General features: G+C 69.0%; 49 protein-coding genes (1 of these 49 running past the window's edge). 12 read left to right on the forward strand and 37 right to left on the reverse strand.

All coding sequences use genetic code 11. The annotated features are described in order from the left end of the window. Nucleotides 1–244: 244 nt before the first annotated feature. The 23 genes from rnr to Q8O14_01665 all read right to left on the reverse strand — a co-directional run bounded on the left by rnr (nt 245) and on the right by Q8O14_01665 (nt 28060). A complete protein-coding gene (gene rnr / locus Q8O14_01555; GenBank protein ID MDP2359427.1) occupies nt 245–2536 on the reverse strand; it encodes a ribonuclease R in 2292 nt (763 codons plus the stop codon). Nucleotides 2537–2572: 36 nt separating this feature from the next. Continuing rightward, a complete protein-coding gene (gene prmC, locus Q8O14_01560) occupies nt 2573–3430 on the reverse strand; it encodes a peptide chain release factor N(5)-glutamine methyltransferase (GenBank protein MDP2359428.1) in 858 nt (285 codons plus the stop codon). Further along, on the reverse strand, nt 3427–4506 hold the full coding sequence (gene prfA, locus Q8O14_01565) for a peptide chain release factor 1 (protein ID MDP2359429.1): 1080 nt from the start codon (nt 4504–4506) through the stop codon (nt 3427–3429). Before prfA ends, prmC begins: the two co-directional genes overlap by 4 nt. Nucleotides 4507–4522: 16 nt before the next feature. Continuing rightward, nucleotides 4523–5494, reverse strand: coding sequence for a DUF1385 domain-containing protein (locus tag Q8O14_01570; protein MDP2359430.1), 972 nt, complete (start codon nt 5492–5494; stop codon nt 4523–4525). 21 nt (nt 5495–5515) lie between these two features. Continuing rightward, nucleotides 5516–5725, reverse strand: coding sequence for a 50S ribosomal protein L31 (gene rpmE / locus Q8O14_01575; GenBank protein MDP2359431.1), 210 nt, complete (start codon nt 5723–5725; stop codon nt 5516–5518). 88 nt (nt 5726–5813) lie between these two features. Further along, the gene (gene rho, locus Q8O14_01580) at nt 5814–7382 is read right to left on the reverse strand and encodes a transcription termination factor Rho (GenBank protein ID MDP2359432.1); all 1569 of its coding nucleotides are present in this window, start codon (nt 7380–7382) and stop codon (nt 5814–5816) included. 10 nt (nt 7383–7392) lie between these two features. After that, the gene (locus tag Q8O14_01585; protein MDP2359433.1) at nt 7393–7893 is read right to left on the reverse strand and encodes a VOC family protein; all 501 of its coding nucleotides are present in this window, start codon (nt 7891–7893) and stop codon (nt 7393–7395) included. After that, complete coding sequence (locus Q8O14_01590) at nt 7890–8567, reverse strand: MBL fold metallo-hydrolase (GenBank protein ID MDP2359434.1); 678 nt, start codon at nt 8565–8567, stop codon at nt 7890–7892. Before Q8O14_01590 ends, Q8O14_01585 begins: the two co-directional genes overlap by 4 nt. Nucleotides 8568–8747: 180 nt before the next feature. Continuing rightward, the gene (locus Q8O14_01595; protein ID MDP2359435.1) at nt 8748–11021 is read right to left on the reverse strand and encodes an NADP-dependent malic enzyme; all 2274 of its coding nucleotides are present in this window, start codon (nt 11019–11021) and stop codon (nt 8748–8750) included. 49 nt (nt 11022–11070) lie between these two features. Then, nucleotides 11071–13035, reverse strand: a complete 1965-nt coding sequence (locus tag Q8O14_01600; protein MDP2359436.1) for an HD domain-containing phosphohydrolase — start codon at nt 13033–13035, stop codon at nt 11071–11073. 109 nt (nt 13036–13144) lie between these two features. After that, nucleotides 13145–16060: an excinuclease ABC subunit UvrA gene (uvrA, locus tag Q8O14_01605; GenBank protein MDP2359437.1), complete on the reverse strand. Its 2916-nt coding sequence runs from the start codon at nt 16058–16060 to the stop codon at nt 13145–13147. Nucleotides 16061–16141: 81 nt separating this feature from the next. Next, on the reverse strand, nt 16142–17356 hold the full coding sequence (gene hemW / locus Q8O14_01610) for a radical SAM family heme chaperone HemW (protein ID MDP2359438.1): 1215 nt from the start codon (nt 17354–17356) through the stop codon (nt 16142–16144). 48 nt (nt 17357–17404) lie between these two features. Next, nucleotides 17405–18346, reverse strand: coding sequence for a 4Fe-4S binding protein (locus tag Q8O14_01615; GenBank protein ID MDP2359439.1), 942 nt, complete (start codon nt 18344–18346; stop codon nt 17405–17407). Next, nucleotides 18343–18903: a hypothetical protein gene (locus tag Q8O14_01620; GenBank protein MDP2359440.1), complete on the reverse strand. Its 561-nt coding sequence runs from the start codon at nt 18901–18903 to the stop codon at nt 18343–18345. The genes Q8O14_01615 and Q8O14_01620 overlap by 4 nt, the downstream gene beginning before the upstream one ends. Further along, nucleotides 18900–19475, reverse strand: coding sequence for a hypothetical protein (locus Q8O14_01625; protein MDP2359441.1), 576 nt, complete (start codon nt 19473–19475; stop codon nt 18900–18902). The genes Q8O14_01620 and Q8O14_01625 overlap by 4 nt, the downstream gene beginning before the upstream one ends. After that, complete coding sequence (locus Q8O14_01630) at nt 19472–20548, reverse strand: RnfABCDGE type electron transport complex subunit D (protein MDP2359442.1); 1077 nt, start codon at nt 20546–20548, stop codon at nt 19472–19474. Before Q8O14_01630 ends, Q8O14_01625 begins: the two co-directional genes overlap by 4 nt. Further along, nucleotides 20538–21875 carry a 4Fe-4S dicluster domain-containing protein gene (locus Q8O14_01635; protein ID MDP2359443.1) on the reverse strand — a complete coding sequence of 446 codons (1338 nt, stop codon included), beginning with the start codon at nt 21873–21875 and terminating at the stop codon, nt 20538–20540. The genes Q8O14_01630 and Q8O14_01635 overlap by 11 nt, the downstream gene beginning before the upstream one ends. A gap of 10 nt (nt 21876–21885) precedes the next feature. Next, nucleotides 21886–22338, reverse strand: coding sequence for a transcriptional regulator NrdR (nrdR, locus tag Q8O14_01640; GenBank protein ID MDP2359444.1), 453 nt, complete (start codon nt 22336–22338; stop codon nt 21886–21888). Then, entirely contained in the window at nt 22335–23627 is a 1293-nt protein-coding gene (glyA, locus tag Q8O14_01645; protein ID MDP2359445.1) for a serine hydroxymethyltransferase, read from the reverse strand. The genes nrdR and glyA overlap by 4 nt, the downstream gene beginning before the upstream one ends. A gap of 10 nt (nt 23628–23637) precedes the next feature. Further along, nucleotides 23638–24087, reverse strand: coding sequence for an RpiB/LacA/LacB family sugar-phosphate isomerase (locus Q8O14_01650; protein MDP2359446.1), 450 nt, complete (start codon nt 24085–24087; stop codon nt 23638–23640). Next, a complete protein-coding gene (locus tag Q8O14_01655) occupies nt 24072–25322 on the reverse strand; it encodes a hypothetical protein (protein ID MDP2359447.1) in 1251 nt (416 codons plus the stop codon). The genes Q8O14_01650 and Q8O14_01655 overlap by 16 nt, the downstream gene beginning before the upstream one ends. A gap of 42 nt (nt 25323–25364) precedes the next feature. Then, on the reverse strand, nt 25365–26528 hold the full coding sequence (locus Q8O14_01660) for a hypothetical protein (GenBank protein ID MDP2359448.1): 1164 nt from the start codon (nt 26526–26528) through the stop codon (nt 25365–25367). A 221-nt stretch (nt 26529–26749) separates the two neighbouring features. Continuing rightward, nucleotides 26750–28060 carry a hypothetical protein gene (locus Q8O14_01665; GenBank protein ID MDP2359449.1) on the reverse strand — a complete coding sequence of 437 codons (1311 nt, stop codon included), beginning with the start codon at nt 28058–28060 and terminating at the stop codon, nt 26750–26752. A gap of 416 nt (nt 28061–28476) precedes the next feature. On the opposite strand from Q8O14_01665, the gene Q8O14_01670 reads away from it, so the two are divergent. From Q8O14_01670 to Q8O14_01680, 3 genes are all read left to right on the forward strand, one after another. After that, entirely contained in the window at nt 28477–29442 is a 966-nt protein-coding gene (locus tag Q8O14_01670; protein MDP2359450.1) for a T9SS type A sorting domain-containing protein, read from the forward strand. A 321-nt stretch (nt 29443–29763) separates the two neighbouring features. Further along, nucleotides 29764–30729, forward strand: coding sequence for a T9SS type A sorting domain-containing protein (locus tag Q8O14_01675; protein ID MDP2359451.1), 966 nt, complete (start codon nt 29764–29766; stop codon nt 30727–30729). Between the two features lie 302 nt (nt 30730–31031). Continuing rightward, nucleotides 31032–32006, forward strand: coding sequence for a T9SS type A sorting domain-containing protein (locus Q8O14_01680; GenBank protein ID MDP2359452.1), 975 nt, complete (start codon nt 31032–31034; stop codon nt 32004–32006). A gap of 77 nt (nt 32007–32083) precedes the next feature. On the opposite strand, the gene Q8O14_01685 is transcribed toward Q8O14_01680, so the two are convergent. The 11 genes from Q8O14_01685 to trxB form a co-directional block, all read right to left on the reverse strand. Beyond that, complete coding sequence (locus tag Q8O14_01685) at nt 32084–32749, reverse strand: MBL fold metallo-hydrolase (protein MDP2359453.1); 666 nt, start codon at nt 32747–32749, stop codon at nt 32084–32086. Between the two features lie 78 nt (nt 32750–32827). Beyond that, nucleotides 32828–34453 (reverse strand): sodium:proton antiporter, encoded by a 1626-nt coding sequence (locus Q8O14_01690; protein MDP2359454.1) that lies wholly within the window; start codon nt 34451–34453, stop codon nt 32828–32830. 47 nt (nt 34454–34500) lie between these two features. Continuing rightward, nucleotides 34501–35940 (reverse strand): NADH-quinone oxidoreductase subunit N, encoded by a 1440-nt coding sequence (locus tag Q8O14_01695; GenBank protein MDP2359455.1) that lies wholly within the window; start codon nt 35938–35940, stop codon nt 34501–34503. A 1-nt stretch (nt 35941) separates the two neighbouring features. Then, complete coding sequence (locus tag Q8O14_01700) at nt 35942–37429, reverse strand: NADH-quinone oxidoreductase subunit M (protein ID MDP2359456.1); 1488 nt, start codon at nt 37427–37429, stop codon at nt 35942–35944. 11 nt (nt 37430–37440) lie between these two features. Then, nucleotides 37441–39423 carry an NADH-quinone oxidoreductase subunit L gene (nuoL, locus tag Q8O14_01705; GenBank protein MDP2359457.1) on the reverse strand — a complete coding sequence of 661 codons (1983 nt, stop codon included), beginning with the start codon at nt 39421–39423 and terminating at the stop codon, nt 37441–37443. Further along, nucleotides 39420–39737, reverse strand: coding sequence for an NADH-quinone oxidoreductase subunit NuoK (nuoK, locus tag Q8O14_01710; GenBank protein ID MDP2359458.1), 318 nt, complete (start codon nt 39735–39737; stop codon nt 39420–39422). The genes nuoL and nuoK overlap by 4 nt, the downstream gene beginning before the upstream one ends. Further along, nucleotides 39737–40261: an NADH-quinone oxidoreductase subunit J gene (locus Q8O14_01715; GenBank protein ID MDP2359459.1), complete on the reverse strand. Its 525-nt coding sequence runs from the start codon at nt 40259–40261 to the stop codon at nt 39737–39739. The genes nuoK and Q8O14_01715 overlap by 1 nt, the downstream gene beginning before the upstream one ends. 25 nt (nt 40262–40286) lie before the next feature. Next, entirely contained in the window at nt 40287–41534 is a 1248-nt protein-coding gene (nuoF, locus tag Q8O14_01720; protein MDP2359460.1) for an NADH-quinone oxidoreductase subunit NuoF, read from the reverse strand. 3 nt (nt 41535–41537) lie between these two features. Further along, nucleotides 41538–42047, reverse strand: a complete 510-nt coding sequence (locus tag Q8O14_01725; protein MDP2359461.1) for an NAD(P)H-dependent oxidoreductase subunit E — start codon at nt 42045–42047, stop codon at nt 41538–41540. Between the two features lie 40 nt (nt 42048–42087). After that, a complete protein-coding gene (locus Q8O14_01730; GenBank protein ID MDP2359462.1) occupies nt 42088–42957 on the reverse strand; it encodes an MBL fold metallo-hydrolase in 870 nt (289 codons plus the stop codon). Beyond that, nucleotides 42957–43892 (reverse strand): thioredoxin-disulfide reductase, encoded by a 936-nt coding sequence (trxB, locus tag Q8O14_01735; GenBank protein ID MDP2359463.1) that lies wholly within the window; start codon nt 43890–43892, stop codon nt 42957–42959. Before trxB ends, Q8O14_01730 begins: the two co-directional genes overlap by 1 nt. Nucleotides 43893–44086: 194 nt before the next feature. Between trxB and Q8O14_01740 the strand changes: the two genes are divergently transcribed. Then, nucleotides 44087–46534 (forward strand): T9SS type A sorting domain-containing protein, encoded by a 2448-nt coding sequence (locus Q8O14_01740; GenBank protein ID MDP2359464.1) that lies wholly within the window; start codon nt 44087–44089, stop codon nt 46532–46534. A gap of 92 nt (nt 46535–46626) precedes the next feature. On the opposite strand, the gene sfsA is transcribed toward Q8O14_01740, so the two are convergent. The 3 genes from sfsA to Q8O14_01755 are packed head-to-tail and all read right to left on the reverse strand — an operon-like array spanning nt 46627 to nt 48144. After that, a complete protein-coding gene (gene sfsA, locus Q8O14_01745; GenBank protein MDP2359465.1) occupies nt 46627–47325 on the reverse strand; it encodes a DNA/RNA nuclease SfsA in 699 nt (232 codons plus the stop codon). Nucleotides 47326–47344: 19 nt separating this feature from the next. Continuing rightward, nucleotides 47345–47695, reverse strand: a complete 351-nt coding sequence (locus Q8O14_01750) for a carboxymuconolactone decarboxylase family protein (protein MDP2359466.1) — start codon at nt 47693–47695, stop codon at nt 47345–47347. Nucleotides 47696–47712: 17 nt separating this feature from the next. Continuing rightward, the gene (locus tag Q8O14_01755) at nt 47713–48144 is read right to left on the reverse strand and encodes a CBS domain-containing protein (GenBank protein ID MDP2359467.1); all 432 of its coding nucleotides are present in this window, start codon (nt 48142–48144) and stop codon (nt 47713–47715) included. A 275-nt stretch (nt 48145–48419) separates the two neighbouring features. Between Q8O14_01755 and Q8O14_01760 the strand changes: the two genes are divergently transcribed. From Q8O14_01760 to Q8O14_01795, 8 genes are all read left to right on the forward strand, one after another. Beyond that, entirely contained in the window at nt 48420–48749 is a 330-nt protein-coding gene (locus Q8O14_01760) for a hypothetical protein (protein ID MDP2359468.1), read from the forward strand. Between the two features lie 142 nt (nt 48750–48891). Beyond that, nucleotides 48892–50859 carry an ATP-binding protein gene (locus Q8O14_01765; GenBank protein MDP2359469.1) on the forward strand — a complete coding sequence of 656 codons (1968 nt, stop codon included), beginning with the start codon at nt 48892–48894 and terminating at the stop codon, nt 50857–50859. Nucleotides 50860–50908: 49 nt separating this feature from the next. Continuing rightward, the gene (locus tag Q8O14_01770) at nt 50909–51673 is read left to right on the forward strand and encodes a methyltransferase domain-containing protein (protein ID MDP2359470.1); all 765 of its coding nucleotides are present in this window, start codon (nt 50909–50911) and stop codon (nt 51671–51673) included. Next, nucleotides 51670–53154: a bacillithiol biosynthesis BshC gene (gene bshC / locus Q8O14_01775; GenBank protein MDP2359471.1), complete on the forward strand. Its 1485-nt coding sequence runs from the start codon at nt 51670–51672 to the stop codon at nt 53152–53154. The genes Q8O14_01770 and bshC overlap by 4 nt, the downstream gene beginning before the upstream one ends. Nucleotides 53155–53253: 99 nt before the next feature. Next, nucleotides 53254–53997, forward strand: a complete 744-nt coding sequence (gene bshB1 / locus Q8O14_01780; GenBank protein ID MDP2359472.1) for a bacillithiol biosynthesis deacetylase BshB1 — start codon at nt 53254–53256, stop codon at nt 53995–53997. After that, nucleotides 53994–55172: an N-acetyl-alpha-D-glucosaminyl L-malate synthase BshA gene (gene bshA, locus Q8O14_01785; protein ID MDP2359473.1), complete on the forward strand. Its 1179-nt coding sequence runs from the start codon at nt 53994–53996 to the stop codon at nt 55170–55172. Before bshB1 ends, bshA begins: the two co-directional genes overlap by 4 nt. Nucleotides 55173–55358: 186 nt before the next feature. Continuing rightward, nucleotides 55359–56690, forward strand: coding sequence for a histidine--tRNA ligase (gene hisS, locus Q8O14_01790; GenBank protein ID MDP2359474.1), 1332 nt, complete (start codon nt 55359–55361; stop codon nt 56688–56690). 211 nt (nt 56691–56901) lie between these two features. Continuing rightward, nucleotides 56902–57671 carry the start of a T9SS type A sorting domain-containing protein gene (locus Q8O14_01795; GenBank protein MDP2359475.1) on the forward strand. The gene runs 2671 nt beyond the window's last position, so 770 of the gene's 3441 nt are visible here — the first part of the coding sequence; its start codon is at nt 56902–56904; its stop codon lies beyond the right edge, outside the window.

The raw sequence follows: 57671 nt of genomic DNA on the forward strand, positions 1-57671 counted from the left end.
CTGTCTTATCCCGCTCATGCCCGCTCGAGCCGCCCATGCAAAACATGGGCTAAACTCACGCGAAGCGCGAGCCGGGAACCGCCGTCCGAAGACAGCGGTGGCGTGGCCATTTCTTTGCTTCCCTTGTGCTGTCAAAGAGCAGGTTCATCGCCTGTCTTCAGGCGAGGACACACAAGGTATCGTCAGCCTGAGGCATTGTCAACAGTCGGTTAGAAAATTGTGTCGCCTCCGACCCACTTCTTGCCTATGCGCGACGCCCGCGGGAACGCGGACCGCGCCCCCTGGCGGGCACTCCTGCCAGCACCTTGCGCTCGGGTGTGGCCGGTGCGGCGCTTGCCTCCTCGTCAAAGGAGAGCAGCCGGAAGTCCACTTCCCGATTCTCCGCGTTGGCGCGTAAAACCTGCACCTGCAGCCGGTCGCCGATGCGGATCCGCCGCCCGCCCCGTCGGCTGCGCAGCTCCCAGGCCTGCTCGTGGTAGTCCCAATAATCGTCCGGCAGCTCGGCCAGCGGAATCAACCCCTCGGCCAGCGAGTCCTCCAGCTCCACGAAGACGCCGAAGCGCTCCACGCCGCGCACGCGGCCCCAGAAGTCCTCCCCCAGACGCTTCTGCAGATAAAGCACCTGCTTCATCTTGTTGGCGGCCCGCTCCGCCTCCAGGGCCACCAACTCCCGCTGGCTGCTGTGCCTGGACGGCGTCTCCAGCGTCTCGGCCGCCGGTGCCGCCCCCCGCTTCAGCATGGCCTTGAGCAGCCGGTGCACAAGCAGGTCCGGATAGCGCCGAATGGGCGAGGTGAAATGGGCGTAGTGTTCGAAGCCCAGCCCGAAGTGGCCGACGTTGTGGGGCGAGTACTGCGCCTTCATCATGGAGCGCAGGGCCAGTTGCTGCAGGAAGGCCGCCTCGGGGCGATCGGCGGCCGCCGCCAGCAGGCGCTGCCAGTCCGCCACCGCGGCCAGTTCGGGCACCGGTCGAAAGCCCAGATGGTCGAGGGCGGCCCGGAAACGCTCCAGTTTCTCCCCGGCGGGTGCCTCATGGATGCGGTAGACGCAGGCGCGCTTGGCCCCGCCCAGCGCCTCCGCCACGCAGCGATTGGCCAGCAGCATGAACTCCTCGATGAGGAAATTCGCCTCGCGGCTCACGCGGCGGCCGATCTCCAGCGGTTCTCCCTGTTCATCCAGGTGAAAAACCGGCTCGGGCAGGGCGAAGTCGAGGGCGCCCTTCTGCAGGCGCAGACGCTTGAGCAGCCGCCAGAGGCGATCCATCTGGCGGAGCGATTCCAGGATCTCCCCCTCCTCCCCTCCGGGCTGATTGCCGGCGGCGAAGGCCTCCAGCAACCCCTGCACCTCCTCGTAGCTGAAGCGGCGACGGGATCGGATCAGGCTGGGCCCCAGCTCCACCGAGCGCACGGCGCCGCGTGGTCCGATCGTCATCAGGGCTGTGAAGCAGTAGCGGTCGCGCCCTTCCTGCAGGCTGCAGAGTCCGCTGGAAAGGGCATGGGGCAGCATGGGGACCACCTCGCCGGGCAGGTAGATGCTGAGGCCGCGTCGCAGGGCCTCGCGGTCCAGCGCGCCGCCGGGACTGACGAAGTGGGAGACGTCGGCGATGTGGACGCCCAACAGCCAGCCCCCGTCCGGCTGGGCCTTGATGGAGACGGCGTCATCAAAGTCCTTGGCGTCGGCCGGGTCGATGGTGAAGATGCACTGCCCGCGCAGGTCCATGCGGCCCTCGTGCGCGGCCAGGTCCTCCTCCCTGAAGCGGGACGCCTCCTGCAGCGCGGCGCGGGGAAACTCGCCGGGCAGGTTGAACTCGGCCTTGACCCGTTCCTGATGCCAGGCCGCTCCGCTGTCCGCGGGAAGCCGCTCCTCCACCTCCACCCACAAGGTGGTGGGAAGGGGCGCCTCATCGGGGTCGGGCAGAAGGCGGGCGCGCACCCGCTGGCCCACCGCCAGATCACCCGGCCGGGCTCCCTTGATCCTGACCAGGCCGCCGAAGCGCAGGCTTTCCGGCAGGACCACCCAATCCAGGCCGTAGCGCGCCACCTGCCCCACCACCCGCTCCAGCCGCCGCTCCTGCAGCGCCACCACCCGGCCCTCCCGCGAGGGACCGCCGCCCGTGAGTCGGACCTGGACGAGGTCGTCCTGCAGATAGCGGTCCAACTGGCTGCGGTGCAGGAAGACTCTGTCCGAACCGTCGTCCGGCTGCAGGAAGCCGTGCCCGGAGGGCTGGCGCAGCAGCACGCCGCTCAGCAGCCGGACCGGTCCGCCCGCCGTCCAGCGCCGCAGGTCGCCCTTGCGCGCCTCGCCGCGGGCGGCCATCTCCTCCAGCAGGGCGATGAAGTCGCCATAGGGCAGAGGCCGCCCCAGCAGGTTGTAAAGCGAGCGGGTCTTGAATCCGCGCGGCTGGCTCCCCAGCAGCTCCTGGATCCGTCCCCGCGTCTGCTCGCGCGCCTGGGCGGCCTTGTCACGCGGATCGGAGCCTGAGCCGCCCGGCTTCTTGCCCGCGGGGCGCGGTCGGGGTGTCTTGCGGTGCTGGGACATGATGGCTCCTTGCTGGCGGTTCCACCGGATCCGCCCTTATGTGGGCCGACAACCGCTCAGGAAGCGCGGTCGGCCGGACAGATCCCACCCCACCTCCAGGCTGTCGGCGCGGCCGGTAAACAGCTCCAGCAGAGCGGCGCCCTGGCTCTCCCCCATCTCCAGGTAGAAGCGTCCCCCCGGCACCAGCAGGCGGTCCAGGCCGCCGGCGAAGCGCCGGTAGAAGAGCAGTCCGTCCTCGCCGCCAAACAGGGCTTCCGCCGGCTCGTGCCCCAGCTCGGGCGCCAGGCTTCCTTGTTCGGGCAGGGAGACATAGGGCGGATTGGAGACCAGCAGATCGTGCCCCTCCCCGGGCCAGGCCTGCAGCAGGTTCAGCTGGCGGAACTCGATGCGCGAGGCCACGCCGTTGCGCTCCGCGTTGCCGCGCGCCACCTCCAGGGCCTCCCGGCTGCTGTCCACGGCCAGGATCCGGCAGTCGGGCAGCTCCTGGGCCAGGCTGATCGCCACGCAGCCCGATCCCGTCCCGGCGTCGAGGATGCGCAGGCCGGGACGGCCGGCCTCGTGGGCGAGGACCAGCTCGACCAGCTCCTCCGTCTCGGGACGCGGGATCAGCACGCGCGAATCCACCCGCAGCTCCGCCCGGCGGAAGGGCTGGTCGCCCAGGATGTACTGCAGGGGCTCCCCGGCCGCCCTCCGGCGCAGCAGATTCCGCAGCCGCTCCCGCTCGGCCCCGCCCACCGGCCGGTCGTGCTGCAAGTAGAGGTCGAGGCGCCGGCAACCCAGCACCCGGGCCGCCAGCTCGTCCGCCTCGCGCGCCGCGTTCGCCACACCCTTGGCCGCCAGCCAGTCGCGCGAAAGCCTCAAGAGGGCACCCAGGTCGGGGGGCGGGGCCGTCACGCCGCGTCCGGTCCGGGCCGTTCCAGGCGTTCCTTCAGGTCGGCCAGGCGCAAGGCGTCCAGCAGCTCGAGGAGGTCCCCCTCCATCACGCGGTCCAGCTTGTAGAGGGTCAGGTTGATGCGGTGGTCGGTGACCCGGTTCTGGGGAAAATTGTAGGTGCGGATCTTGGCGCTGCGGTCCCCCGTCGAGACCTGGCTGCGCCGCTCCGTGTCCTGGCGGGCCTTCTCCTCGGCCAGGCGGGCGTCATAGAGGCGGCTGCGCAGGACCTTGAGCGCCTTGTCCTTGTTCTTGTGCTGGCTCTTCTCGTCCTGGCAGGTCACGACCAGGCCGGTGGGCAGGTGGGTGATGCGGACGGCGGAGTCGGTGGTGTTGACGCTCTGGCCGCCGGGACCGCTGGAGCGGTAGACGTCGATGCGCAGGTCCTTCGCCTCGATCTGGACGTCCACCTCCTCCGCTTCGGGCAGCACGGCCACGCTGGCCGCCGAGGTATGGATGCGCCCCTGGCTTTCCGTGGCGGGGACCCGCTGCACGCGATGCACGCCGCCCTCGTACTTCATGCGGCCATAGGCCTCCTCCCCCGTCAGGCCGAAGATGACCTCCTTGAGTCCGCCCATGCCGCCCTCGGAGGCCTCCAGCACTTCCACGCGCCAGCCCAGCTGCTCGGCCAGGCGCTGGTACATGCGCATGAGATCGGCGACGAAGAGGGCGGCCTCCTCGCCCCCGGTGCCGGCGCGCAGCTCGACGATGCAGTTGCGCGAGTCGGCCGGATCCCGGGGCACGATGAGCAGATTGAAGTCCTCGGCCAGGCGGGCCGCCTCAGCGCGCGACTCCTCCAGCTGGGCCTCGGCCATCTCGCGCAGCTCCGGGTCGCTTTCGCTGGCCAGGATCTCGCGGGCTTCACGGACCCGGCCATCGGCCAGCGCCCAGGACCGACCCGTCTCCAGGATCTGCGCCAGGCGCTTGTGTTCGCGGCTCAGCTCCCGCCAGCGCTTCTGGTCGGTCATCGTCTCGGGCCGGCCCAGTTCTTCGCTGATCTGATCATGCCGCGCCTGCAGGCGCTTCAATCGTTCATGCATGGGATCTCCCCGCGGGCTAGACGAAATCGATGCGGGAGTTGAGGCCGTCCATCGGAAGGTTGAGGGAGGCGCGGATGGCCACCACCGCCACCTCGATCTGCGGGGCATCCGGTTCCCGCGTGGTGAGGCGCTGGAACCACAGGCCGGGGGCGATGAGCAACTGGATCAGCCCATGCCCGCGCCCGCGGTTGGAAAGCTGGAGCAGTTCGAAGGAGACGCCGGCCACGAGCGGAATGATGGGCAGATGCACCAGGAGGCGGTGCAGGACGCTGGAGAAAGGGCCATAGGCCTGGATCCAGAGGGAATCGAACACGGCGTAGACCAGCACCGTGGCCAGGGCCACCACCAGCAGGAAGCTGGTGCCGCAGCGGGGGTGGAAGCGCGTGTGGCGCAGAGCCTCCTCCACGGTGACCTGGCGGGTCTCCTCCCAGGCGTAGATGGACTTGTGCTCCGCGCCGTGGTAGGCGAAAAGCGTGCGCACCTCGCTCCAGCGCGAGATGGCCCACAAATAGGCCAGCAGCAGCGAGACGCGGATGAAGCCGACCAGCAGGTGGAAGAAGATCTGGTTGTCGCCCTGTCCCAACAGGGTGGAGGCGAGATAGGGCAGGTACATGAAGAGCAGGACACCCACCGCCAAGGCCAACAGCAGTGAAATGGCCGCCATCACCCGGTGCCCCAGGTCGTGCTCGGCCTGGGAGTCCGCCCCATACTGGGAGATCTCGGCGGACCAGTTGAGCGTGCGCGTGCCCAGGATCAGGGACTCCACCAACGAGAGCGCGCCCCGCAGCACGGGAACGCCCAGGATGGGATAGCGCCGGGCCAGGCTGTGGAACTCCTGCCGTCGCACCACGATGCGGTCTTCGTCGACACGCACGGCCGTCGCCACGAAGCCGGGCGCACGCATCATCACACCGTCGATGACCGCCTGCCCGCCGATGTTGACAGGAAGGGATGAGCTGGCTGCGGCGGCGTGCTTCGTCGAAGCCACCCGATCTCCGTTCTGGGGGGGCTACTTCTCGCCTTTGGCGTACTTCTTGTAGAACCGGTCGACGCGGCCGGTGGTGAAGATCTGCTTCTGCCGCCCCGTGAAGAAGGGGTGGCAGACATTGCACAGCTCCACTTTCATGTCCCCTTGCGTCGTCCGCGTCTGAAACGTGTTGCCGCAGGCGCAGGCAACCGTCGCCAGATCGTATTTCGGATGAATCTTGTCCTTCGGCATCGCTTGAATCCTCGCTTTGAAGCTGCAAAACATAGGCAAGACGCCGTCAAGGCGCAAGCCCCCCTGTGTCGGTCCGCACAGGAAAAGGTCATTTCATCATGATTTCGAAGAATTCCAAGTTGTTGCGGGTCAAACGCATCTTCTCAAGCATGAACTTCATGACCTCGATGGGGTGCTTCTCCCCCTGAAGGTTGCGCAGGATCCAGATCTTGTTGAGGGTCTTGTCATCCAGCAGCAGCTCTTCCTTGCGCGTGCCGGACTTGTTGATGTCGATGGCCGGATAGATGCGGGCATTGGACAGGTTGCGGTCCAGCACCAGTTCCATGTTGCCCGTGCCCTTGAACTCCTCGAAAATCACCTCGTCCATGCGGCTGCCCGTCTCGATCAGGGCGGTGGCGATGATCGTCAGGCTGCCGCCGCCCTCGATGTTGCGGGCGGCCCCGAAGAACTTCTTCGGCTCATAAAGGGCCACGGCATCCAGACCACCGGACAGGATGCGCCCGGAATGGGGCACCACCGCGTTGTAGGCGCGGCCCAGGCGGGTGATGGAGTCCAGCAGGATGACCACGTCGTGCCCGAACTCGACCAGGCGCTTGGCCTTCTCGATCACCATATTGGAAACCTGGATGTGGCGGTCCGGCTTCTCATCGAAGGTGGAGCTGATCACCTCGGCGTCGATGTGCCGCTCCATGTCGGTCACTTCCTCCGGACGTTCGTCGATCAAAAGGACGATCAGCTGAATTTCCGGATGGTTGGTGGTGATGGAGTTGGCGATCTTCTGCAGCAGGATGGTCTTGCCCGTGCGGGGCGGGGCCACGATCAGGCCGCGCTGCCCCATGCCGATGGGCGTGAAGAGGTCCATGATGCGCATGGAGAACTCCTTGGCCTCGCGCTCGAGCTTGATCTTCTTCTCCGGGTAAAGGGGCGTCAGGTTGTCGAAGAGCATCTTGTCCCGGCACTCGTCGGGATCGCAGTAGTTGACGGCCTCCACCTTGAGCAGGGCGAAGAAGCGCTCGTTGTCCTTGGGGGGACGGATCTGGCCGGAGACGACGTGTCCCTTGCGCAGGCTGAAGCGCTTGATCTGCGAAGGCGAGACGTAGATGTCCTCCGGCCCGGGCAGGTAGTTGGAGGCGCCGCTGCGCAGGAAGCCGTAGCCGTCGGGCAGGATCTCGAGCACGCCCTGGGCGAAGATGGCCCCATCCTTCTGGGCCTGGGCCTCGAGGATCTTGTAGACGAGGTCCGACTTGGACAGGCCGCCGGGATTGTCCACCCCGTAGGATTTGGCCAGGTCGAAGAGCTCGCGGATGGGGCGCTTCTCCAGCTCGGCGATGTTGAGCTTGGTGGCGTCCCCGGTGGTGACCGTGGCGTTGCCGCTCTCGTGCGCCACCGGCCCGGCGCCGGTCTCGGCCGCCTCGCCGCCCTCCACCGCTTCCGGAGCGGCCTGCGCCAATCCCGGCCGCTCCTCGGGCAGGGGCGTCTCCTCGACCGGCGGCTCCAGGTAGGGATCCACATCCACCGGCAGGCCCGTCTGCGGGTCGCGCCCGGGTCGTGAACCGAAGCCGTCTTGTTCGCCCGGCCCGCGTCCGGCCGGCCGCGTGCTCATGCCGGGGCGGCGAATGCGTCCGCCCGGGCGGTCTCCGTTGCGTGATTCGGACATGCTGGCCTCGCTACCAATTCTGTGTCAACATGATCGGGTTGCCATCTGGATCATGGAAGGTGGCATGGCGCCGCTCCCTTCCCCCCTCGACCGGATCGTCCTCAAACTCGATGCCGCGGGCCTCAAGGGCGGCGCGGGCCTCCGCCAGGTTCACCACCTCGAAGACCGGACAGCCACCGCCGCCACGGGGCACGGCGCCGCCGAAGGGCCAGACCTTGAGTCCCAGGTCCACGCCCTCCGCCCCGGTATTGAAGAGCGCCCAGCCACCCGGCTCATCCAGGAAGGCCAGCTTCAGGCCCACCTGGTCCCGGTAGTAGGTCACGCCCGAGCGCAGGTCGGCCACCCACAGCCAGACCATGGTCAACTGCTTGAGCCCTTCCAGCTCGACGTCGCGGCGGGTCCGCCGGACGCGGGGGCGGGCCTCGACGGCAGCCGGCGCGGCGACGGACGGTTCCGGGCCGCCTTTGACCGGCTTCTTGTCGGCCTTGGGTGGAGTCGACTTGCCTTTCATGCCTCGTCTCCCTCTTCGCACTGCAGAATGGGGTTGTGCCGCCGCTCATGCGCCACCGTCGTCTCGCCGTAATGCCCGGGCAGCAGGCGCGTTTCGCCGGGAAGACTCAGGATGCGGCCCATCAACGAGGCTCTGAGCATGGCGAAGGACCCTCCCGGCAGGTCCGTGCGGCCGAAACCGCCGGCGAAGATGGTGTCGCCGGTCAGGAGAACCGGACCCCCCGCCGTCTCCAGGCGCAGGCACACGCTGCCCGGACTATGGCCCGGCGTGGACACCACCTCCACCTCGCCCTGGCCCAGGGGGAGGCGCTGACCGTCGCGCAGGGGAAGCGGTCCCGCCGGCGCCGCCTCCAGTCGGAACCCGTACCAGGCCCCGTGATCCACCAGGCTGTCATAGAGGAACCGGTCGGCTGGATGCAGATGCACAGGGCATTGGTAGCGCCGCACCAGCTCGGCGCAGCCGGCCACATGGTCCAGGTGGCCGTGGGTGAGCAGGATGCGCTCCACCACCAGTCCGCGCCGGACGAGCGCTTCCATCAGCGGATCGGCCTCCATGCCCGGATCCACCACCGTGGCGGCGCCTCCCGGCGGGACCAGCAACCAAGCGTTGGTCTCGAAGGGGCCAAGGGAGAAGGCTTCCAGGGAAAGGGTCCCTGTCGGGCTGAGGGCCTGCATCACGCCGACACGCTCGCTGAACCGTCCATATCTAAAACGGGGAACTTCAGGGGACCGGAAGGCGGGCCTGACAGGTCGCACCTGCTTCAAAGCGCTGTCAAAGTAGCGCTTGCCAAGTGGGGGCACAAGGCCTCTCCGAGCATCGGAGAGGCCCTGGCCCCTGTTCAGCGTTGCGAGCGGTCAGCGGTCGCTGCGGGCGCGGGCATCCACCACCGTGACGGCCGTCAGGTTGACGATCTCCGCCACGTCGGCCCCCCGCTGCAGGATGTTGACCGGGTACTCGTTGCCGATGAGGATCGGCCCCACCGCCACCGCGCCCGCTGCCTTGATGAGCAGCTTGTAGGCGATGTTGGCGCTGGTCATGTCCGGGAAGATGAGGACGTTGGCCTCGTCATCCAGCCTGTTGAAGTTGTAGCGACCGGTGAGCAGCTCGGCGCTGAGGGCGGTGTCGGCCTGCATGTCGCCGTCCACCTGGAAATCCACGCCGCGGGCATGGAGCAACTCCACCGCCTGGCGCACCCGCTGGGCCCCCTCGTCCGTGGTGCTGCCGAAGTTGGAGTGGTTGAGCAGGGCCACCCTTGGCTCGTAGCCGAACTGCCGGGCCAGGCGGGCGGTGCCCACCGCGTACTCGGCCAGATCGTGGGCGGTCGGCTTCACCTTGACCGTGGTGTCGGCCACGAAGAGGACGCGGCTGCCCACGAAGAGCAGATAGATGCCGGCGGCGCGCGGCGCATTGGCCTCCTTGCCGTAGAGCAGCTGCATGACCGGACGCAGGCTGTCCGGGTAGTGCATGTCGGCGCCGGACACCATGCCGTCGGCCAGGCCCTGGCGCACCAGCATGGCGCCCAGGGTCACGGGGTCGCGGCGCAGTTGGCTGTCCGCCTCGCTCAAGGTGATGCCGCGCCGGGCGCGCAGCTGATGCAGGGCCTCCACCAGCTCCTGATGCTTCTCGTGGCGGCCCGGATGGATGACCGTGACCTTGCCCAGGTCCAGGTCGTGCTCCCCCGCCCAGGTCGTGATGATGTCCTGCCGTCCGACGAGGATGGGATGGGCGATGCCGTCCGCCACCAGCTGCTTGGCCGCCATCAGGACCTTGTCGTACTCGCCCTCGGGGAAGACGATGCGCTTGGGGGAAAGCCGGGCCCGGTCCAGCACGCCACCCATGATCGCCATGTGGCGACCCAGGCGCTTCTGCAGGGTGCGGCGATAGGCTTCGATCCAGGCCTCAGGATCGTCGATGCGGATGCGCGCCACGCCCGTGTCAATGGCGGCCCGGGCCACGGCCGGAGCCACGTAGAGCAGCACGCGCTGGTCAAAAGGCTTGGGGATGATGTACTCGGGGCCGAAGGCGAAGGGCACGTTGCCATAGGCGCGGAAGACGCTCTCCGGCACGTCCTGGCGGGCCAGCTCGGCCAGGGCCAAGCTGGCGGCGACCTTCATCTCCTCGTTGATGCGGCTGGCCCGCACGTCCAGCGCGCCGCGGAAGATGAAGGGAAAGCCCAGCACGTTGTTGACCTGGTTGGGGAAGTCGCTGCGTCCCGTCGCCATGATGATGTCGTCGCGCACGGCCTTGGCCTCGGCGGGCATGATCTCTGGGTCGGGATTGGCCATGGCGAAGACGATGGGATTGGGCGCCATGGAGCGGATCATGTCCTGGCTGAAAGCGCCCTTGGCGGACAGGCCGACGGCCACGTCGGCGCCCGCGAAGGCCTCGTCCAGGGTGCGCAGCGCTGTCTCCTTGGCGAAGATCTCCTTGTACTTGTTGAGCTTGTCGCGCCCCTTGTAGATGACGCCGTTCGTGTCGCACATGGTGATGTTCTCAAGCTTCGCGCCCAGGCGGACGTAGAGCTTGGAGCAGGAGATGCCGGAGGCTCCCGCCCCGTTCACCACGATCTTGATCTCGTCCATCTTCTTGCCTGCCAGCTCCACCGCGTTGAGCAGGGCGGCGGCGCTGATGATGGCGGTGCCGTGCTGGTCGTCATGGAAGACGGGGATGTCCAGCATCTCGATGAGGCGCTCCTCGATCTCGAAGCACTCGGGCGCCTTGATGTCCTCCAGGTTGATGCCGCCGAAGGTGGGCGAGATGAGCTGGGCCGTCTGGATGATCTTCTCCGGGTCCATGGTGTCCACTTCGATGTCGTAGACGTCCACGTCGGCGAATCTCTTGAAGAGGACGCCCTTGCCCTCCATCACCGGCTTGCCCGCCAGGGCGCCCAGGTTGCCCAGGCCCAGCACGGCCGTGCCGTTGGACAGGACGGCCACCAGATTGCCCTTGTTGGTGTATTCGTAAGCGTCGCTGGGATTCTTGTGGATCTCCCGGCAGGGCTCGGCCACGCCCGGGGTGTAGGCCATGGACAGGTCGCGGGCCGTCGTGCAGGGCTTGCAGGGAACGGATTCCAGCTTCCCCTTGCGTTCTCGGGAATGGTACTCAAGGGCCTCTTCGCGCGTGATCATGTGACGCTCCTTGTCTCTTATTGTGAACGACTTGGTGTCGTCGACCGTATCAAACGGCGGAGGGACGCTCCGCGGCGTGGATGGCCTGGTGGATGCGGCGCTGGACAAAGAGGTCGAGCAGATCGCGATCCACCTTGCCGTGGTTGGCCTCCCAGCTCAGGATGTCGAGGGCCTGCTCGTGGGACACGGCCTTCTTGTAGGGCCGGTCGGAGGCCGTCAGCGCGTCGTAGATGTCGGCAATGGTCATCATGCGGCTGCCCGCCGGTATCTGCTCGGGACCCAGGCGGCGGGGATAGCCGCTGCCGTCCAGCTTCTCATGGTGGGCGTAGGCGATGACCGGCACCTGGGCCAGGCCGCGCGTCCAGGGGATGCGGCGCAGGAAGTTCCAGGTGTGGACGACGTGGCCCTGCATGTCGTCCCACTCCTCCGGCGTGAGGCTGCCGCGGGGAATGGACAGGATCTTCAGTTCCTCCGCGTCGAGCAGGGGCCGCTCGACGCCCGTCGCGTCGCGGAAGCGGAAGCGGTGGATCTCCTCCAGGCGGGCGGGGGCCTCGGCGGGCAGGACGCTGGGCTCGTTGGCCTGGACCACCAGACGCAGCCACTCCTCGAGGCGGGCCAGTTCCGCCGACAACTCCTCCTCCAGCCCTTCCTGGCCTTTGTCGCCGCGCGCCAGCAGGTCCAGGCGGCAGCGCAGGGAGCGGATCTGCGCATCCTGGCGCACCCACTCGAAGCGGCTCACCAGCTCGCCCAGGCGAAAATGGAGCAGCTTCTTGGGCTTGGTCAGCACCTCCTCGCGCACGCCCACCTTGCCGAAGTCGTGGAGCAGGCTGGCGTAGCGGATCTCCTTGAGGTTCTCCTCGCCCAGGCGCAGGCCGCCGTAAGCGCCCTCGGTCGCCTGGTCCGCCGCCCGCGCCAGGGCGACGGTCAGCTCGGCCACACGGAAACTGTGGCCACTGGTGGTGGGATCGCGGGATTCAATGGCGGTCACGCTCGCCTCGACGAAGCCCTCGAAAAGGCGCTCGATGTCGTGGTAGAGGCGGTTGTTCTCGATGGAGACGGCGGCCTGGCCGGCGATGGCCATGATCAGATCCTTGTGCGCCACCGTGAAGGGCTGGGTCATATCCTCCAACTCGCGCAGGTCGGCCGCGCGCCGGCGGCTGTCCCCCTTGGCGTTGATCAGCTGGATGACACCCAGGATCTGGCCCAGGTGGTTGACGAGGGGCACGACGAGCATGCTTTTGGTGCGATAGCCCACCGTGCGGTCGTAACTGGGATCGAAGCGGTACTCCAACTCTGGGTCCAGCTGGTAGGCATCCTCGACGAGGAGGGGGTTGCCCGTGGTCGCCACATAGCCCGCCACGCTGCTGGTGGTCAGCGGCATGGTGAACTCCTCGAAGCGGCGGTGCTGGATGAGGGAGCGCGTGTCGGTGATGGAGAAGCGCAGTCGGGCCCCGCCCTCCGCCTCCTCGACCAGGAAGATGGAGCCGGCGTCGGCGCCGGTCAGGTCCATGCTCTTGGTCAGCATGAGGCGCAGCAGGCGGCGGTGGTCCTTCTCCGCGGTCAGCTGCTTGCCGATGGTGAGGATCTCGTCCAGATCGCTGCTGTAACGGTCCATGCAGCCCTCGAGGGCGAGCACGGTCTCCCCCGCCATATGCAGCTCGAAGATGCCGCGCAGGGCGATGGCGGCCGCCTCCATCTCGGCCTCCCGCCCCAGGACGGCATGGAGCAGGCCAAGGGGCAGGCCCGCCGCCTGCCAGTCGGAGAGCGGCCCGGCATAGACGACGCGCAACTGCAGGGGATCGAAAGGCTCCAGGCGCTGGAGCAGGAGCGCCCCATCGGCCAGATCCGCCGGCTGCAGGAGCAGCGCCACCTGCTCGTCCGGCCGGTGGGCCAGCCGGGCCACGCCCGGGAGGAGGCGCGGACGCACACCCGTGTCCTCCAGCAGGCCGCTGATCGGCTCCAGCCAGTCGGCGCGGGTCAGGAGTATGTGTAACTGGTCAATATCCGGCCGCACGTGTGTCTCGCATCTTGGGGCGCCAGCAATGTAGGTGTGCGGCCCCTCCTTCGCCACCGCGCCGGGTGGCGGACGGGCTGAGGACCCGGCGCTATTTCTGATCCTTCGTTCATTTTCCAGCGCGGCGGGATCGACCCCGCGGCGCCACCCGGCCGCCGGCCTCCGGGGCGGCGGGGGCGGACACCGCCAGGAGCAGGGGCGCCAGGAAGCGGCCCGTGTGGCTGTCCGGACAGGCCGCCACTTCCTCCGGCGTGCCGGCGGCCACCACCCGCCCCCCTGCGGCGCCGCCCTCCGGTCCCAGGTCGATGAGGTGGTCGGCGCACTTGATCACGTCCAGGTTGTGCTCGATCACCACCACCGTGTTGCCGCGGTCCACCAGACGCTGCAGGACGCGCAGGAGCAGCTCGATATCGGCGAAGTGCAGGCCGGTGGTCGGTTCGTCCAGGATGTAGATGGTGCGGCCGGTGGCGCGCCGGGAGAGCTCGGCCGACAGCTTGACGCGCTGGGCCTCGCCGCCCGAGAGGGTGGTGGCCTGCTGCCCCAGGTGGACATAGCCCAGCCCCACCTCGAGCAGGGTGCGCAGGCGGGACTGGAGGCGCGGGATGGCCTCGAAAAAGGCGCCCGCCTCCTCCACCGTCATCTCCAGCACGTCGGCGATGGAGCGCCCCCGGTACTTCACTTCCAGGGTCTCGCTGTTGTAGCGGCGGCCCTTGCAGATCTCGCAGGGGACGTAGACGTCCGGCAGGAAGTGCATCTCGATGCGGATGATGCCGTCCCCCTGGCAGGACTCGCAGCGCCCGCCCTTCACGTTGAAGGAGAAGCGTCCTGGCGCGTAGCCCCTCATGCGCGATTCCGGCAGGCCGGCGAAGAGGTCGCGGATGAGGGTGAAGAGGCCCGTGTAGGTGGCCGGATTGGAGCGCGGAGTGCGCCCGATGGGGCTTTGGTCGATGACGATCGCCTTGTCCAGATGCTCCAGCCCGCTGGCCCGGCCATGGGGCATGGGCAGGACGCGGGCGCCCATCAGCTCCCGCGCCAGCAATTTGGAGAGCGTCTCGTTGACGGCTGTGGACTTGCCCGAGCCGGAGACCCCGGTGACGCAGGTGAGGGCGCCCAGGGGCAGGTCCAGGGCGATCCCGCGCAGGTTGTTGCCGCGCAGGCCCTCCACCCGCAGGCGCTGGCCGTTGCCCGGACGGCGGGCGGCGGGAACGGGGATGAGGCGCTCGTCTTTGAGGAAGCGCCCGGTCACGCTGTGGGGGTTCGCCATGATCTGGGCGGGCGTGCCCTGGCTCACCACTTCTCCGCCGTGGACCCCCGCCCCCGGCCCCAGGTCCAGCACCTCGTCGGCGGCCAGGATGGTGTCGCGGTCGTGCTCCACCACGATCACCGTGTTGCCCAGGTCGCGCAGACGCTGCAGGGTCCGGATGAGGCGCTCGTTGTCCCGCTGGTGGAGGCCGATGGAGGGCTCGTCCAGGATATAGAGGACGCCCGTCAGCTGGCTGCCGATCTGCGTGGCGAGGCGGATGCGCTGCGCCTCGCCCCCCGACAGGGTGCCGGCCGCCCGCGCCAGGTCCAGGTAATCCAGTCCCACGTTGACCAGGAAGCCGAGGCGCTCGCGCACCTCCTTGAGAATGGGCGCGGCGATGAGGTCCTGCGCGCCGTCCAAGTGCAACTGCTCGAAGAAGGCGAGAGCCGCGCGGGTGGAGAGGGCGCAGAGCTGCATGATGTCTCGCCCGCCCACCGTCACCGCCAGCGACTCCGGCTTGAGGCGGTGCCCCTGGCAGCCCGGGCAGGGCCGGCTGCTCATGAAGCGCTCGATCCACTCGCGGATGGATTGGCTTTGCGTCTGGCGGTAGCGGCGCTCCAGGTTGGGGATGATCCCCTCCCAGCGCGAGGAGTACTCCCAGAAGCCCTTGCCCTGCCGGGCGGCGCCGCGGAAACGGATCTCATCCTGGGTGCCCTGCAGGATGACGGCGCGATGCTCCTCCTTCAGCTTGCGCCAGGGCGTGTCCAGGCTGAAGCCCAGGGCCTGCCCCACCTGGGCCAGGGCTTTCAGGGTCCAGATCTCGCCGTGGGCGGAGTCGCCACCGTCCCCCATCGTGCCGATCGCCCCCTCGCGCAGGCTGCGCTCGGGGGCCACCACCACCAGCTCCGGGTCCAGCACCATCTGGTGGCCGATCCCCGAGCACTCGGGGCAGGCGCCGAAGGGGCTGTTGAAGGAGAAGAGGCGGGGGGCCAGCTCCTCGATGGAGACGCCGTGCTCGGGGCAGGCGAAGTGCAGGCTGTGGAGGCGCTCGCCGCCCCCCTCGGCGCCTTCCAGCAGGACGCGCACCAATCCCCCGCCCAGGGTCAGGGCCGTTTCCACCGACTCGAAGAGGCGGCTGCGGATCCCCGCCTTGACGACCAGGCGGTCCACCACCACGTCGATGTCGTGCTTGAAGGTCTTGGCCAGACCCTGCTCCACCTCCTCGATGGGCAGCACTCTGCCGTCCACCCTCACCCGCAGGTAGCCGTTCTTGCGCACCTGCTGGAAGAGGTCGCGGAACTCGCCCTTGCGGCCCCGCACCAGGGGCGCCAGGATCTGCAGGCGCCGGCCCTCGCCCTCGGCCTCCACCAGGTTGACGATCTCCTCCGGACTCTGGCGATGGATGGCCCGGCCGCAGGTGGTGCAGTGGGGCACGCCCACGTTGCCAAAGAGGAGGCGCAGGTAGTCGTAGATCTCGGTCACCGTCCCCACCGTGGAGCGCGGGTTGCGGTGCGTGCTCTTCTGCTCGATGGAGATGGCCGGGGAGAGGCCCTCGATCGTGTCCACGTCCGGCTTCTCCATCAGCCCCAGGAACTGGCGGGCGTAGGAGGAAAGGCTTTCCACATAGCGCCGCTGGCCCTCGGCGTAGAGGGTGTCGAAGGCGAGGCTGGACTTGCCGCTGCCCGACAGGCCGGTGATGACCACCAGCTGGTTGCGCGGAATGTCCACGTTGATGTTCTTGAGGTTGTGCTCGCGCGCACCCCTGACGCGGATGTACTCCATGGATCTGACCTTCTCATGATTCTGCTTCAGCTCGATATCGATATCGATATGGAAACGCCGGCACTGGAAGCTATCGGAGCGTCAGTCCGCCAGGCGCAGGACGATCTCGTCCAGCAGCAACCACTGTTCCGGCGCCAGCACCAAGGCCGGCCCCGCCGGATGCCGGGCGTGTCCGCCGAAGAGGCGGCGCTCCAGCCAGCGGCGGCCCCGCCCGCCCCGCTCCCGCGGTCCGTGCCGACCCAGCTGCCGCGCCCGCTCGCGCAGGGCCTGGACGCGCCCGGCGCCGTAGCGCTCCTCCAGGGCGGCGAGATCCAGCCCGCCCCGCCAGCGCAAGCCCAGGAAGAGGGACTCCAGCCAGCGCTCCGCCCCGCCCAGCTCCTCCTCCGGCCAATCCGGCTGGCGGCCCTCCTCGGCGGCCATGGCAAAGGCGCGCCAGTCGGCCGGGAAGCGGCGTCGCCGGCGCCGGCCGTCCTCCGTCCAGGCCGAGACGGCGCTGGGACCCACCGCCAGGACATCCTCCTCCCGCCAGTAAGAGGAATTGTGCCGGGCGGCGTGGCCGGGCAGGGCGAAGTTGGACACCTCGTAATGCTGGTAGCCGGCGCGACGCAGGGTCCGCGAAAGGCGAAGATACAAGGGGGCTGCCCGCTCCTCGTCCAGCGGCTGGATCCGCCCCTCCCGCCGCCGCGCATCCAGGGCCGTGCCCGGCTCGAAACCCAGGCCATAGGCCGAGACATGCTCGGGGCGGCAGCTGAGGAGTTCCGCCACTTCGCCATCCAGCTCGGCCTCGTCCTGGCCGGGCAGCAAGACGATGAGGTCCAGGCAGAGATCGGGGATGCCGCTGGCCCGCACCTGGTCGATGGCGCGGCGCGCCTGGCCCGGGCGATGGAGGCGATCGAGCTGGGCCAGGCGGGTCGGGCGGAAGCTCTGCACGCCCAGAGAAGCCCGGGTCACGCCCAGACTGGCCAGGTGGGCCAGCCAGGCGGGGCGGACGCTCTCCGGGTTCATCTCCACCGTGATCTCGGCGCCGGGCGCCAGGCTGCCCTCCAGCAACCCGCCCGCTCCCAGCAGGCGGGTGAAGAAGCCGGCGGGCAGAAGGCTGGGCGTTCCGCCGCCAACATAGAGGGTCGCCACCGGCCGGCCGCGCCAGGGACCGTCCGCCAGCAGGCGCCCGGTGACCGCCAACAGGCTGGCGGCGGCCCGCTCCACCTCGCCCGCGCCCGCCGGCAGGCTGTAGAAGTCGCAGTAACCGCACTTGGCGGTGCAGAAGGGGGTGTGCAGATAGAGGCCGAAACTCACGGGGCGCCCGTCCTTTCACTCCCGGGGAGACATGTCGCAGGGGGGATTCTACCAATCGCGCCGGCCGCCCGTCCCATAGCCCAGCGCCCCCACCACGCGGATGGCCTTGGGCGCGCAGGCCGGGAGGCAGAGGCCGCAGCCGGTGCAGGCCTCCGGCACGATGCGCACCCGGGCCCGCCCCAGAGGCGTGTCGGCCGGGGGACCGTCGGGCAGGATGCAGTCCGCCGCGGGACAGAGCGGCAGGCAGTCGCCGCAGCCCGTGCAGCTCTCGTTCACCGTGAACCAGGGCCGGTGCGCGATGCGGTCGACGAAGGAGCCGCTGGGGCAAAGGCTGAGGAGGGGCAGCAGATTGGCGCTGCGGCTGTAGTCCACCACGCGGCGGCCCTCGCGGCTGCCCACCAGGCCGGCCGGCAGGAAGCGGGACTCCAGGCAGCGCTCGGAGTCCCGGCAGGAGCGTTCGCAGTGGACGGCCCGTTCCGCCGCGTCGGCGCGGCTCTGGCAGCCGAGGTGGAGCTGGGCCTCGGCCGGCATGAGGAGGAGCACCTGGCGCGGACAGGCCAGGACGCAGTCCCCGCAGCCGGAACAAAGGCCAGGATCCACCACCGGCAGACCGGCCTCCAGGTGGATGGCGCCCTCGCCGCAGGCGCGGACGCAGTCCCCTTCGCCCAGGCAGGCCCAGGCGCAGGCCCGCTCGCCCCCGTGGACCAGTTGCAGCTCCTGGCAGCTGCCGCGCTGCGCGGAGATGAAGCGACGCCCGTTGCCGTTCTCCGGGCTCCGACAGCCGGACACGGCAACCTGCCCGCTGCCATAGCCATCCTCCGGTCCCGCCAGCTCGCTCCAACCCACCCGGCTGCGCAGCCGCAAGGCCGGCCAGCGCAAAAGGGGCCGGGACGAGGGGGGATTCGCCGACGCCGGCGCGGCGGGGGCGATCAGCCAGGCCAGACCCAGGGCGCCCGCCACAGCCAGGATCAGGGTCGGAAAGAGGCTCACGGTGCGCCTCCCCCCGCCCAGGACTCGAGGCCGAGCTGAAGCAGAAGCAGGAAGGAAAGCAGCAGCAGGCGCCGGGGCAGGCCGTCCAGCCCCGGGGGCGCGTCGTTCTGGCGAAGCTTCTCCTCGGCCCCCGTGAGCAGGGCCAGCAGGACGAACGCGCCCAGTCCCGTCGCCAGCGGCAGCCAGACCTGTGGCACCCGCCCGGCGAAGGGATCGATCATTGCCCAGAAGAGAGGCAGCGGCGCCGCCACCAGATGGCGGCCCAAGCCCTCGTGGCGCGGCGGGGCGAGGCGGAACAGCACGAGCAGGGGCAGGAGCGGCACCAGCAGCCAGGTCGCCAACCAGGGCCAGGCGGCGATGCCGTCCGGGAGAGGACCGCCCAGTCCGGGCAGGCGCGACGGCACGAGGACGGCCAGGGCCGTGAGGGCGCCCAGGGCCGGCAGGATCCAACCCTCGCGCCGCAGTCCCAGGAAGCGCAGCTCCCCGCCGAGCAGGGGCAGTCCAGCCAGCCCCATGGCCACCACCAGCAGGGGATGGACATCGAACACGGCGTTCATGGCCGGCCTCCCGAACGAGGGTTGCGGGGATCCGGCGCCGGGGACCGCCGCCCTTGCATCAGGGCCACTCCCAGGGCGGCCAGGACGAGGCGGAGCCAGCCCGAGGCGGGCAGGGCGGGATCCGTCCCCACGGCCAGGGCCATGCGCATCGCCACGTGCTCGATGCCCACCAGCAGGGCCAACAGGGCAAGGGCGACGGGCAGCCAGAAGGCCGCCTGCACGCCGCGGCGGCGATACTGGGCCGCCTCCATCCGGGCCATCAGGAACTGGAAGGCCGTCAGGTGGCAGAAGAGGACGAAGGTCAGCTCGATCACGGGCAGCTGCTCCGCCACGCCCGTGACGCGGGCGGCCAGCGCCAGCAGGCTGGATTGGAGGGGCAGGACCAGCAGCAGGCCCACCAGCACGAGGAGGCCGCCGCGGGAGGCCGGGGGTCGGGGGCGACCCAGGGCGACCAGGGCGAGGGCGTTCACCATGAGCAGCAGCAGCAGGGCCAGCCAGAGCGGCCCGTCCCACTTCAGCAGCAGGGCCGGCCCCAGCAGCATGGCCGTGATCGCCACCTGCGGCGCCGTCATCGGGGGCCTCGCGGCAGCAGCAGGCGATCCAGCCAGGGTGTGGCCAGGCCGGCCGCCAGCACCACCCAGAACAGGCCGGAGGTGGATCCGCCGGCAAGGAGGACAAGCAGGCAGCCGGCCGCCACCATCAGGCCGAAACAGAGCTTGGCCGATTGGCCCAGGGGCGTGGTGACGGGATCGGAGGCGAAGACGCAGAGCAGAAGGAGGAGGCCGCAGCCGCGCAGGGGCAGGGCCAGGTCGAGGCCCAGGCCCGCGGCCTCGCCGGGGGCGGCCAGCAGGGCCGCGACCAGCACCAGCAAAGCGGCGGCGGGGATGCGCCAGTCGACCAGGCGGGCGGTGAAGAGCCAGATCAGGCCGGGGAGGAGGGCCAGGAGCGAAGCCTCGCCCAGGAGTCCGGGCAGGCGCGGCCAGAAGAGCTGACCAGAATCGACGGCGGCCAGCAGATCCTGGGCGTGCCGGATCAGGTCAAGCCGCTCGCCGGCCGGCCAGGAAGCCGGCAGCGCTGGCATCTCGCCCTGGGTCAGCCGGCGCAGCAGCTGATGCGTCTCCCGCACCAGGGGCCAGGGATCGGCCACCGTGGGCGCCGCCGCGAACCAGCCGCCCTCCCTCCACCAGAAAGGCTTCAACCAAGCGCCCTGCAGGGCCGTGGGGGCGGCCAGGGCGATCACCAGGCGGCCGCACAGGGCCGGGTTGAGGAGGTTCAGGCCCAATCCGCCCAGCAGCTGGCGGCCCAGCAGGAGGCCGGCCGCGCCGCCGAGAAAGGCCCAACCAGGCGACAGGCCGGGCGGCAAGGTGAGGGCCAGCAGCAGGCCGCTGAGCAGGGCGCTGCCGTCCAGCAGGGGCCGGCCGCGACGCCAGAGGAGCAGGCCCAGGCCCTCCCCCGCCAGGGCGCCGGCCAGGCAGGAGGCCAGCACCAGCAGGGCGGGCGCCCCGTAGACGTAGAGCCCCAGGCCGGCGGCCGGCAGCAGGGCATAGATCACCTGCCACATGAGGCCGCCGGCGCGGGGCGGACGCCGTGGCAGAGGCGCGGGACGGAGCAGGACCGCGAGGCTCCTTGACGTCTCAGCCGCCATGGCGCGACTCCCTCAGCCGGTGGAGACCCAGGCGCAAACCGTGCCCCAGTTCGATGCCGCTGGGGCAGATCCAGCTGCAGAGACCGCAGTCCAGGCACTGTTCCAGGCCCAGGTGGCGGGCTTCGACCAGCCGGTCCTCGGCCGCCAGGCGCACCAGGCGGATGGGGGCCAGGCGCTGGGGACAGATGTCCAGGCATTGGCCGCAGCTGATGCAGGTCGCCTCCCGGGACATGGGCGGCAGCTGGCCGATGGGCAGCAGGGAAAGCAGGCCATGTCCCGGCAGCAGGGGCTGCTCCAGGTCAAGCAGCGGACTTCCCTCCAGGGGCGATCCATCCAGCGCCAGCTCGCGCGCGGGATCGAAGTCCGGCGCCAGCCTCCCCAGGACCTCCGCCAGCGGCGTGCCCACCCAGCAGCGGCCCAGTCGGGGTGGTCCGATGGCCGCGAGTCCGCTCCGCGCCGTCTCGTGGCGCTGTGCCATCACAGTGAGCGTGGCGTCCTCCGGCTGGGAAAGCCGGGCCTCGATCCGTTGCAGGCGGGCCAGGTCGCAGGCGAGGATACCTTGGGCCGCCAGGGGACGCCGGGGCGAGGGGAGGGGCCAGCCGGCGGCATGGGCCGCCAGGCGCGGATGGTCCCAGGGGTGCCCTTGTCGCAGCACTGTGACGCGCACGGGCAGGGTTTTCTCGATGAGGGCCGCCAGCCGTCCCGCCTCATCGCGCAGGGCTGGCTGACAGACGAGCTGGGCCTCGCGGAAGGTGTGCAGGCGGACGAGGGCGGCCACGGCCGTGGCGATGGCGCCGGCCTCCGTCCGCAGGAGGAGGTCCTGCAGGGCCTGGGCCGGGGCCACGGCCAGGAGCAGAAGGCGGGCGGCAGGCGGCAGCAGGTCCAGTTCCAGATCGAGGGGAAGGCCGCCGTTCCCCTCCAGTCCCCAGGGCGTCAGCAGCCCGCGCAGGGCGGCCTGGTCCAGATGGCGCCAGGCCCGGCTCTGGCCGATGGACGGGTCCTGCAGATCCTCCAGCTCGGCGCACAGCAGCGGTTGGGGTCCTCCCGGCAATCCCCGCGGCGCGGGCAGGGTCAGCGAACGCACCGACACGCGACGGACGAGGCCCGCCAGGGGAGCGCGCACGATCCGGGCCGCCAGGCCGCGGGGCGCACTCAAGGCCTGACCCGCCACCACCCGCTGGCCGGGGACGACGAGGGAGGTGCTCAGGTCGAATGCCCCTTGCCGCAGGGGGAGCAGCAGGCGCCCGGGCAGCGTGGGCGGCGCGGGGCCGGCCGTGGCCGGCGTGACAGGCAGGCGGATCCCCCGCCTCGGACGCAGGTTCAACATGGGCGGACGGTCAAGCGAAGACCTTCAGTTCCTGGACGAATTCCCGCACGTCCTGGAAGCGCCGATAGACCGAGGCAAAGCGGATGTAGCCCACCTCGTCGAAGGAGCGCAGCTCCTCAAGCACGATCTCCCCCAGGTCGCGCGAGTTGATCTCCCCGGTGGCCGCCCCCATGGCCAGGATGGCGCGCTCGATGCGGCCGACCAGCTCGCGGATCTCCTCCTCGCCGTGGGGCCGCTTGATGAGGGCCCGCTCCAGGCCCCGCGCCAGCTTGGCGCGGGAGAAAACTTCGCGGCTGCCGTCGCTCTTGACGACGGTCAGCTGGGTGCCTTCGATGTATTCGTAGGTGGTGAAGCGGGTGGCGCAGGCGATGCACTCCCGACGGCGGCGGATGGCGCTGCCGTCGCGGGCGGGCCGGCTGTCGATCACCCGGTCCTCCTCATGGCCGCAGGATGGACACTTCATCGTCCCGGGTACAAGGGATGGGCGGCCGCCAGCTCCCGCGCCTCGACGCGGATGCGCGCCAGCTCGGCCGGATCCTTGGCGGCGCGGATGGCGCGATCGATCAGCCCGGCGATGAGGCGCATGGCCTCCACCGTCATGCCGCGGCTGGTCAGGGCGGGCGTGCCGATGCGGATGCCGCTGGTGATGAGGGGGCTGCGCTCGTCGAAAGGCACCATGTTCTTGTTGACGGTGATGCCCGCCTCCTCGAGAGCCTTCTCCGCCGCCTTGCCGCTGATATCGAGGGCGCTCAGGTCGACCAGCACCAGATGGTTGTCCGTTCCTCCCGAGACGAGCCGATGGCCCCGCTCGACCAGGCCCTCGCCCAGGGCGCGGGCGTTGGCCTTCACCTGGCGGATGTAGACGGCGAAGTCCGGCCGCAGGCACTCGGCGAAGGCCACGGCCTTGGCGGCGATGACGTGCATGAGGGGGCCGCCCTGCACGCCCGGCATCACCACGCTGTCCACGATCTCGCCCTGCTGCTTGAGGCGGCCGCTCTTCGCCGCCGTCTCGCCATGCACGTTGTCGTAGTCGCTCCCCATCAGGATGAGGCCGCCCCGCGGGCCGCGCAGCGTCTTGTGCGTGGTGCTGGCCACCACGTGGGCGTGGGGCAGCGGGCTGTCGTGCTCGCCCACGGCCACCAGCCCCGCGATGTGGGCCATGTCCACGAAGAGGAAGGCCCCCACCTCGTCGGCGATGGCGCGGAAGCGGGCGAAGTCCAGGGCGCGGGGATAGGCGCTGGCGCCGGCCACGATCATGCGGGGCCGCGTCTCGCGGGCGCGGACCGCCACCTGGTCGTAGTCGATGCGGCCCGTCTCGCGGGACACGCCGTAGGAGGCGAAGCGGTAGAGGCGGCCCGAGAAATTGACCGGACTGCCGTGGGTCAGGTGTCCGCCGTGGGAGAGATCCATGCCCAGCACGGTGTCGCCGGGTTTGATGAAGCTCATGTAGACGGCCATGTTGGCCTGGCTGCCGCTGTGGGGCTGCACGTTGGCGTAGGCGCAATCGAAGAGGCGGCGGGCCCGCCCGCGGGCCAGGTCCTCCACGCCGTCCACCCACTCGCAGCCGCCATAGTAGCGGCGGCCCGGATAGCCCTCGGCGTACTTGTTGGTCATCACGCCGCCCTGGGCCTCCATCACGGCCAGGGAGGTGAAGTTCTCGCTGGCGATCATCTCCAGCGTGTCCCGTTGCCGGGCCAGCTCCCGCACCTGCAGATCCCACACCTCGGGATCGTGCTTCTCCAGCGTGGACATGGCTCGCTCCTCAACAACCGGTCAGTTCATGGATGAGACGGATGCGGCCCTCGTGGCGCCCTCCCTCGAATGCCGCCCCCAGCCAGGCTTCGAGCAGGGCCAGATTCTGCTCCGTGCTGCGCAGGCGGGCGGACAGGACCAGACAGCGCGCGTCGTTGTGCTGGCGGGCCAGCGCCGCCTGCTCCGGTTCCAGGCAGAGGGCGGCGCGCACGCCCTTCACCTTGTTGGCGCTGATGGAGGCCCCCACCCCGCTGCCGCAGGCCGCCACGGCCAGCTCCAGCTCGCCCGCGGCCAGGGCCCGGGCGCAGGGGACGACGAAGGCCGGATAATCGCAGGCCTCCGGCCCGTGGGTGCCGAAGTCGCGCACCGTCCAACCCAGCCCCTTCAGCCGGGCGGCCAGGGCGCCCTTGAGTTCGAAGGCCGCATGGTCGGCGGCCAGTCCGATCACTCGAAGAGCCACCGGTAGCAGTCCTTCTTCGGCCGGTCGTACTTGTTGAAGAAACGGTCCTCCGCGGTGGGCAGCACCTCCTCCAGCGAGGCGCGTCCCTGGCGTGCCGCCCCGCGGAAGGCGGGATCGGCGACCGCATCAAACTCGCGGGCGGCCAGCTCGTAGACCAGCTTGTCGTCAAAGTTCAGCTCGCTGCCGGCGCAGGCGTTGACCGAGGCGACGTAGACGCGGGCCAGCAGCAGGCCGCCCTTGCCGTAGGAGGGGAAGGCGCTTTTGCTGCGCAGGGCCCAGCGGCGGGCCTGGCGCAGGTTGTCCTGGGTGAGATAGAGTTCGCCGATGCGGGCGGGCAGGTCGGTCTGGTCGGGCTTCCGCTCGAACAGGGTGGCCAGCACGACGGCGGCCTCCTCGGCGCGGCCCAGGCCTTCCAGGGCTGTCGCCTTCAGGTCGTAGGGGCGGACCTGCTCAGGTTGCGCCGCAATCAACTCGTCCACCAGCCCCAGCGCTTCGCGATAGCTGGCCGGCGTGGCGAACTCCACCAGGGCGCTGACCAGCTTCTGGCGGATGGTGAGGTCCTGGGGAAACTGGGCCTGGTTCTGGCGCAGGGAGGCGATCACCTCCTCCGGGTCGTAGTGGGCGGACAGGATCTCATCCTTGCTGCGCGCCCAGCGCATCTCCTCCGGCTGGAGGACGATCAGCTGATCGAGCAACTCCAGCACGGCGTCCCAATCCTCCGTGGCGTCGGAGGCCTCGGCCCGCTCCTTGAGGATGGCCATCATGTCCCGGCGGGACTCCCAATCGTCCTCCTTCAGCCCGGCGGCGATGCGGAACTCGGCGAAGGCGGCGTTCTTGTCGCCGGACCGCTGCAGCAGGTCGCCCAGGGTGCGGTGCTCGTACCAGCTGTCGGGCAGCAGTTCCACCGCGCGCTGCAACACGACGCGGGCGGAATCCTGGTCGCCCAGCTGCATGTAGCAGGTGGCCAGGCGCTTGAGGTGCGTCGCCTGGGTGTTCCTGTCGTCCAGGGCGAAGGCCTTCAGGTAGTAGGGTTTGGCCTCGATGAAGTTGTTCTGCTTGAAGTACTCGTAGGCGAAACTGATGTGGCGCCTCATCTCCAGCTCGCGGGCCTGGAGTTCGGCCTCGCTCAAATCACCCGCGGATGGCTCATCCGGCCGGGCGGTGGATTGATAGGCCGTGTTGCAGGCGCCCAGCAGCAGCAGCGCGCCCGCCAGCAGGGGAAGCAGGTGTTTCATGGCCGGTTCTCCTTGCGGGATCGGGTGGTCGTTGTCACGTGATCAATAGACGGGCCGCAGGAACCACAGGTCCCGCGCCCCGAATCCCATGCGCAGGCGGACGAAGTCCTCGTCGAGGACCGTGTCGCCGCTGCGCCCGGCCTCCAGGGCCAGGTCCAGCCAACTGCCATGGGCCTTGAGCGGCACGCCCGCCCCCAGGCTGAGCGTCACCGTCTCCACGTCGCGCCAGGAGCCGTCGGCTTGCTCCCGCCGGGCATACCATTCCTGCCAGCGCATGCCCGCCCGCCAGGTCAGGCGCCGGTACCAGGGAGCGGCGAACTCGCGGGAGAGGGGCAGGTCCAGGCCGAGGGCGAGGCCGATGGGATGGTCGACGCGCCCCTGGCGCTCGGCCGCCACGCTCCCCATGGGCACGCCGGACCAGTCCTGCAGGCGCAGGTCCAGCAGCCAGTCCACGCCGCCCTTGCGCCAGGCCAGGCCCAGCGAGTGCTCGGCCGGCAGATCGACCCGGCGGATGGGCAGTTCGGCGTCCTGGTCGTTGCCCTTGTTCTCCCGGTCCACGGTCAGATCGGCCGTGGAGGGTGGGGTCCAGACCAGGCCCAGCGCCAGGTCGGGCCGGGCCTGCCAATGGAGGCCCAGCCGGGTCTGGAAACCGAAGAGGGAGTGGCGCGTGTTCACCCAGCTGTCGTAGGGCGGGGCTGATTGGGGATAGAAGTTCTTCCATTCCTCCAGCACGCTGCCGAAGACAAGCCCCAGCTCAAGCCCGGCCCGCAGGGTGGGCGCCGGCGTGGGTGAGGCGATGGTGAGACCCGCCCGCGAGAGGCCGCCCCTCCCCTTGAGGGATTGCAATTGGACCCGACCCAGGGCGTCCACGCCCGACTGGGCCAGCAAGTAATCCACCTGGCTGATGGGGGTGAAACCCAATCCGACGTGCAGCTGGCGCCAGAGCAGTGGAAAGCCGAGGCCCCAGGAGTCGAAGGAGGCCGAACTCAGGGATTCCTCGGCGCCGCCGCTTTGGATGCGTGTGCGCGTGCCGCTGAAGTTGGTCTGGAAGCGGGTCAGGCGGCCGGCATGATAGAGGGCGGGGTTGTGCATGGACAGCCGGGTGCTGTCCTGGAGGGCCGCCCCCGCTCCGCCGCGGCCATGATCCGCCGCCGCGCCTTGCCACTGGATCTCCCCCCAGGGGGCGCTCGTGAGGGGTCCTCCCACCGCCGACGACAGGGCCAGGCACAGGCCGCCCAGGACGGCCAGCAGCCTGTTGGGCTTGGGCCTTGGATGGGATTCGCGCCCAAATCGAGGCCGGTTATTCGGAATTTTCGCAGGGCATACTGGTTGTCTGTTCAAGAAAATTGCGGAAAATCCGGACCGATTGGGGCGATGAAGACCGCCAAGTGGCCAAGTCCGACAGGCTGCTAGGGTCCGGCGCGGGATCATGGTCTCCCCCAGCTGTCAGGGGCCCGACTGATCGTGTAGAAGAGCCGCGTCGGTTGTTGGAGGGGGTCGGCCAGACCCACTTGCCTGGGCTGCAGGAGGTTGTAGTCGTCCAACTTGAGCGCCAGGCGGATGGGATCCGTGTTGCGCAAGCTGTCGTCGTTGATCCAGATGCGGCGCAGGTGGGGCGTCAGGTTGAACTGAAGCAGGCTGTCGCCGTCCGCGATGGTGCGGGTGGCGATCAACTGGTCGGCGTTCAGATCGACGCCGGCGCTGTCGAAGAGGCTCACCGCGTAGAGGTTGACCTTGGCCCCGGTCACGTTGTAGCCGGGATCAGCCAGAGGGACGCGCAGCCAGGCCTCCGTCAAGGTGGAGCCGACAGGATCATAGTCGGGGTTGTCCGCGTCCGGCGGGAAGGGTGGCAACTGGGCCAGGACCTGGCCCGCCCAGCCGGTGGAGAGGGTGAGGCGGCCGGGCGCCGCCGTGTCGCGGATGAGGCTGGTCTGCCAGGTGGCCGCGACGAAGCTCGTGTCGCGGACGGTGTCGGGCACTTGCACGTTGTCCACCAGGATGGTGTCGATCCGCATGCTGGCGAAGCGGACGCGGGGACGAAGTTCGGCGGCCCAGCCGGCTCCCAGGATGGGCGTGAAGCCTTGCTGGCCCGGCAGGGCGCGCAGGAGCAGCAGGCGCGAGCTGGTGTCGGCCGGTTGGAACCAGGCGGCGGGAAGGGCCCGCCAGGTGCGACGCCCGGTCAGGGGATCGCTTCCGTCGCCGAAGGCCGTGTCAGCCGAACTGACCCTGAACTGGATGCGGTCCAGCACTCCCAGGCGCAGCTCGCCGTCGGCGAAGGCGTCCTCCCAGGCCAGTCCATCATAACCAAGGCTGTCCGCGACAAGCAGCAGCTCCAGGTCCAGGTAGCGGGCGGACTCGCCCAGCTCGGGAGGATCCGGGCTCACCTGGGGGAACCACGCCAGGCTGGCCCGATTGTCCATCTTGAAGCTGAGGTAAGCGGTGAAGGCGTCCGCCACGGGCGGAGGGGACCACAAGGAGACGGGCTGGTAGTCCATCCGGATGAGGAGGACGCTTTCCAGGCCAAGGGAGTCGCTGCGCCCCACGCAGTGCCGCCCGGCCGCCACCATGTTCTGGGGCCGGTGGAAGGGCAGCAGGGCCTCGGTGACCAGGCTGTCCACCACGGCCGACACCCGCCCCCCGGGAAGCCCGCCCAGGGTGCTCTCGGATTCGTCGCAAGCCATGAACACGACGGGCAGGGCGATGAAAGTCAGCAGGCCAAGCCGGCGGAAGAGTTGCAAGGGTGCTTTCCTGAAGATCCGTGATTGTCTTTGGCCGGAATATAGCCACGCCCGCAGGGCGATCCAAGCAAGTGGCGCTGTGAGTGGCGCGGCTTGACACCCGGCCCGGCCCGCTCTTATACACAATCAATTGAGGACCAAAGTGCCGCGGCAGGGACGCAACCTGATCCAAACAGTGGGTCTGCCCGGGGGCTTCTGTTCAAGATGCAACACAGGCTGATCAGAATCGGGCTGTCCAAGCACCCAATTGGCGCAAGGGAGCCGCTAAATCCTTGAGGATCGACCGCTGGAAAGCTGGCACGTCAATTGCTTCATTGGTGCGCAGTGGGATCAGCCCCGTGCCCGGGAGTGATCCTGTCACCAAAAAACGAAATCGCATGAATTCGTAAATCTGTTTCACTTCTGGGGGATGACCTATGAGCAGGAAGTTGATGACCTATGCCCTGGGCTTCATTGTCTGCGGCCCCGCAGCCTTCGCCGTCACCTTTACGGGTGATGTGGCTGCGGACTTCGCCGTGGCGGGAAGCGTGACCGTGCTGGACTCGCATGACGATGTGGGCCTTCCCAGCAATGCGCCCGCGGGCACCATTTCCGGTTGGGACCTGGACTACGCCGCCTTCGTGCTGGATCGCGCGGCGGGCGAGCTGCACATCGGTCTGGATTTCCGCGGTCTGGCCGGCGACGCCGACGGCGACGACCTGGATGGCGTGACCACCCTTTGGCTGGCGGCCAATGGTGGCCTGGACCTGCCGACCTTGAACATGTCCGAGTCCATCTGCATCGCCTTTGACTTCGACATGGACGGCACCTACGACGTGATCACGGGCATGGGCGGTCTGGACGGTACTTACCGGGTGAGCGCCTTCACGGGCACGCCCATTCTGCCGGCTTTCGGTTTCGGTCCCCTCATCCCGCATGACGGCGGCCATTTCTACGGCTCCGACCTGGAGATGACCTTGAACAACATGGGCGTCCTGGCCAACCTGGATCCCACCGTCGAGCTTTGCTTCCGCTTCCTCTTCTTCGCCGGCTCCTTCCAGGATGACGGCATCGGCGAGGATCTGCTGCTGGGCGAAGTCTGCCTGCCGCCCGATGAGCTGGTGTCCGCCCTTCAGCCCGAGGGCATGAACCTGGTCAGCGCCTATCCCAATCCCTTCAATCCCACCACCACCCTCTCGGTGGAGCTGGGGCAAACGGGTCCCGTCCAGTTGTCGGTATACAACGTCAATGGCCAGCTGGTGCAGACCCTGGTCGACGGCATGATGGAGTCCGGTCGCCATGAGCTGAGCTTCAATGGCGCCGCCCTCTCCTCCGGCATCTACCTGGCCCGCCTGAGCACGGTCGGCGGGGAGCAAGTCACGCGACTGGTGCTGACCAAGTAAGCGCCTTCAACGCATCGCCTCGTTCAGAAGGGGCCGCCGGCAGGCGGCCCCTTCTCTTGGCCCCTCCCCTAAGAATCCTCCCCATTCATCCTCCAACCTCAGGGTGGGATTACTGTCCGCCCACTGTGCTAGAGCGCCGGAATCTGCACACTCTCTACGCAACTCAATGAGTGCATTGAGTGGATCCTGTTGATCTGATTAGGTTTGAGTTCTGGCACACGTCTTGCTCCATCAGCCTGCAGTGGTGTCATAAGAACAATCAATCAACTGGATGCGCATGGAGCCGACTCCATGTGTTGTCCTAAATGAGAAGGGGAAACCATGAACAAAAAATTGCTTAGCTGCGCCTTGGGTGTCCTGGTCTGCGGACCGGCGGCCTTCGCCATCACCTTCACCGGTGATGTGGACGCCGACTTCACCGCACCCGAGGGCATCATCGTGCTGGACGGCGTCGGTGACGTGGGCTTGCCGGCCAACGCGCCGCCCTTGACCATCTCGGGTTGGGACCTCAGCAAGTCCGCCTTCGAGCTGGTTCGCGCCACCGGTGAGCTGCATGTGGGCCTGGATTTCGTCGGCTTCGGCGGCGACGCCGACGGCGACGGCAACGGCGGTGTCACCAGCATCTGGCTGGCCTCCAATGGCGGCGTGGACCTGCCCGGTTTGGCCATGACGGAATCCATCTGCATCGCCTTCGATTTCGACCAGGATGGCGGCTACGACCTGATCGCCGGCGTGGGCGCCAACGACGGCGTCTTCCGCGTCAGCGATTTCGTGGGCCTGCCCAGCCTGCCGGCCTTCGCTTTCGGTCCGCTGGCCCCGCACGACGGCGGCCACTTCTTCGGACCCGACATGGAGCTGACCCTGAGCAACCTCGGGTCGCTGGTCGACCTGGATCCGTCCGAACCCGTCTGCTTCAACTTCCTTGTCTTCGCCGGCTCCTATCAGGATGACGGCATCGGCGAGGACTACCAGGAAGGCGAGCTTTGCTTTCCGCCCGACGAGCTGGTGAGCGCGGTGGATCCGGTCAGCCCCACGCTGATCTCGGCCTATCCGAATCCCTTCAACCCGGCCACCACCCTGGCGGTGGAGCTTGGGCAGACGGGTCCTGTCGAGCTGTCCGTCTACAACCTGAACGGCCAGTTGGTGCAGACCCTGGTCAAGGGCATGATGGAAGCCGGTCGGCATGAGCTGAGCTTCGACGGCGCCGGGCTGCCCTCGGGCCTCTACCTGGCGAAGCTGGCCACGAGCCAGGGCACCCAGGTGACGCGCCTGGTGCTGACCAAGTAAGCGACAAGGTCTCATCCCTCAGCAGGAAGGTCGCCCCCCGGGGGCGGCCTTCTTGGCATACCCTCCGATTGTTCAATTCCGGGCACATGATGCCCGATTTCAGCGCATGGCGCGTAGCATGGGCAGTTTTGAACATGCTCCAAATCCAATAGAATCAGGCCTCCCCTCCTCCTGGCACAGCTCTTGCGTGAAGTCCGACCATCGGATCCTGCTGGATCCCGCCGGCTGAAGCCCGGCTGTGCCCTGTCGCCTGAACCTGCACTTGTCCAACAATCAATCAACCTGAATGGGGGGGGTTCTCCATGCGCAAACATCTCATGTCGAGCTTGTGTGTCCTGGTTCTCGGTCCGGCGGCCTTCGCCCTCACCTTCACGGGTGACGCGGCCTTGGATTTCGCCCTGACCGGCGTGGTGGTCGAACTGGACGGATTGGACGTGGGCATCGCCAGCGACGCGCCGCCCAACACCGTTTCCGGATGGGATCTGGACCGGGCTTACTTTCATCTGGATTCCAACAACGACCAGCTGAATGTGGGCTTCAAGTTCTACGGCATTGCCGGCGATGCGGACGGCGACGGCGTCGAGGGTGGAACCGCGCCGTGGCTGGCGGGCAATTTCGGCATTGACCTGCCTCTCCTGGCCCAGACGGAATCCATCTGCATCGGCCTCGACTTCGATCAGGATGGCGACTATGACCTCGTGGCCGGCACGGGCATGTTCGATGGCGTGCATCGGGTGAGCACCTTCCTGCCGGGCACACCCTTGATGCCCGCCGACGCCTTCGGCCTCCCGCTGCCCCAGCACCAGGGGCCGCACTTCTTCAGCCCATCGGCCCTCACGCCCGACTACGAGCTGACGCTGGACAACATCTCCAGCCTGCTCCTCTACGACGGCCCGACCACCTGCTTCGACTACGTCTTCTTCGCCGGATCCTACCAGGACAACGGCGTGGGCGAGGACTACAAGTACGGCACGATCTGCTTCACCGACGAGAACGTGGCGGCCGAGGAACCGGCCGGCTTTGACCTGATCCGCGCCTACCCGAATCCCTTCAATCCCGGCACCACCCTGTCGGTGGATCTGGCCGCAACGGGTCCCGTGGAGCTGGCGGTCTTCAACCTGGGCGGACAGCGGGTGGCCACCCTGGCCAAGGGTCTGATGCCGGCCGGCGCCCATGAGCTGCGCTTCGAGGCTTCTCATCTGCCCTCCGGCCTCTACCTGGCCCGCCTGAGCACGGCGAGCAGCGTCCAGGTGGCCCGTCTGGTGCTTTCCAAGTAAGGCCTGCATTAAAACTTGTCAAGGAGAGGGCCGCCCGTCGGGGGCGGCCCTCTCTCGTGCTTGTCCCAGCCACCCGCTCAGCGGATGCCATGCCGCTTTTTGTAATCCAGCCAATTCTCTTTCAGCCAAAGAAAATCCTCGAAGCGGGAGCGAAGCAGGAAGGGGTTCTCCCGCCGCTCCCCGCCCATGGTGGACGAAGGCCGCACGCCATAGTCGTGACCCGGCCAGACGCCCGTCTCCTCCGGACACCGCTCGAGCAGCCCCCGCAAGGAGGCGAACTCCCGACGCGCCGCCGCCTCGTCGATGCTCCCCCCCACCTTGCCCACGAAGAGCGTGTCCCCGGTCAGGAGCTGGGGAGGGCCGTCAAGGGCGGGCAGAAGCAGGCACAAGCTGCAGGGCGTGTGTCCTGGCGTGGGCAGGAGTGAGAGCGCCAGGCCGCCCAGGGGAAGCTCCTCTTCCTCGGAACCAAGCAGCCGTTCCGCCACTCGACCCGCCGCGCGGGAGAGGACGCGGGCGGCTCCGCTGGCCCGGTGCAGGTCATCCAGGCTGGCCACATGGTCCTCATGGCCATGGCTGCCCACCACCCAGCGCAGGGTGGCTTCGCTGGCGGCCAGTGCCTCCAGCAGACGGGATGGGTCGTGTCCGGGATCCAGGATGAGAGCCGCGCCGTCATGGACGACCAAATAGCCGAAGTTGCGGTCGCCCCCCGTCGCGTGCTGCTCCAGGCGCAGCCTTTGCCCCACGCCCCTCATATCGTGGATCGAATCACGTGATCTGACGGATGCTGTTCGCTGGACTTGCTGTTCTTCAAAAGACCTCCACTAGAAGAAAATCCAAGTGTTGAGCAGGAAGAGGGGGATGAGGATGCCGCCCGACCAGGCCATGTAGCCGAAGAAGCTGGGCATCTTCACGCCGGACTGCTCGGCGATGGACTTCACCATGAAATTGGGGGCGTTGCCGATGTAGGTGTTGGCCCCCATGAAAACCGCGCCCAGGCTGATGGCAAGCAGGGTGGTGCCGTGCTCCATGAGCAGGGGCACGGCTTGGGCCTCGGCCATCCCGGGGTAGCGGCTGCCCAGCGCGGTGTTGAAGAAGGTGAGATAGGTCGGGGCGTTGTCCAGGAAACTGGAGAGCAGGCCGGTGATCCAGAAGTAGCTGGCGTCGGTGCTGACCCGCTCGATGATGAAGGCCATGGCGCCGTGGGTGCCGGCCTTGAGGATCTCCAGGGCCGGAATGATGGTGACGAAGATGCCCGCGAAGAGGAAGCCCACCTCCTGGATGGGGAACCAGTTGTAGTGGTTGAGTTCGCGCGTGGACTGCCTCGTGAGCTTCCAGGAGGCGAGCAGCAGCAGGATGATGGCGCCGTCCCGCAGCAGGCTCAACCAGGGCAGGGTGAGGGGATGATCGCCGCCCATCATCGTGATGCCGTGCACCTGGTGGGTCACGTCGTTGTAGAAGACGGGGTGATGGTTGAAGACGCCGGAGAGGATGACGGCGCCCACCACGCCCCCCAGCAGCAGGAAATTGAAGGAGCCCTCGATCCGCATGAGGACGGCCTCCCGCTCGATCTGCTGGGGGGCCAGATTCTCCCGCTTGAGCAGGGCGGCATCGATGATGTAGAAAAGGACCAGCAGGATGCCCGCGTTGAAGGCCATGGCGGGCAGGCAGGCCAGGGTCCAGAAGAACTTGACGCCGTGGAGGAAACCGAGGAAGAGGGGCGGATCCCCGATGGGCGTCAGGGCGCCGCCGATGTTGGACACCAGGAAGATGAAGAAGATGACGAGGTGGGCCCGGTTGCGCCGGTTGGAGTTGGAGCGCAGCAGGGGTCGGATCATCAGCATGCTGGCCCCGGTCGTTCCGATCCACGAGGCCAGCAGGGTGCCGATGAGCAGCAGGGCCGTGTTCACCCCGGGAGTGCCCGCCAGGCTGCCCTGCACGGCGATGCCGCCAGCGATGACGTAGAGGCCGGCGAGCAGGATGATGAAGGGCACGTAGTCCAGCACCAGGATGTGCAGGAGCGAGTGGGCGGCCTGGTGCCAGCCGTAGGCCAGGGCGAAGGGCAGGGCGAAGAGCAGGGCCCAGAAGGCCGCCACCTTGCCGAAATGGTGGTGCCAGAAGCGGGGCGCCAACAACGGGAAGAGAGCGATGGAGAGCAGGATGCCGACAAAGGGGATGGCGCTCCAGAGGGGCAGCTCCTCGCCCAGGGTCGCAGCATGGGCCGAGGACGCCTCCGTCAAGTCCGCCGCCTGCGCTTGGCCGGGCTGGGACTTGTGGGCGGCGTCGCCCCCGCCGCTGGCCGGACCCGGCGCCCCGTCCAGTTTGTCCGTCGGCGGCCCCTCGGCGGCCAGGGCCAGTCCAGGCAGGGCGGCGTCCCATCGACCCAGCGGCTCCAAGGGCAGCAGGACGGCCAACAACAGCAGGACCAGGCCGAGGCGGCGCACGATCATGGAGTCCTCCTTCTATGCTTGGAATGGGGATCTTCCGTCAGGTGGAGCTACAGGCCGATGCCGCGGGTGAGGTCCAGCCAGAGCCGGGGCCAGACGCCCAGCACGACCAGCCCCAGCGAGGCCAGCAGACCCGCCCCCAGCAGGCCGGCGTCGCGGGTCAGCGGCTCGCTTCGCTCCGGCTCGTGGAACCAGGCGTAGACGACGGGACGCAGGTAGGTGTAGACGGCCACCACGCTGGTCAGCACGCCCAGCACGGCCAAACCGGTGTGGCCGGCGCGCACGGCGGCCGAGAAGACGTAGAACTTGCCCAGGAAACCGGCCAGGGGCGGAATGCCGGCCAGCCCCAGCAGGAGCACGGTGAGCAGGCCGGCCAGCAGCGGACTGCGCCGGGCCAGACCCTTGTAGTCGTCCAGGTGGTAGGCGCCCCCGCCGGCGGCGCTCACTTTCGCGGCGATGAGGAAGAGAGCGGCGTTGACCAGCACGTAGGGCAGCAGGTAGAAGAGGACCGCCTCCAGGTTCTCGCCCGCCTGGCGGGTGGCCATCAGCCCCAGCAGCAGGTAGCCGGCGTGGGCCACGCTGCTGAAGGCCAGCATGCGCTTGGCATTCAGCTGCACCAGGGCCGTGAAATTGCCCAGCACCATGGTCAGGGCGGCGCAGATGCCCAGCACGATCACCCAGCCGTCACCCAGGCCGGCCAGGGGCAGCACGACGCGGCCGAACCCGGCGAAGGCGGCCGCCTTGGCCCCCGTGCTCATGAAGGCGGTCACCCAGGTGGGGCTCCCCGTGTAGACCTCGGCCACCCACGAGTGGAAGGGCACGGCTCCCACCTTGAAGAGGAAGCCGGTCAGCATGAGCACGGTGCCGCCCAGGGCGATCCATTCGCCGCCGGTGCCCGCCTGCCGCGCCAGGCCGGCGGCCAGTCCGCCCAGGCTGGTGGTGCCCGCCGCGCCGGCAAGCAGGGCCATGCCGAAAAGGAGGAAGCCGGAGGCGAAGGAGCCGGCCAGGAAGTAGGTGAGCGCCGCCTCGCGGGAGGGACGCCGCTCCCCCAGCAGGCCGGCCAGGGCGTAAAGGCTGAGGCTGAGCACTTCCACCGCAAGAAAGACGATGATCAGGTCCCCGGCCGAGGCCAGGGCCATCATGCCGCAGGCGGCGAAGAGGGCCAGGGCGTGGGTCTCGGCCCGGGGCAAGTCCCGCTCGCGCAGGTAGGAGGCGCCGCCCGGCAGCAGCAGGAGCAGGGAGGCCAGCACGGTGATGCGGCCGGCGAAGGCGAGGGAGTCGGAGAGGGCCGTGCCGAAGTAGCCCGCCTCGCGGGTGGCCGGCCAGAGGCAGGCGGCCAGCGCCGCCAGGACGGCGACGAGGGCGATCCCGCCCAGCCAGCCGTCGCGCCGACCCTGCCACAGGGCATGGAAGCCCAGCACGAGCAGGCCGCCGCCGGCCACGATCATCTCGGGCAGCAGGCTGGCGACATTCAGTCCGCTCAGGTCCATGTCAGCGGCTCCTCATCAGCTCCAGGGTGGCCTCGACGGCCGGATTGATGCGATCCAACAAGGGCTGGGGCTGGACGCCGATCCAGACCACCAGCACGAGGAGGGGGGCGAAGACAAGCAGCTCGCGGGCCGACAGGTCGGACAGCCCCTGGTTCTTCGGATTGGTGAGCGGCCCGAAGAGGACGCGCTGCACCATCCACAGCAGGTAGACGGCGGCCAGCACAACGCCCGTGGCGGCGATGGCCGTGGCCCAGGGCTGGCTGCGGAAGGATCCCAGCAGGATCATGAACTCGCCCACGAAGCCGTTGAGTCCGGGCAGGCCCACCGATGACAGGCAGAAGACGACCAGGATGAAGGCGAAGAGCGGCATGCGGCTGGCCAGGCCGCCGAACTCGGCGATCTGGCGGGTGTGCCGCCGCTCGTAGATGACGCCCACGGCGAGGAAGAGGGCGCCGGTGGAGATGCCGTGGTTGACCATCTGCAGGACGGCGCCCGACATGCCCTCCGCGTTGAGGGCGAAGAGGCCCAGCATGACGAAGCCCAGATGCGAGACGGAACTGTAGGCCACCAGCTTCTTGATGTCCCGCTGCACGATGGAGACGAGGGCGCCGTAGACGATGCCGATGACGGCCAGGGCCACCAGGAGGGGCAGCAGGGTCCGGGTCGCCGCCGGGAAGAGGGGCAGGGCGAAGCGCAGGAAGCCGTAGGTGCCCATCTTGAGCAGGACGCCGGCCAGGATGACGCTGCCCCCCGTCGGCGCCTCCACATGGGCGTCGGGCAGCCAGGTGTGGACGGGGAACATGGGCACCTTGATGGCGAAGGCGAGGGCGAAGGCGCCGAACAGCCAGAGCTGGGCCTGGCCGGTGGGATGGAAATGTTGCAGCAGAAGGGGCAGGTCGAAGCTGCGGCCCACCTCGGGCACGATGGTCGCCCAGTGGATCCAGAGGATGGCGATGAGCATCAGGACGCTGCCCAGCATCGTGTAAAGGAAGAACTTGATGGCCGCGTAGATGCGCCGTGGCCCGCCCCAGATCCCGATGAGGAAGTACATGGGGATGAGGGTCAGCTCCCAGAACACATAGAAAAGGATGAAATCGAGCGAGACGAAGACGCCCACCATGCCCGTCGTCATCAGGAAATAGAGCATGAGGTAGCTCTTGAGCCGGTCCGTCACCGTCCAGCTGGAGAGCAGGATGATGGGCAGCAGCAGGGTGGTGAGCAGCACGAGGACGAGGCCGATGCCGTCCATCCCCATGTGGAAGGAGACACCCAGGCGCGGCATCCAGTCCGCCTGCACGGCGAATTGGTACTCCCCGCCGCGGGCCGCGTCGAAGGCGAAGAAGAGGGGCAGGGAGAGGAGGAACTCGGCCGTGCCCAGCGCCAGCGCCGCCCACTTGAGCAGGGTCGTCCGCCCGGCCGGAATCAGCCAGAGCAGCCCCAGGGCCGCCAGGGGGAAGAAGGTGACCAGGGGCAGGATGAGGTCGATCATGGGCTTGTCCATCATCGGGTGAAGACGATTGCCAGGAGCAGGGCCAGTCCCAGGGCCATGGCGGCCAGGTAGTGGGGCAGCCGGCCCGTCTGCAGGCGGCGCAACAGCCGCCCGGCCGCCTCGCTGGCCCGGCCCGATCCATTGACCAGCCCATCGATCACGAGGCCGTCCACCTGCCGCGAGCAGAACTCGCCCAGCGCGGCCACCGGTCTCACCACCGTCGCCTCGTAGAACTCGTCCACGTACCACTTGTTGAGCAGGCGGTCATGGAGCCGGGGATGCCGGGCCACGGCGCGTTCGGCCAGCTCCGGCCGCCGCAGGTACCAGCGGCGGGCCTGCAGGAGGCCCAGCAGCGCCACCGCCACGCTGGCCAGGGCCAGGCCCCACTCGAGGGCGGGGGCGCCGTGGGAAGCCAGCTCGTGGCGCAGGGCCAGATCGGTGCCTGAATGGAAGACCGGCGCCAGAAACTCGTCGAAGCGGTTCCCCACGTGGGCGAAGTCCAGGAAATGGGGCAGGCCCCAGAAACCGGCGATGGCGGAGAGCACGGCCAGCACGACGAGGGGCAGGGTCATGACGAGGGGGTTCTCGCGGAAATGGGTCTCCTCCGTCGCCGGCCCCCGGTAGCGCCCGTGGAAGGTGAGGAAGAGCAGGCGGAACATGTAGAAGCTGGTGAGGCCGGCCGCGGCCAGGGCCATCAACCAGAGGGGCCAGTGGCCCGTGTGGAAGGCCTGCCAGAGGATCTCGTCCTTGCTGAAGAAACCGGCGAAGGGCGGGAAGCCGGCGATGGCGACGGTGGCCACCAGGAAGGTCCAATAAGTGACGGGCAGATGCCGCTTCAGCCCGCCCATGTTGCGCATGTCCTGCGGGTCGCGCTGGTGGTCGTGCACCTCGTGGTAGACGTGGTGCATGGCGTGGATGACGGCCCCCGCCCCGAGGAAGAGCAGGGCCTTGAAGAAGGCGTGGGTCACCACGTGGAAGAGCCCGGCGCTGTAGGCGCCCACCCCCATGGCCAGGAACATGTAGCCCAGCTGGCTGACCGTCGAGTAGGCCAGCACCTTCTTGATGTCGCGCTGGGCCAGGCCGATGGTGGCGGCGAAGAGGGCGGTGGCGGCGCCCACGATGGCCACCGTGAGCAGGGCGGCTGGCGCCAGGCTGTAAAGGAAGTGGCTGCGGGCGATCATGTAGAGCCCGGCCGTCACCATGGTGGCGGCGTGGATCAGCGCCGAGACGGGGGTGGGGCCCGCCATGGCGTCCGGCAGCCAGACGTAGAGCGGGATCTGGGCGCTCTTGCCCGCGGCTCCCAGGAAGAGAAGGAGGGCGGCGGCGGTGGGCAGCCAGTGCCCCATGGGCAGCCCGCCCGCCTTCTCCGCCAGCTGGCCGAACTCCAGGCTGCCCAGCTGGCTGAAGAGCAGGAAGAGGGCGAGGAGGAAGCCGAAGTCCCCGATGCGGTTCACGACGAAGGCCTTCTTGCCGGCGCTGGCCTTCTCCATGTCGCTGAACCAGAAGCCGATGAGCAGGTAGGAGCAGAGCCCCACGCCCTCCCATCCCAGGAACATCACCAGATAGTTGCCGCCCAGCACCAGGGTCAGCATGGCGAAGCTGAAGAGGTTGAGATAGGCGAAGTAGCGGGCGAAGGAGGGGTCCTTCCCCATGTAGCCGATGCTGTAGAGGTGGATGAGGGTGGCCACCCCGCTGACGAAGAGGGCGTAAACGATGGAGAGGGGGTCGAGCAGCAGGCTCCAGTCCAGCTCCAGGCCGCCGGCATGCATCCAGGGGCCGTAGCTGACCAGCAGGCGCCGCGCCTCCTCCGGCCACTGCTGCAGCTCGCGGAAGAGGATGTAGGAGATAATGAAGCTGCCGGCGATGGCCGCCGTGGCCAGGGCGCCCGACACCCGCGCGCTGGTGTGGCGTCCCAGCAGGCCGTTGAGGGCGGCGCCGGCCAGGGGCAGCAGGGGAACGAGGATCAGCAGCAGTTCGAGGGTGCCCGCGCTCATTGCCCCTCCTCCCGCCCCGCCGTCAGGCGGATGTGCTCGATGTCGGTGCTGCCCAGCCAGCGGTAGATGAGCACGACGATGGCGAGGCCCACCGCCACCTCGGCGGCGGCCACCGTCATGCTGAAGAAAGCGAAGGCCTGGCCGTCCAGGTTGCCCGCCTTGGCGCTGAAGGCGACGAGGACCAGATTGGCGGCGTTCAGCATCATCTCCACGCACATGAGGATGATGAGGGCGTTGCGCCGCACCAGCACTCCGGTGACGCCCAGCCCGAAGAGGAGCACGGCCAGCAGCAGGTAATGGTTCAGCTCGGGCATCAGGCCTTCCCCCCCCCGTCGCCCGCGCCCGGCTCCCGTCCGCGCCGCGTCAGGGCCACCGCCCCCACCAGGGCCGCCAGCAGCAGGATGCTGGTCAGCTCAAAAGGGTAGACCCACTTGCGGAACAGCTCGGCGCCGAAAGCCTCCACCGTGCCCGAGACGGGCGGGCCGCCGGCGTGCCAATCCAGCCCGGAGCGGAAGATGCCGGCCAGGGCGAGCATGACGGCGGCGCCGGGCAGGGCGTAGATCCAGCGTCCGGGCGGCAGGCGGCGGGCCAGGATGCTGTCCCGGCGCAGGTTGAGCAGCATGATGACGAAGAGGAAGAGGATGATCACCGCGCCGCCGTAGACGATGAGCTGGACGGCGGCCAGGAAGGGGGCGTCCAGCATCATGTAATGGCCGGCGAGGGCGACCATCACCACCAGCAGGCCCAGCACGGAGTCCACCGGGCTCTTGCGGACGAGGACCCAGAGACCGCCCCCCAGCGTGAGGACGGACAGCAGGATGAAGAGCAAGGGTCTCACACGCCCTCCCTGGTGGCCGGCCGCGCTAGCGGACCAGCGCCTCGAACTCGGAACGGAACTTCATCACGCCGGACTTCACCGGGCCGGTGGCCGCATCGCCCAGGGCGCAGATCGTGCGGAAGGAGATGTGCCGGCAGATGTCCAGCAGCAGGTCCAGGTCGCTGGCCTGGCCCTTCCCCTCGATCAGGCGGTCCAGGATCTTGTGCATCCAGTGGGTGCCCTCCCGGCAGGGCGTGCACTGGCCGCAGCTCTCATGGGCGTAGAAATGGGCCAGGTTCTGCACGGCGTGCGGGATGCTCACCGTCTCGTCCAGCACGATGACGGCGCCCGAGCCCAGCATCGTGCCGTGCTCCAGGCAGCTCTCGTAGTCCAGCCTGAGGCTGGCCGCCTCGGCGGCCGTGATCATGGGCACCGAGGAGCCGCCGGGAATGACGGCCTTTAGGGCGCGGCCGCCCTTCATCCCGCCGCAATCCACGTTGATCAGGTCCATCAGCGGCGTGCCCATCCGCAGCTCGTAGACGCCGGGGCGCTCCACGTGGCCGCTCACACTGAAGAGCTTGGTGCCCGGGCTCTTCTCCGTGCCCAGGGAGACGTACCACTCGGCCCCGTGCTGGACGATGGGCGGCACGGCGGCCAGGGTCTCCACGTTGTTGATGATGGTCGGGCAGCCGTAGAGGCCCACCACCGCGGGGAAGGGCGGCTTGGTGCGGGGCAGCCCGCGGCGGCCCTCCAGCGAGTTGAGCAGGGCCGTCTCCTCGCCGCAGATGTAGGCGCCCGCCCCCATGTGCGCGTGCAGCTCCACGTCCAGGCCGCGGCCCAGGATGTCCCGCCCCAGCAGGCCGGCGCCGCGGGCCTCCGCCAGGGCGCGCTCCACGGCGGCGGCCTCCTCGCGGAACTCGCCCCGGATATAGATGTAGCCCACCCGGGCGCCAATGGCGTGGCAGGTGAGGACCATCCCCTCGATCAGCTGATGCGGGGCATGGCGCAGGATGTCCCGGTCCTTGAAGGTGCCCGGCTCCCCCTCGTCGGCATTGCAGACCAGGTAGACCGGCTGTCCGCCCTGCTTGGGCAGGAAACCCCATTTCATGCCGGTGGGGAAGCCGGCGCCGCCGCGGCCGCGCAGGCCGGAGGAGCGCACCAGCTGCACCAGGTCGGCCGGGGCGATGCCGTCCAGGGCCTTCTTCAGGCTGCGGTAGCCGCCGTCGGCCAGGTAGTCGTCCAGCGAGGCGCGAGATTTGGACTGAAGGGCAGGGAAGCAGATGAAATCGGCCATGGCCTAGTCCCCTCCCCCGCCGACGCCGGCCTTCTGCTCCAGCCCGTCGAGCAGGGCCCCTACTTTCTCCACCGTCATGTTCTCGTGGTAGACCCCGTCCACCAGCAGCACCGGGGCCGTGCCGCAGGCGGCCAGGCACTCCACCTGCTCAAGGGTGAAAAGGCCGCGGGGGTCCGTGCCCGCGGCGGCTTCGCCCAGACCCAGCCGCCGGCGCAGGTAGTCCACGATCTCGCGGCCGCCCAGCACGTGGCAGCTCAGGGTGCGGCAGACGCTGATCAGATGACGCCCCACCGGCCGGCGCTGGAACATCGTGTAAAAGGTGACGACATCCGCCACGTGGATGCGGGGCAGCTCCAGGATGCGGGCCACCTCATCCACCACCTCGGGGCCGGTCCAGCCCGTCCGGCGCTGGGCCAAGTGCAGCAGGGGAAGGGTGGCGCTCATGCGATCCGGGTAGCGGGCGAGGATCTGCTCGATCTCCTGCCCTTCCTCCGCAGTGAAGGTGAAGGCCATGCCGCGGTCCGTTCAGCTTGTTAAGAATTCAGGAATGAATCTACCGATCGCCCCGCGCGCCGACAAGCCGCTCCCGCGTTTCAAGCAGCAGGGGTCGGCGACCGGAGGCGTCCACCCGCGCCGCCGCCACCGCCGGGTCATGTTCGAAGACGAGCCAGGACGACCCCATCCCGTGCCGTTGGTAAAGGGCGGCCTTCTCCTCCACCACCGTGAGCGGGAAGAGGTCGTAGCCCATCACCCAGGCCAGCGGCAGGTGGGCGACGGTGGGCACCAGGTCGGCGCAGTAAACCAGGCTGGGGCCGCCCGCGCCGTCCACCTCCACCACCTGCATGCCGGGGGTGTGGCCCTCCACCGGCAGCAGGTGGATGCCGGGCAGCGGCTCGGCCGGGCCGTCCAGCAGATTGAGCCGAGCCTGGCGCAGGGGCTCCAGGTTCTCCCTCAGATAGCTGGCCCGGTCCCGCGGGCTGGGCGACTGGGCCCAATCCCATTGACGGCGCTGCAGGTGGATGACCGCCCGGGGGAAGGTCGGCACACTCTCGCCCCGGGCATTCCGGGTGACAGCGCCGCCCGCGTGGTCGAAATGCAGGTGGGTGAGGATGAGGTCGGTCACTTCCTCCGGCGCCAGCCCATGCTGGGCGAGGCGCTCCGTCACGGTGGAGCCCTCATCGACCAGGGCAAACATCTCACGGAAGGCGGGCCCGTCCTTGTCGCCCACGCCGCAGTCCACCAGCGCGACCCGCTCCCCGTCCCGCAACAGAAGGCAGCGCAGGGCGAGGGGGATGCGGTTCAGCTCGTCGGGCGGCGCCTCCCTCTCCCAGATGACGCGGGGCACCACGCCGAACATGGCGCCCCCATCCAGCCGGAAACGGCCGAACTCGAGGGTGGCGGCCTCCCAGCGTCCGACGCGCATCAGGAGTGCATGTCAAGGAAGTGCTGGGCGTCCAAGGCGGCGGCGCAACCACTGCCGGCGGCCGTGATGGCCTGGCGGTAGCGATGGTCCGCCACGTCCCCGGCGGCGAAGACGCCCGGCACCTTGGTGGCCGTGGTGCGGCCCTGGCAGAGCAGGTAGCCGTTCTCGTCCATGTCCAGCACTCCCTTGAAAAGGCTGGTGTTGGGCACGTGGCCGATGGCGACGAAGGCGCCGTCCACCTTGAGCACGCTTGTCTCGCCGCTGACCGTGTCCCGCAGTTCCACTCCCTCCAGACCGCCCTGCTGCGGATCGCCCTGGAAGGAGAGGGGGATCTTGTTGAGCAGTAACTCGATGCGCGGGTTCCGGCGGACCTTTTCCACCATGATGGGCGAGGCGCGGAAGCCCTCGCGGCGGTGGATGAGGGTGACCTTGCGGGCGAAGGTGGTGAGGAAGTTGGCCTCCTCCATGGCGCTGTCCCCTCCCCCCAGCACGCAGATCTCCTTGCCTCTGAAGAAGAAGCCGTCGCAGGTGGCGCAGGCCGAGACGCCATGGCCCATCAACAGGTTCTCCCCGGGGATGCCCAGCAGGCGGGCGGTGGCCCCCGTGGCGATGATGAGGGTCTCCGTGGTGAGGGTCTGGCCGTCCACGTCCAGGGTGAAGGGGCGCTTCGACAGATCGGCCGCCTGCACCGTGCCCATGAGGAACTCGGTGCCGAACTTCTCCACCTGGCGGTGCATGTGGTCGATCAACTCCGGCCCCTGCACACCCTCGGGGAAACCGGGGAAATTCTCCACCTCGGTGGTGATGGTGAGCTGGCCGCCGGGCTGCATGCCCTCGATGACGAGAGGCGCCAGGTTGGCGCGGGCGGCGTAGAGGGCGGCGGTGAGGCCAGCCGGCCCGCCCCCGATGATAAGCACCTTGCGGTGGCTGGACATTTGGATCTCCCGATTTATTGACGCATGGGGTGCCGGCGCGGGCAGGCCTGCGGAATATCGCACAGGTCCAGGCGGTGGACAAGGCAGGCCCTGACAGCCCGCCGGCCTTCCCTTCCTGACCAGCATTGCCTTGGCCGCCTACTTGCCCTATTTTCCCTGCGCTTGCCACCACACACAATGCAAGGAACACCGCCATGAGAACGCTTCTGACTCTATCTCTCTGTGGCCTGCTGGTCCAGGGGGCCTGGTCCGCCCAGGCCGACCAGGCGCGCCGCGACATGCAGGGGCAGGTGCCCAACAAGGCCGCGAGCTACAAGGCCACCGGCGCCGAGGAGATTCCGCCGGTCAAGGCCCCCAGCCATTCCCCCATGGCGACCGACCTGGTGGGCGAGACGGTGCAGGTGGGCACCACCACCTACGACTACCAAGCCAACGGCACCCTCTCCAAGATGGTCGCCGTCTCCGCCGACGGCGTGGCCCACGGCACCTTCATGTACTCCGCCGCCATGGACCTGACCTGGGCCGACCGTCGGGTCAAGGCTTGGTGCGTCAATCCGGACCTCTCGGTGGTGGACGCCCTCAACGTGCACAACTCGCGGGCGGGCTACACCACGGCCGCCGCCACCAGCGCCAATCCGGTCAACGGCCTCCCCGCCAACAGCACGGTGGCGGCCTTCCACACCGGCTCGCCGGCCGACTCCTGGTTCGGCGTGGACTTCTTCGGCTGCACCCACGCCTTCGACCTGCTGCAGTACGGCTCCACCAATTTCCTGTGGCCCCATGTCGCCCTCAACGGCGACGACAAGGTGCACATGGTGGTTTATGATTCCGCCACCAGCTCCGACAATGTCTGGTATCGGGGCTCCACCAGCGGCACCAGCTGGGACGCCCCCACCATCCTGCTTACCAACCAAAGCGCGGCCCTGGGCTCCATCCCGGTGGGCAGCAAGACCTCATCCCGCACCGCCGTCCTCTACCACCACAAGACCGGGACGGACGACATCCCCTACGACATGGGATCAGGCTTCATCGGCATCCAGATCCACCATGACATCCGCGGCTATGTGGCGAACGATGGGGACATCTACGCCCAGCACAGCGCCGCCAACGAGATCAACTTCACCAGTTTCGGACCCGCCAGCATGGCCCCCTTCGGCCCCTACGGCAGCCGCGCCTATTGTGACGTGGACGGCCTCTTCGATCATACGGAGGACACCGAATTCCACATCGCCTACACGGGCGGACCCCAGTGGACGGACACGCTCCACGTCATCTGGGACGAGGCGGCGGAGGACTCCCTGACGGAAGTCTACATGCACTGGAACCTGGGCCGCGGGCAGATCTGGCACCACAATTACGACACCGGCACCTGGGGCCACATCTGGGGCTCCAACTGCCTGGTGGACCCCACGGACGTGTCCTGGGTGGACGCCGGCGCCTGGCGCCAGCGCAACGACCATCCCAGCCTGGCGGTGGATCCGTCCACGGGCTACCTCTATTGCGCCTGGAACCAGTATTCCGCCGACGACATGGGGCCGGTGGACGCCGCCGGCGACTCCTACCCCAACGGCGAGATCTACATCTCCTGCTCGGCGGACAACGGCCTGACTTGGGGCCAGCCCGTCAACGTGACGGAGACGCCCAGCCCCGATTGCGTCTCCGGCGAGTGCCTGAGCGAGAGCTGGCACAGCCTGGCCGAGATCGTCGACGGCCACCTGCACTTGACCTATGTGCTGGACCGCTGCCCGGGCGGCATTCCCCAGGAGGAGTGCTTCTCCACGCTCAACCCCGTGATCTACCACCGTATCCCCGTGGCCGAGATCCCGCCCCATGCCGGCACGCCCTGGAACGCGGCGGGCCGGGTCGGCCTGGCCCAGACCAAGCGCTGGTACCGCTGGTATGCCGCCGCCTGGTGCGGCGAGGGCTCCGTGCTGGACAGCGTGAAGTGGATCGATCCGGTCCATGTTTTCAACGAGGCCCCCTTCGACGTGCAGCTGGACCGCATCAGCTGGCACCACAACATGCTGGACCAGATCGGTCCGCCCGAGGCCCTGGGCATCACCGAGGTGGGCGTCACGGTGAAGACCCCCGACGGCTATGTGCCCCTGGAGGGCTGGAACGGCCTCCTGCCCAGCTGGCGCGGCACCAAGTTCAACGTGCACTTCGCCTACAGCGGCCTGACCAATTCCGACGTGCTGATCGGCTTCCACTTCACGGACGACCGCCCCTCCCTCTACTACCGCCTGGACATGGAGAACGCCCTCCAGGGCGAGCCGGAGCCCTGCACGGGGGTGATCCCCATCCCCATCGAGAACATCGCCCAGTTCGAGGAGACGGTCCTCCACCAGTTCAGCAGCCTGGGCGACCCGTGGCGGCCGATCCAGTTCAATCTTGAGCAGAACGTGCCCAACCCCTTCAACCCGGCCACCACCATCCGCTACAGCCTGGAGGCGGGCGCGCCCGTGGTGCTCAAGGTCCACAACCTGGCGGGCCAGCTCGTCCACGAGCGGCAGGTGGGCTTCCAGGGGGCGGGCTGGCACCAGCTCAGCTTCGACGGCAGCCAGCTGGCCAGCGGCGTGTACCTCTACACGATCGAGGCTGGCCTCCAGACCATGACCCGCAAGATGCTGTTGGCGAAGTAAGCCCTTCCCAAGACGACAACACGACAACGAAAAGGGGGCCACGCGCCCCCTTTTCCATGCGGCACGGCCACCTGGGCCGCCGCGCATCCGCTTCAGGCCAGCGCCACGGGCATCAGCTCCCCGGGATGCAGGCCCCTCTCATCGCCCTGGACCTGCAAGGCCTGGATCTCCACCCCGGCCGCCACAGCCCGGCGCAGGCCCTCCGCCCAGGCCGGGTCGATGTGCGCGGCCGGGCGGAAGCCGCGCAGCCCGGCGCGCTGAACCATCAGAAGCAACAGGGCGCGGCCTCCCTCCTCGACAATGCCCCTCAAATCCTCCAGGTGCTTCCGCCCCCGCGTGGTGACGCTGTCCGGGAAGCCGGCCCAGCCGTCCTCCAGGCGCAGGGTGACGCTCTTCACCTCCACCCAGGCCTCGGCTTCCCCGCGTCGGCCGTGGAAATCCAGGCGGCTCCCGCCCCGCCTGGCTTCGGGTCGCCAGGACCAGGCGCCATCGAAGCCCGGGACGCGGCCGGCCTCCAGCACCTCACGTGCCATGGTGTTGGCGCGCAACGTGTTCACCACGATCCAGCCCGCCTCGTCGCTGATCATTTCCAGGGTGTGGCGCAGCTGGCGCGCCGGGTTGCCGCTGTCGCTGATGAGGGCCGGCCGACCCTCCCCCAAACAAGTGGCCATGCTGCCGCTGTTGGGCAGGTGGACCGTCAGCAGGTCGCCTCCCGGCCCTTCGACCTCGGCCAGGAAGCGCTTCCAGCGTCGCCGGAAATGGCAGGGAATGAGGGGTGGATCAAAGGTCACGGCCGCGGGGGCGGGGGGCTCAGCGGCCGGCCGCCGCCTCCAGCTCGTCGAGCAGGGAGACGGCGCGGCGCAGGTGGGGGATGGTGATGCTGCCGCCCACCACCAGCGCCACCTCGAGCGCCTCCATCAACTCTGCCGCCGTCCAGCCCAGGTCGTGGCAGCGGATGAGGTGGAAACGCACGCAGTCGTCGCAGCGCAGGGCCAGGCTGGTGCCGAGGCCGAGCAGCTCCTTCTGCCGGGCGGGCAGGGCGCCGTCCTGGTAGCAGGCGTGGTCGCAGGAGAGGACGCGCTTGATGTTGCGGTTGGCGCGCCGCTGCAAGCGCTCCTGCAAGGCGGCGCGGTCCGCCTCGAAGGCCTCGCGTTGGGACATGGCCGCTCCCGGGCAGGTCAATAAGATCCGGCGATGTAGTCGTGGAGGTAGCGGTTGGTGGCCTCGCTCTCCTCCAGCAGGGCGAAGATGATGTCCCCGATGGAGACGATCCCCGCCAGCTTGCCCTCGGCGAAGACGGGCACGTGGCGGATGCGGTTGCGCGTCATCAAGCCCATCAAGTATTGGAGGGAGTCGTCGGGGGTGGCGATCACCACCTCGCACGTCATGATCTCGCCCACCCTTTGCTCGCGCAGCTTGCGCACATCCCCCAGGCCGCGGCGCAGCACGTCCCGCTCCGTGACGATGCCTGTCACCTCGCCGTCCTCCATCACGAGGAGGGAACCGACGCGACGCTCGATCATGCGGTCGAGGGCGGCCTGCACGCTTTCGTCCGGCCCGGCGGCGGCGACCTCGCTCCCCTTCTGATTCAACAGACTGCGCACCAACATGGCACCTCCCGGTCTTTGCCTGGAAGATAAGGCCGGGGCGGCGTCCCGCCATGACTTGTCCCACGATTGTTCAACATTCGACAAGTAGCACGACGGAGCGGCCCGCGTCGGGGGTTGATCCGAACAGCATCAAGGGAATCCTTCGGCCAACTTTTGCACTTCAGGGCTTCAGAACTTTCCCAAAACGACCGATAAGCAGGACAGGATCGGGCCGGCATCGCGGCAGCCGGCCCCTGGCAAAGGACGAGACGGGCTTCCAGGCTCCGGAGGGTGGCGTGCAGACCTCGACCCCGCAATTCATCCTGATGTGCCAGCTGCTGGTCCAGGCCATCGAAGAGGTGTCCGAGGAGAGGCGCGACCAGGAGCGCGAGCGCATTCTCGACACCTTCATGGCGGGCCTGATGCGGGAGGGCCTGGTCTTCGACCGCGCCTACGGGGGCCTGCTTTTCGACCAGTGGCAGGCGGATCCCGACGCCGCCGCCGCCCCCCTCAGCGAGGCGCGGGTGGAAGCCCTGCGCGATCAGGTGCGGCGGCAGGACTATGTCACCGACGCCATGCTGAAGACGATGGGCGAGCGCCTGCTCTGGGTGCTGGGTTCCTCCTGACCCTGCCCTGGCCCTGCCCCGATCAGCCGGGTGATCCACATTGGATGCCAAGGTCGCCCGCTTCCCTCCCATGCAATCCCGCTGTTTGCCCTTATTTTGGACCATCGGCCGTCCGACCCCTAGACCTGGTGAAACCGGTGGGATGATGCGACCCCTGCTGCGCGCCTACATCAGTGTGATCATTGCCGCCGGTCTGGTGGTGGCCGGTCTCGACCTCCACCTGCTCCACCTGGAGATGGGATCCAGTCAGCCCGATCTCATCGACCGGGCGGTCTGGCTGCTCCTCATCCTGCTCGTCTCCCATTTCCCCATCGTCAGCAGCAGCGGCGAGGCCGTCTCCACCCTCAACAGCTCCCTGAACTACTGCATGATCCTCTGCTTCGGGCCGCAGTTCGCCGGACCCGCCGTCGCGCTGAACGCCCTCTACCTGAACTTCATCAGGCGGCGCGCGCCCTGGTACAAGGTGCTCTTCAACGGAGCGCAGGTCCTCCTGGCGGTCAACGCGGCGGGGGGGCTCTACCTCCTGGGCGGCGGCGTGGTCAAGCAGCCGCCGGACTTCCTCTCGCCCTGGACCTATCCCCTGCTGCTCCTGCCCTACCTGGGCTTCGTCCTGGTCAATCTCCTGCTGGTCAGCGTGGCCGTGCGCCTGGACCGGGGCACGCCCTTCCTCCAACAGATGCGCGCCAGCCACTACTTCGACCTGGGCGGCAACTCCATCCTCTTCTACCTGGGCGCCCTGACGGCCAGCCTCTATCTGCACTTCGGCTGGCTGGGAGTGGGTCTGGCCACCATCCCCCTCATCTGGGTCCACACCTACCTCAGCCGCTACAACGAGCTGAAAGTCATGCACGCAAGCCTGGACGCCACCCACCAGGCCATCACCGACCAGTCCGCCGAGCTGCGCCAGAAGAACCTGGACCTGGAGGCGGCCAACCAGACCCTTCAGCAGTTGAACCTGGACCTTCAGAACACGCGGCGCACCCTCTCCCAGGCCGAGAAACTGAAAGCCATGGGCCAGATGGCGGGTGGCGTGGCCCATGACTTCAACAACATCCTGGGCGCCATCATCGCCCGCACCGAACTGCTCAAGCTGGAGGAAGTGCCGCCCCGCGTCGAGGAGGGCCTGCGCAGCATCCATCGCAGCGCCCTGGACGGGGCGGCGGTGGTGCGGCGCATCCAGGACTTCACACGCGTGTCGGAGCGCCGCGACTTCGAGCCGGTCAACCTCTGCGAGCTGCTCGACGACGTGCTGGAGATGACCCGCGCCATCTGGCGGGACAAGGCGCAGCGCCTGGGCCTGACCTACGCCGTCCGGCGCGACTGCCCCGAGACCCTGCATGTGATGGGCAATGCCAGCGAATTGCGCGAGGTCCTGCACAACCTCATCATCAACGCCCTGGACGCCATGCCGACGGGCGGCCAGTTGAGCCTGGCGGCCCACGCCCTGGCGGACAAGGCCGAGCTATGCGTGCGGGACTCGGGCCACGGCATGACCCGCGAGGTGCTGGAGCGCGCCTTCGATCCCTTTTTCACGACCAAGGGGGCGCGCGGCAACGGACTGGGCCTCTCCGTCAGTTTCGGGATCGTGGAGCGGCATGGCGGCGAACTGACGGCGCAGAGCGCGCCGGGCGAGGGCAGCGAGTTCCGCCTCCTGCTGCCCCTGGCCACCCCGGAGACCGTGGCTGCCGCCCCCGTCCGCGTCGAGAATACCGGTCTTGCGGTGACGACGCGGCCCCTGCGCATCCTGGTGGTGGACGACGAACCCGACGTGCGCGGCGTGCTGCTGGACGCCCTCACCCTGATGGGTCATCACGTGGAGGCGGCGGCCTCCGGCCAGGAAGGGCTGGACAAATGGCTGGCCGGCCGCCACACACACCTCTTCACCGACCTGGGCATGCCGGGCATGAACGGCTGGGAGCTGACCGACCGCATCCGGCGGGCCGCCGCTGGTCATCCGCCCGTGGTCGTGCTGGTGACAGGCTGGGGGGCTCAGATCAAGGAGGAGGACCGTCTCCGCCACGCCGTCGACCATGTGCTGGCCAAACCATTCAAGATCCACGAGCTGGCCCTTCTGCTGCAGCAACTGGAGGAAGAGGCTGGTTCTTCTTGAAGGGCTTGCGCCGGTGGTCCCGCCGCCCGTCGATTCTGATCTTGCCCGCGTGACCAATCCACCCGCCACCCAACCCTGGAACCGCACCTGGTTCGACGGGGACTATCTGGCCCTCTACGGGCACCGCGATCCAGGCGAGGCGCGGGACTTCATCGCGTCCCTTCTGGAGCACGGCCTGCTCCCCGCCCCCGGCGAGGCGGGGCTGGTGCTGGACCTGGGCTGTGGAGCGGGCCGGCACAGCCTGGAGCTGGCGGGTCGGGGCTACCGCGTGGTGGGCCTGGACTGGTCGCCCGTCCTCCTGCGCCAGGCCATGAGCGGCCGAGCGACTCCCCCGCCCGTCTTCGTGCGCGGCGACCTGGCCGCGCCCCCTTTCCGTGGCGGGGCCGGTCTGGTCCTGTCCCTCTTCACCAGCCTGGGCTACCTGACAGAGGACGCGGCCAACGAGCGTGTCTGGCGCGGCATCCTGCGGCTGGCGCGGCCGGGGGGGCGCATCGTGCTGGATTACCTCAACCCCGCCCAACTGCGGACCCGGCTGGTGCCGGAGAGCCGGCGGCAGGTGGGCGCCTGGGAGGTGCGGGAATTCCGCCGCGTGGACGAGGAGCGCAACATGGTGGTCAAACGGCTGCGTTTCGGGCCGCCCGGGCAGACGCCCCGGGACGTGACGGAGCAGGTCAAGCTTTACGAGGCGAGCTGGTTCCTTGCTCCGGCGCGGGAGTTGGGCTTCCGGCCGCTGGTCCACTGGGGTGACCTGCGCGGCGCGCCTCACGGGGCGGCCAGCCCGCGCAGCGTGCTGGTGCTGGAGCGATGCCCATGAACACCTTCGAAGCCCTGGCGGCGGCCTGCGCCCGCCCGGTGGGCGCGGAGGGTCGCGCCCGGCGCCGTGGCCTCGCCGCCCTGCTGGAGAGCTGGCCGGGAGACAGCGGCGACGCCGCCGAGCAGGCGGCCCGCGCCGACCTGGCGGAGGGAGGAGCGCCCCTCCTCACGTCCGGCCAACAGGCCGGACTGGCCGGGGGAGTGGCCCTCACCCTGTGGAAAGCCCTGGCCCTGGTGGCCGCCGCTGACCGGGTGGAGGCCGCCGGCGGTCGCCGTCCCCTCTGCCTCTTCTGGGTCGAGGGCAACGACCACGACTGGGAAGAGGCGGCGCGACCGGGCTGGCCGTCGACGCAGGCGGCGCCCTGCCCGGCGGACCAATTGGGCGCATCGGTGGGACGGATCGACCTGCCGGCGACGTGGTGGCGGGAGCGGGAACCCGAGCTGGCGCCCCTGCTGGCGGACTGGCCCCCGGCCGGGCAGGCGGCCCTGCGCGCCACCCTGACGGGCAGCCTGGCCCGGCACACGGCCCTTCTCCTGCACAGCCTGCTGCCGGGAAGCGGCCTGCTCGTGCTCGATCCCTCCCTGCCCGGGCTGCGCCGCCTGGCCGCCCCCTTCGTCGAGAGACTCCAGCAACACGAGCGGGCGGTCATCGACGCCTTGCGCCGGGACACGGCGGCCCTGCTTGCCGCCGGTCATCCTGCGCCGGTCCAGGTGGACGAGCGCCCCCCCTGGTTCACGGAGGACGGGGTGGGCCATCGCCGCCGCGCCGAGCCGGGCGAGGCGGTGCCGGCCGAGCGCTTCAGCCCCAACGCCTTGACGCGCATCCTTCTCCAGGATTGGCTGCTGCAGCCGGCGGCCTCCTTCCTGGGACCCGGCGAGCAAGCCTACCACGCCCAGGTGGCCGGCGCATCCAGCCTGCTGGGGCTGGACAAGGCCCTGCGCCTGCCCCGCCCCCGATTGCAGCTGTCCCGCCTGGGCGATGCCGCGGCCTGGCGGGCCCTGGGCGCCGATCCTTGGGCGCCCCCCCAGGCGGGCGGAGTCTGGCCCCTGGACCTGCTGCAGAGACTGCCTGGTGGCGGCGAGCTGGACGAACGTCTGCGGCGCCTGGCGGCGGCCCAGGCGGAGCTGCTGGCCCTGGGCGCCAGCGGCCGGGGCGACCAGGAGCAGCTGCGCCGGCGGCTGGAGGCCCTGGGCGCGCAGCTGCGGCAGTCCCTCATCGAAGCCCACAAGGCCGCCCACCGCGGCGCCCTGCGCGACCTGCACCAGCGCGGGGCCTGGCAGGACGGCGCCGCCGGACCGCAGGAGCGGCGGATCAACACCCTGGCGCTGGTGGGCCGGATGGGTGGCGCGGCCATCCTGCCAGACCTGCGCCGCCGGCTGGATCCCTTCGCCGCAGGCCAGCAGCGCTTCCGGTGCGACCCGGCCACCGGGACGGTGTTGGTGGAGGCGGGGGATGGACCCTGCTTCCCCGGCGGTGGGTGATGGATCCGGTGCAGGGTCGGGTGCCTCCGATCACGGGATCGGTTGCGCGGCAGGGATGCCCATAGGATTGAACTTAGATAGCATGAAGGGAATCGAAGCATGCTGGATTTGCTGGCGATCGGCCCGCATCCGGACGACGTGGAGATCTGCTGCGCCGGCACCCTGCTCAAGGTGAAGGCCGCCGGCGGCCGGGTGGGCGTGGTGGATCTCACCGCCGGGGAGCTGGGCACCCGCGGCACGCGGGAGCGGCGGGCCGCCGAGTGCGAGGCGGCCAGCCGCGAGCTGGGGCTGGACCATCGCTCCTGCCTCGACCTGGGGGACGGCCGCCTGCGCGAGACCCGGGAGAACGAGCTGGCCGTGGCCGCCGTCCTGCGCCGCCTGCGGCCCGAGCTGGTGCTGGCGCCCTGGCGCGAGGACGACCACCCCGACCATGAGCACGCGGCGCGCCTGGTCAAGAACGCCGCCTTCCTGGCCGGCATGGCCAAGGTGGAGACCGGGGATCCGCCCCACCGCCCGCGGGCCATCCTCTACTATCCGGGCCGGCGCGAGTTCAGGCCCAGCTTCGTGGTGGACATCACGGCGCAGTGGGAACAGCGCCGGCGCGCCGCCCTTTGCTACAAGAGCCAGTTCCACGATCCGGATTCCAGCGAGCCGCCCACCGCCATCTCCAGCCCGGACTTCTGGCACTACATCGAAGCGCGGGCCATGTACTACGGCCAGCTGGTGGGCGTGCGCTACGGGGAGGCCTTCTGGCACGACGGCGTCCTGGCCATCGGTGATCCGCTCCGGCACTTCGCCGGTCCGGGCGCGCCGCTTGACCCGCGCCAGGGGGGGCGGCCATGAGCCGCAGCATCGGCATCATCTGCTACCCCACCCAGGGCGGCAGCGGCATCGTGGCGACGGAACTGGGGCTGGAGCTGGCCGCGCGGGACCACCAGGTCCACTTCATCAGCTACCGGAAGCCTTTCCGCCTGGATCGCCTCTACCCCAACACCCACTTCCACCAGGTGGAGATCAGCGAGTACCCGCTCTTCGAGTACCCGCCCTACAGCCTGGCCCTGACGAGCAAGATCGTCGACGTGGCCACGCGCTTCGGCCTGGACCTCGTCCACGCCCATTACGCCATCCCCCACGCCGCCAGCGCCTGGATGGCCAGCCTCATGCTGCCGGGCGGCCTGCCCGTGGTCAGCACCCTGCACGGCACGGACATCACCCTGGTGGGACAGGATCCCGGCTACCTGCCCGTCACCCGCTTCACCCTGGGCAACTGCCAGGCCCTCACCGCCGTGAGCGACTTCCTGGTCGAGGAGACGCGCCGGGTCTTCGGGCGGGAACTGGCCGTGCGGCGCATCCACAATTTCGTCGACACGGCGGAGTTCCGCCCGAAGCGCAACGAGGAACTGCGCGCCTGCTACGCCACTCCCGGCGAGCGCATCCTGCTCCACGTCTCCAACTTCCGCCCCGTCAAGCGCGTGCCCGACGTGGTGTCCATTTTCGCCCGCCTGGCGGCCCACCATCCGCTTCGCCTCGTGCTGGCGGGGCTGGGGCCGGAGCGCAACGCCGCCAAGGAGCAGGTGGCCGCCCTGGGCCTGGCCGAGCGCGTCCACTTCATCGGCAACCAGGAATCGATGGTGGATCTCATGAGCATGGCCGACCTCTACCTGCTGCCCTCGCAGACGGAGAGCTTCGGCCTGTCGGCGCTGGAGGCGATGAGCTGCGGCGTGCCGGTCCTCGCCTCCCGCGTGGGCGGCCTGCCCGAGCTGGTGGAGGACGGCGTCAACAGCGTGCTCTGCCCCCTGGGCGACGTCGATGCCTTCGTCGAGCGGGGCCTGGAACTGCTGGAGGACCCGGCGTGCTACCAGCGCATGGCGGCGGCGGCCCGCGCCACGGCCGAGGAGCGCTTCACCATCGCGCGGATCCTGCCCCAGTACCTGGCCGTGTACGACGAGGTGCTGGCCAACCGGACGCCCCGCCGGGAGACGTGGGGTGCTGCGAAAACGGATGGGTCCGCTGCCTGAAGGGCCTGCGCCCGCCCGGGCGGGGTTCCGCCGTCGCCAAGGCCCTCCCCCCTGGCTGGTGGTCAGGCTGCGCTCCGTCCTCTTCGACCTTACATTGTCCATCGATTGGGGCCGCTTCCCCTTGGAATCCGGATCCAGGCGTGGTGGCGTCCCCTCCCAAACGCAAGCAGGAGTGGTCAAGCCGCCATGCCCATCACGCCCCGCCTCTACAACGGCACGCGCGACCTGCTGCCGGCGGACATGCTGCCCCGCGAGCGGGTGCTGGCCCAGTTCCGCGCCTCCTTCCAGCTCTACGGTTTCGCCCCGGTGGAGACACCGGCGCTGGAATACCTCGAGATCCTCACCGGCAAGTACGGAGACGATGAGCAGCTCATCTACCGCCTGGATTACCGCAACGACGATCCGGCGCGCCGCCTGGCCCTGCGCTACGACCTGACCGTGCCGCTCGCCCGGCTGATCGCCCTGCATCCCGAGCTGCCCCTGCCCTTCAAGCGCTACCAGCTGCAACCCGTCTGGCGGGCGGACCGGCCCCAGCCCCACCAGGGCCGCTATCGCGAGTTCATGCAGTGCGACATCGACACGGTGGGAGCCCAGGGCCTGCTTGCCGACGCCGAGATCGTCGCCGTCTGCGCCGACCTGCTGGGTCGCCTGGAGTTGCCCGGCTTCGTCATCCGCCTCAACCACCGCCGCCTCCTGTCGGCCCTGGTCGAGGTGGCGGGCCTGGAGCGGAGCCGGGAGGGAATCGTCTGCGGCGCCGTTGACAAGCTGGACAAGATCGGCCTGGCAGGTGTGCGCCGGGAATTGGAGGAACGAGGCATTCCCGCCGCTGCCGCCGAGCGGGTGCTGGCCTTGATTTCCCTGCCCGCCGCCTTTGGCGCGACGGAGATCCTGGCGGCGGAGTTGAAGGACCATGAGGAGGGACGCCGGGCCCTGGCCGACCTGGAGCACATGCATGGCATCCTGCTCGACCTGGGGGTGGCCCCGGAGCATCTGCGCCTGGATCTCACCCTGGCCCGCGGCCTGGGCTACTACACCGGCCCCATCTTCGAGGCCGTCCTCCCCGCCCTGCCCCACATGGGCAGCCTGATGGGCGGGGGCCGCTACGACGGCCTGGTGGGCATCTTCCTGGGCCGGGAGATTCCGGCGGTGGGGGCAACCCTGGGCCTGGACCGCATCCTCACCGCCCTGGCCCAACTGCGTCCCGGCAGCGCCGCCGCCACCCCCACCCAGGTCCTGGTCGCCCGCGCCTTCGCCGAGACCGACGGCGAGGCGCTCCGCCTGGCGGCCCAGCTGCGCCGGGCCGGGTTGCCGGTCGAGACCAGCCTCGACGGCGGCAAGCTCAAGAAGCAGCTGGCTTATGCCGACAAGAAGGGTATCCCCTGGGTGCTCGTCCTGGGACCCGACGAATGGGCGGCGGGTCAGGTCCAGGTGCGGGACATGCGCACCGGAAGCCAGCGGCCGGTACCCGTGGCTGATCTGCGGCAGGATCCCCGGCGGCACCTGGCCGGCGACCTGTAGCTGTCCGCCAGCCGGGGAGCTTTGGACAACTGGGGTCAAGTCCTAACTTTCGTCCGTGCGTCGAGGGTCGGCGCGGGAGCCCAATCAACCACCATACATGACCAATTCAGGAATACGAGGGTGAAGTTCACGCCGGGGCGCCCCGAGGTGTCTGCGGCGTCCGGCGCGTGCGCCGGGGGAGCCCCTTCCTCGTGAAGCAAGGGAGAGACGGATGAAGAAATCGCTGATTGCCGCTTTGATGGTCTCGGTGGCGGGGGGAGCGGTGGCGGCCACGCTGCAGCCCAGCCTGTCCAACCAGCAGATCAAGGCGGTCCACACCGACCTGTCCGCCAGCCAGACCAAGACGGCGGGCGTTCAGGCACAGCCACAATGGGAGGGCTGGCCGGGCGCCCGGGGCGAGGTCAAGCTGCCGCAGGAGATGGGCTTCGCCACGCCGGCGGAGGCCGAGTACTACCACCTCAAGCTGCAGGATCTCCCCATTCCCGCGAGCCTGTTGCTGGAGGTCTTCGGACCGCCGGCCCAGGGCGGCGCCCGCAACGGCGGCGAGACCTTCGCCACGGCGGCACCCATCACCTTCACGGCGGGCGGCACCTTCACCGACAACGGCACCACCGTCGGCTTCGCCAACGACATCCCCTCGGGACAGGTGGCGCCGGCCATGTGCAACACCAGTTTCTTCACCGTCAGCTTCGGCGGCCCGGACGCGGTCTACACCTTCACCCTGCCCGCGGCCTACACCGTCTCGGCCAGCACTTGCAACAACGCCTCCTACGACAGTTGCCTGGGCATCTTCAACTCCGCCGGACAGCTGGTGGCGGTGAACGATGACGGGACTGGCTGCTCCAACTGGAGCAGCCTCATCGACCCCTGCTGCCTGGCAGCCGGCACCTATTATGTGGTGGTGGACGGCTACGGCGCGGACAGCGGCACCTACACGCTGACGGTGGCCTTCGGCGCCACCCCCTGCGGCACGGTGAACCC

This window comes from bacterium (genome assembly GCA_030685015.1).
Lineage (GTDB): Bacteria > CAIWAD01 > CAIWAD01 > CAIWAD01 > CAIWAD01 > CAIWAD01.

Coding starts and splice junctions, on each gene's coding strand:
- rnr (MDP2359427.1), bottom strand. CDS start 2,536: ATGTCCCAGCACCGCAAGACACCCCGACCGCGCCCCGCGGGCAAGAAG.
- prfA (MDP2359429.1), bottom strand. CDS start 4,506: ATGCATGAACGATTGAAGCGCCTGCAGGCGCGGCATGATCAGATCAGC.
- rpmE (MDP2359431.1), bottom strand. CDS start 5,725: ATGCCGAAGGACAAGATTCATCCGAAATACGATCTGGCGACGGTTGCC.
- rho (MDP2359432.1), bottom strand. CDS start 7,382: ATGTCCGAATCACGCAACGGAGACCGCCCGGGCGGACGCATTCGCCGC.
- Q8O14_01585 (MDP2359433.1), bottom strand. CDS start 7,893: ATGAAAGGCAAGTCGACTCCACCCAAGGCCGACAAGAAGCCGGTCAAA.
- Q8O14_01590 (MDP2359434.1), bottom strand. CDS start 8,567: ATGCAGGCCCTCAGCCCGACAGGGACCCTTTCCCTGGAAGCCTTCTCC.
- Q8O14_01595 (MDP2359435.1), bottom strand. CDS start 11,021: ATGATCACGCGCGAAGAGGCCCTTGAGTACCATTCCCGAGAACGCAAG.
- uvrA (MDP2359437.1), bottom strand. CDS start 16,060: ATGGAGTACATCCGCGTCAGGGGTGCGCGCGAGCACAACCTCAAGAAC.
- Q8O14_01620 (MDP2359440.1), bottom strand. CDS start 18,903: ATGAACGCCGTGTTCGATGTCCATCCCCTGCTGGTGGTGGCCATGGGG.
- Q8O14_01625 (MDP2359441.1), bottom strand. CDS start 19,475: ATGACGGCGCCGCAGGTGGCGATCACGGCCATGCTGCTGGGGCCGGCC.
- Q8O14_01630 (MDP2359442.1), bottom strand. CDS start 20,548: ATGGCGGCTGAGACGTCAAGGAGCCTCGCGGTCCTGCTCCGTCCCGCG.
- Q8O14_01635 (MDP2359443.1), bottom strand. CDS start 21,875: ATGTTGAACCTGCGTCCGAGGCGGGGGATCCGCCTGCCTGTCACGCCG.
- nrdR (MDP2359444.1), bottom strand. CDS start 22,338: ATGAAGTGTCCATCCTGCGGCCATGAGGAGGACCGGGTGATCGACAGC.
- glyA (MDP2359445.1), bottom strand. CDS start 23,627: ATGTCCACGCTGGAGAAGCACGATCCCGAGGTGTGGGATCTGCAGGTG.
- Q8O14_01655 (MDP2359447.1), bottom strand. CDS start 25,322: ATGAAACACCTGCTTCCCCTGCTGGCGGGCGCGCTGCTGCTGCTGGGC.
- Q8O14_01670 (MDP2359450.1), top strand. CDS start 28,477: ATGAGCAGGAAGTTGATGACCTATGCCCTGGGCTTCATTGTCTGCGGC.
- Q8O14_01675 (MDP2359451.1), top strand. CDS start 29,764: ATGAACAAAAAATTGCTTAGCTGCGCCTTGGGTGTCCTGGTCTGCGGA.
- Q8O14_01680 (MDP2359452.1), top strand. CDS start 31,032: ATGCGCAAACATCTCATGTCGAGCTTGTGTGTCCTGGTTCTCGGTCCG.
- Q8O14_01690 (MDP2359454.1), bottom strand. CDS start 34,453: ATGATCGTGCGCCGCCTCGGCCTGGTCCTGCTGTTGTTGGCCGTCCTG.
- Q8O14_01695 (MDP2359455.1), bottom strand. CDS start 35,940: ATGGACCTGAGCGGACTGAATGTCGCCAGCCTGCTGCCCGAGATGATC.
- Q8O14_01700 (MDP2359456.1), bottom strand. CDS start 37,429: ATGATCGACCTCATCCTGCCCCTGGTCACCTTCTTCCCCCTGGCGGCC.
- nuoL (MDP2359457.1), bottom strand. CDS start 39,423: ATGAGCGCGGGCACCCTCGAACTGCTGCTGATCCTCGTTCCCCTGCTG.
- nuoK (MDP2359458.1), bottom strand. CDS start 39,737: ATGCCCGAGCTGAACCATTACCTGCTGCTGGCCGTGCTCCTCTTCGGG.
- nuoF (MDP2359460.1), bottom strand. CDS start 41,534: ATGGCCGATTTCATCTGCTTCCCTGCCCTTCAGTCCAAATCTCGCGCC.
- Q8O14_01725 (MDP2359461.1), bottom strand. CDS start 42,047: ATGGCCTTCACCTTCACTGCGGAGGAAGGGCAGGAGATCGAGCAGATC.
- Q8O14_01730 (MDP2359462.1), bottom strand. CDS start 42,957: ATGCGCGTCGGACGCTGGGAGGCCGCCACCCTCGAGTTCGGCCGTTTC.
- trxB (MDP2359463.1), bottom strand. CDS start 43,892: ATGTCCAGCCACCGCAAGGTGCTTATCATCGGGGGCGGGCCGGCTGGC.
- Q8O14_01740 (MDP2359464.1), top strand. CDS start 44,087: ATGAGAACGCTTCTGACTCTATCTCTCTGTGGCCTGCTGGTCCAGGGG.
- Q8O14_01750 (MDP2359466.1), bottom strand. CDS start 47,695: ATGTCCCAACGCGAGGCCTTCGAGGCGGACCGCGCCGCCTTGCAGGAG.
- Q8O14_01755 (MDP2359467.1), bottom strand. CDS start 48,144: ATGTTGGTGCGCAGTCTGTTGAATCAGAAGGGGAGCGAGGTCGCCGCC.
- Q8O14_01765 (MDP2359469.1), top strand. CDS start 48,892: ATGATGCGACCCCTGCTGCGCGCCTACATCAGTGTGATCATTGCCGCC.
- bshC (MDP2359471.1), top strand. CDS start 51,670: ATGAACACCTTCGAAGCCCTGGCGGCGGCCTGCGCCCGCCCGGTGGGC.
- bshB1 (MDP2359472.1), top strand. CDS start 53,254: ATGCTGGATTTGCTGGCGATCGGCCCGCATCCGGACGACGTGGAGATC.
- bshA (MDP2359473.1), top strand. CDS start 53,994: ATGAGCCGCAGCATCGGCATCATCTGCTACCCCACCCAGGGCGGCAGC.
- hisS (MDP2359474.1), top strand. CDS start 55,359: ATGCCCATCACGCCCCGCCTCTACAACGGCACGCGCGACCTGCTGCCG.